This is a genomic window from Winogradskyella maritima, from assembly GCF_042650215.1.
Classification (GTDB): Bacteria; Bacteroidota; Bacteroidia; order Flavobacteriales; family Flavobacteriaceae; genus Winogradskyella; species Winogradskyella maritima.
This window is the reverse complement of the sequence record NZ_JBHSAT010000005.1, coordinates 1-57,671: the sequence shown is the minus strand read 5'-3', so window position 1 is coordinate 57,671 and position 57,671 is coordinate 1. Positions and strand designations below refer to the sequence as shown.

General features: G+C 38.4%; 54 protein-coding genes (1 of these 54 running past the window's edge). 27 read left to right on the top strand and 27 right to left on the bottom strand.

Annotation, left to right across the window (positions count from 1 at the left end):
- A protein-coding gene (gene uvrA, locus ACFOSX_RS10365) for an excinuclease ABC subunit UvrA (protein WP_386100432.1) crosses the window boundary here: on the bottom strand, positions 1–1,781 show its 5' portion. 1,048 nt of this gene lie to the left of the window's left edge; 1,781 of the gene's 2,829 nt are visible here — the first part of the coding sequence; its start codon is at positions 1,779–1,781; its stop codon lies off the left edge, out of view.
- Between the two features lie 151 nt (positions 1,782–1,932).
- On the opposite strand from uvrA, the gene ACFOSX_RS10360 reads away from it, so the two are divergent.
- Positions 1,933–2,463 carry a hypothetical protein gene (locus ACFOSX_RS10360; protein WP_386100429.1) on the top strand — a complete coding sequence of 177 codons (531 nt, stop codon included), beginning with the start codon at positions 1,933–1,935 and terminating at the stop codon, positions 2,461–2,463.
- 31 nt (positions 2,464–2,494) lie between these two features.
- On the opposite strand, the gene ACFOSX_RS10355 is transcribed toward ACFOSX_RS10360, so the two are convergent.
- Positions 2,495–3,115, bottom strand: coding sequence for a DUF4159 domain-containing protein (locus tag ACFOSX_RS10355; protein WP_386100619.1), 621 nt, complete (start codon positions 3,113–3,115; stop codon positions 2,495–2,497).
- Between the two features lie 76 nt (positions 3,116–3,191).
- On the opposite strand from ACFOSX_RS10355, the gene ACFOSX_RS10350 reads away from it, so the two are divergent.
- Positions 3,192–3,911 (top strand): DUF1223 domain-containing protein, encoded by a 720-nt coding sequence (locus ACFOSX_RS10350; protein WP_386100426.1) that lies wholly within the window; start codon positions 3,192–3,194, stop codon positions 3,909–3,911.
- Here the strand turns inward: ACFOSX_RS10350 and ACFOSX_RS10345 are convergent.
- From ACFOSX_RS10345 to tsaD, 3 genes are read right to left on the bottom strand one after another with little or no spacing between them, the layout of a single operon-like run.
- Positions 3,908–4,615, bottom strand: a complete 708-nt coding sequence (locus ACFOSX_RS10345) for a 16S rRNA (uracil(1498)-N(3))-methyltransferase (protein ID WP_386100423.1) — start codon at positions 4,613–4,615, stop codon at positions 3,908–3,910. The genes ACFOSX_RS10350 and ACFOSX_RS10345 overlap by 4 nt on opposite strands.
- On the bottom strand, positions 4,615–5,256 hold the full coding sequence (locus ACFOSX_RS10340) for a peptidylprolyl isomerase (RefSeq protein WP_386100420.1): 642 nt from the start codon (positions 5,254–5,256) through the stop codon (positions 4,615–4,617). Before ACFOSX_RS10340 ends, ACFOSX_RS10345 begins: the two co-directional genes overlap by 1 nt.
- A 56-nt stretch (positions 5,257–5,312) precedes the next feature.
- On the bottom strand, positions 5,313–6,335 hold the full coding sequence (gene tsaD, locus ACFOSX_RS10335) for a tRNA (adenosine(37)-N6)-threonylcarbamoyltransferase complex transferase subunit TsaD (protein ID WP_386100417.1): 1,023 nt from the start codon (positions 6,333–6,335) through the stop codon (positions 5,313–5,315).
- A gap of 163 nt (positions 6,336–6,498) precedes the next feature.
- Here tsaD and ACFOSX_RS10330 point away from each other — a divergent pair, with 163 nt between their 5' ends.
- The 6 genes from ACFOSX_RS10330 (at position 6,499) to ACFOSX_RS10305 (ending at position 15,689) form a co-directional block, all read left to right on the top strand.
- The gene (locus tag ACFOSX_RS10330) at positions 6,499–10,899 is read left to right on the top strand and encodes a translocation/assembly module TamB domain-containing protein (protein WP_386100414.1); all 4,401 of its coding nucleotides are present in this window, start codon (positions 6,499–6,501) and stop codon (positions 10,897–10,899) included.
- A gap of 132 nt (positions 10,900–11,031) precedes the next feature.
- Positions 11,032–12,018: a 6-phosphofructokinase gene (pfkA, locus tag ACFOSX_RS10325; protein WP_386100411.1), complete on the top strand. Its 987-nt coding sequence runs from the start codon at positions 11,032–11,034 to the stop codon at positions 12,016–12,018.
- 31 nt (positions 12,019–12,049) lie between these two features.
- Entirely contained in the window at positions 12,050–13,051 is a 1,002-nt protein-coding gene (gene gap, locus ACFOSX_RS10320) for a type I glyceraldehyde-3-phosphate dehydrogenase (protein WP_386100408.1), read from the top strand.
- 59 nt (positions 13,052–13,110) lie between these two features.
- Positions 13,111–13,977 (top strand): N-acetylglucosamine kinase, encoded by an 867-nt coding sequence (locus ACFOSX_RS10315; RefSeq protein WP_386100405.1) that lies wholly within the window; start codon positions 13,111–13,113, stop codon positions 13,975–13,977.
- Positions 13,978–14,070: 93 nt separating this feature from the next.
- Positions 14,071–14,250 (top strand): hypothetical protein, encoded by a 180-nt coding sequence (locus ACFOSX_RS10310; RefSeq protein WP_386100402.1) that lies wholly within the window; start codon positions 14,071–14,073, stop codon positions 14,248–14,250.
- Positions 14,251–14,342: 92 nt separating this feature from the next.
- Positions 14,343–15,689 (top strand): M24 family metallopeptidase, encoded by a 1,347-nt coding sequence (locus ACFOSX_RS10305; protein WP_386100399.1) that lies wholly within the window; start codon positions 14,343–14,345, stop codon positions 15,687–15,689.
- A gap of 1 nt (position 15,690) precedes the next feature.
- Here the strand turns inward: ACFOSX_RS10305 and ACFOSX_RS10300 are convergent, their stop codons facing one another.
- The 4 genes from ACFOSX_RS10300 to ACFOSX_RS10285 form a co-directional block, all read right to left on the bottom strand.
- Entirely contained in the window at positions 15,691–16,956 is a 1,266-nt protein-coding gene (locus tag ACFOSX_RS10300) for an MFS transporter (RefSeq protein WP_386100396.1), read from the bottom strand.
- Positions 16,956–18,599 carry an acyl-CoA carboxylase subunit beta gene (locus ACFOSX_RS10295; RefSeq protein WP_386100393.1) on the bottom strand — a complete coding sequence of 548 codons (1,644 nt, stop codon included), beginning with the start codon at positions 18,597–18,599 and terminating at the stop codon, positions 16,956–16,958. The genes ACFOSX_RS10300 and ACFOSX_RS10295 overlap by 1 nt, the downstream gene beginning before the upstream one ends.
- Before the next feature lie 161 nt (positions 18,600–18,760).
- The gene (locus ACFOSX_RS10290; protein WP_386100390.1) at positions 18,761–19,402 is read right to left on the bottom strand and encodes an SCO family protein; all 642 of its coding nucleotides are present in this window, start codon (positions 19,400–19,402) and stop codon (positions 18,761–18,763) included.
- 1 nt (position 19,403) lies between these two features.
- Positions 19,404–21,086 carry a hypothetical protein gene (locus tag ACFOSX_RS10285; RefSeq protein ID WP_386100387.1) on the bottom strand — a complete coding sequence of 561 codons (1,683 nt, stop codon included), beginning with the start codon at positions 21,084–21,086 and terminating at the stop codon, positions 19,404–19,406.
- Positions 21,087–21,231: 145 nt separating this feature from the next.
- Between ACFOSX_RS10285 and ACFOSX_RS10280 the strand changes: the two genes are divergently transcribed.
- From ACFOSX_RS10280 to ettA, 6 genes are all read left to right on the top strand, one after another.
- Positions 21,232–21,762 (top strand): NADPH-dependent FMN reductase, encoded by a 531-nt coding sequence (locus ACFOSX_RS10280; protein ID WP_386100384.1) that lies wholly within the window; start codon positions 21,232–21,234, stop codon positions 21,760–21,762.
- Between the two features lies 1 nt (position 21,763).
- Positions 21,764–22,045 carry a GNAT family N-acetyltransferase gene (locus ACFOSX_RS10275; RefSeq protein WP_386100381.1) on the top strand — a complete coding sequence of 94 codons (282 nt, stop codon included), beginning with the start codon at positions 21,764–21,766 and terminating at the stop codon, positions 22,043–22,045.
- A gap of 3 nt (positions 22,046–22,048) precedes the next feature.
- Positions 22,049–22,486 (top strand): MarR family winged helix-turn-helix transcriptional regulator, encoded by a 438-nt coding sequence (locus ACFOSX_RS10270; RefSeq protein WP_386100378.1) that lies wholly within the window; start codon positions 22,049–22,051, stop codon positions 22,484–22,486.
- Position 22,487: 1 nt separating this feature from the next.
- Complete coding sequence (locus tag ACFOSX_RS10265; RefSeq protein ID WP_386100375.1) at positions 22,488–23,207, top strand: pirin family protein; 720 nt, start codon at positions 22,488–22,490, stop codon at positions 23,205–23,207.
- Positions 23,208–23,310: 103 nt separating this feature from the next.
- A complete protein-coding gene (locus tag ACFOSX_RS10260) occupies positions 23,311–23,493 on the top strand; it encodes a CAL67264 family membrane protein (RefSeq protein ID WP_148370196.1) in 183 nt (60 codons plus the stop codon).
- A 36-nt stretch (positions 23,494–23,529) separates the two neighbouring features.
- Positions 23,530–25,221 carry an energy-dependent translational throttle protein EttA gene (gene ettA / locus ACFOSX_RS10255; protein ID WP_386100371.1) on the top strand — a complete coding sequence of 564 codons (1,692 nt, stop codon included), beginning with the start codon at positions 23,530–23,532 and terminating at the stop codon, positions 25,219–25,221.
- A 72-nt stretch (positions 25,222–25,293) separates the two neighbouring features.
- Here ettA and ACFOSX_RS10250 read toward each other — a convergent pair whose 3' ends face one another.
- Together ACFOSX_RS10250 and ACFOSX_RS10245 are read right to left on the bottom strand one after the other, a co-directional pair.
- On the bottom strand, positions 25,294–25,521 hold the full coding sequence (locus tag ACFOSX_RS10250) for a hypothetical protein (RefSeq protein WP_386100368.1): 228 nt from the start codon (positions 25,519–25,521) through the stop codon (positions 25,294–25,296).
- A gap of 115 nt (positions 25,522–25,636) precedes the next feature.
- Positions 25,637–26,425 carry an MBL fold metallo-hydrolase gene (locus tag ACFOSX_RS10245; protein ID WP_386100365.1) on the bottom strand — a complete coding sequence of 263 codons (789 nt, stop codon included), beginning with the start codon at positions 26,423–26,425 and terminating at the stop codon, positions 25,637–25,639.
- A gap of 164 nt (positions 26,426–26,589) precedes the next feature.
- On the opposite strand from ACFOSX_RS10245, the gene ACFOSX_RS10240 reads away from it, so the two are divergent.
- The 10 genes from ACFOSX_RS10240 (at position 26,590) to ACFOSX_RS10195 (ending at position 37,335) form a co-directional block, all read left to right on the top strand.
- Positions 26,590–27,936 carry a microtubule-binding protein gene (locus tag ACFOSX_RS10240; RefSeq protein ID WP_386100362.1) on the top strand — a complete coding sequence of 449 codons (1,347 nt, stop codon included), beginning with the start codon at positions 26,590–26,592 and terminating at the stop codon, positions 27,934–27,936.
- A gap of 176 nt (positions 27,937–28,112) precedes the next feature.
- On the top strand, positions 28,113–29,159 hold the full coding sequence (locus ACFOSX_RS10235; protein ID WP_386100359.1) for a hypothetical protein: 1,047 nt from the start codon (positions 28,113–28,115) through the stop codon (positions 29,157–29,159).
- Positions 29,160–29,222: 63 nt separating this feature from the next.
- A complete protein-coding gene (locus ACFOSX_RS10230; RefSeq protein ID WP_386100356.1) occupies positions 29,223–29,582 on the top strand; it encodes a four helix bundle protein in 360 nt (119 codons plus the stop codon).
- A 64-nt stretch (positions 29,583–29,646) separates the two neighbouring features.
- The gene (locus tag ACFOSX_RS10225; protein ID WP_386100353.1) at positions 29,647–31,602 is read left to right on the top strand and encodes an AAA family ATPase; all 1,956 of its coding nucleotides are present in this window, start codon (positions 29,647–29,649) and stop codon (positions 31,600–31,602) included.
- Between the two features lie 164 nt (positions 31,603–31,766).
- Positions 31,767–33,002 (top strand): DUF6638 family protein, encoded by a 1,236-nt coding sequence (locus tag ACFOSX_RS10220; RefSeq protein WP_386100351.1) that lies wholly within the window; start codon positions 31,767–31,769, stop codon positions 33,000–33,002.
- A 43-nt stretch (positions 33,003–33,045) separates the two neighbouring features.
- Positions 33,046–33,582 carry a hypothetical protein gene (locus tag ACFOSX_RS10215; RefSeq protein ID WP_386100348.1) on the top strand — a complete coding sequence of 179 codons (537 nt, stop codon included), beginning with the start codon at positions 33,046–33,048 and terminating at the stop codon, positions 33,580–33,582.
- 193 nt (positions 33,583–33,775) lie between these two features.
- On the top strand, positions 33,776–35,464 hold the full coding sequence (locus tag ACFOSX_RS10210) for a hypothetical protein (RefSeq protein WP_386100346.1): 1,689 nt from the start codon (positions 33,776–33,778) through the stop codon (positions 35,462–35,464).
- Entirely contained in the window at positions 35,461–35,964 is a 504-nt protein-coding gene (locus tag ACFOSX_RS10205) for a lipocalin-like domain-containing protein (protein WP_386100343.1), read from the top strand. The genes ACFOSX_RS10210 and ACFOSX_RS10205 overlap by 4 nt, the downstream gene beginning before the upstream one ends.
- Positions 35,964–36,770, top strand: coding sequence for a hypothetical protein (locus ACFOSX_RS10200; RefSeq protein WP_386100340.1), 807 nt, complete (start codon positions 35,964–35,966; stop codon positions 36,768–36,770). The genes ACFOSX_RS10205 and ACFOSX_RS10200 overlap by 1 nt, the downstream gene beginning before the upstream one ends.
- 145 nt (positions 36,771–36,915) lie before the next feature.
- On the top strand, positions 36,916–37,335 hold the full coding sequence (locus tag ACFOSX_RS10195; protein WP_386100337.1) for a hypothetical protein: 420 nt from the start codon (positions 36,916–36,918) through the stop codon (positions 37,333–37,335).
- On the opposite strand, the gene ACFOSX_RS10190 is transcribed toward ACFOSX_RS10195, so the two are convergent.
- Positions 37,321–37,779 carry a GNAT family N-acetyltransferase gene (locus ACFOSX_RS10190; protein ID WP_386100334.1) on the bottom strand — a complete coding sequence of 153 codons (459 nt, stop codon included), beginning with the start codon at positions 37,777–37,779 and terminating at the stop codon, positions 37,321–37,323. The two genes, ACFOSX_RS10195 and ACFOSX_RS10190, sit on opposite strands and share 15 nt — an antisense overlap.
- Positions 37,766–38,788, bottom strand: a complete 1,023-nt coding sequence (locus ACFOSX_RS10185; protein ID WP_386100331.1) for a formimidoylglutamase — start codon at positions 38,786–38,788, stop codon at positions 37,766–37,768. The genes ACFOSX_RS10190 and ACFOSX_RS10185 overlap by 14 nt, the downstream gene beginning before the upstream one ends.
- A 109-nt stretch (positions 38,789–38,897) precedes the next feature.
- On the opposite strand from ACFOSX_RS10185, the gene ACFOSX_RS10180 reads away from it, so the two are divergent.
- Positions 38,898–39,785, top strand: coding sequence for a chromosome partitioning protein ParA (locus ACFOSX_RS10180; protein ID WP_386100328.1), 888 nt, complete (start codon positions 38,898–38,900; stop codon positions 39,783–39,785).
- 52 nt (positions 39,786–39,837) lie between these two features.
- Here ACFOSX_RS10180 and ACFOSX_RS10175 read toward each other — a convergent pair whose 3' ends face one another.
- The 5 genes from ACFOSX_RS10175 to ACFOSX_RS10155 all read right to left on the bottom strand — a co-directional run bounded on the left by ACFOSX_RS10175 (position 39,838) and on the right by ACFOSX_RS10155 (position 46,343).
- Positions 39,838–40,407: a hypothetical protein gene (locus ACFOSX_RS10175; RefSeq protein ID WP_386100325.1), complete on the bottom strand. Its 570-nt coding sequence runs from the start codon at positions 40,405–40,407 to the stop codon at positions 39,838–39,840.
- The gene (gene hutI / locus ACFOSX_RS10170) at positions 40,388–41,626 is read right to left on the bottom strand and encodes an imidazolonepropionase (RefSeq protein ID WP_386100322.1); all 1,239 of its coding nucleotides are present in this window, start codon (positions 41,624–41,626) and stop codon (positions 40,388–40,390) included. The genes ACFOSX_RS10175 and hutI overlap by 20 nt, the downstream gene beginning before the upstream one ends.
- A gap of 81 nt (positions 41,627–41,707) precedes the next feature.
- The gene (gene fumC / locus ACFOSX_RS10165) at positions 41,708–43,105 is read right to left on the bottom strand and encodes a class II fumarate hydratase (RefSeq protein WP_386100319.1); all 1,398 of its coding nucleotides are present in this window, start codon (positions 43,103–43,105) and stop codon (positions 41,708–41,710) included.
- 95 nt (positions 43,106–43,200) lie between these two features.
- Positions 43,201–43,860, bottom strand: a complete 660-nt coding sequence (locus ACFOSX_RS10160; protein ID WP_386100616.1) for an ABC transporter ATP-binding protein — start codon at positions 43,858–43,860, stop codon at positions 43,201–43,203.
- 44 nt (positions 43,861–43,904) lie between these two features.
- A complete protein-coding gene (locus ACFOSX_RS10155) occupies positions 43,905–46,343 on the bottom strand; it encodes a DUF5916 domain-containing protein (RefSeq protein ID WP_386100316.1) in 2,439 nt (812 codons plus the stop codon).
- A gap of 188 nt (positions 46,344–46,531) precedes the next feature.
- On the opposite strand from ACFOSX_RS10155, the gene ACFOSX_RS10150 reads away from it, so the two are divergent.
- A complete protein-coding gene (locus ACFOSX_RS10150; protein ID WP_386100313.1) occupies positions 46,532–46,798 on the top strand; it encodes a hypothetical protein in 267 nt (88 codons plus the stop codon).
- A gap of 45 nt (positions 46,799–46,843) precedes the next feature.
- Here ACFOSX_RS10150 and ACFOSX_RS10145 read toward each other — a convergent pair whose 3' ends face one another.
- The 9 genes from ACFOSX_RS10145 to ACFOSX_RS10105 all read right to left on the bottom strand — a co-directional run bounded on the left by ACFOSX_RS10145 (position 46,844) and on the right by ACFOSX_RS10105 (position 55,406).
- Positions 46,844–47,425 carry a type 1 periplasmic binding fold superfamily protein gene (locus ACFOSX_RS10145; RefSeq protein ID WP_386100310.1) on the bottom strand — a complete coding sequence of 194 codons (582 nt, stop codon included), beginning with the start codon at positions 47,423–47,425 and terminating at the stop codon, positions 46,844–46,846.
- A gap of 63 nt (positions 47,426–47,488) precedes the next feature.
- Positions 47,489–49,888 (bottom strand): TonB-dependent receptor, encoded by a 2,400-nt coding sequence (locus tag ACFOSX_RS10140; RefSeq protein WP_386100307.1) that lies wholly within the window; start codon positions 49,886–49,888, stop codon positions 47,489–47,491.
- Between the two features lie 34 nt (positions 49,889–49,922).
- Positions 49,923–50,264, bottom strand: a complete 342-nt coding sequence (locus ACFOSX_RS10135) for a hypothetical protein (protein ID WP_386100304.1) — start codon at positions 50,262–50,264, stop codon at positions 49,923–49,925.
- Positions 50,261–50,752, bottom strand: a complete 492-nt coding sequence (locus ACFOSX_RS10130) for a DUF6787 family protein (protein WP_386100301.1) — start codon at positions 50,750–50,752, stop codon at positions 50,261–50,263. The genes ACFOSX_RS10135 and ACFOSX_RS10130 overlap by 4 nt, the downstream gene beginning before the upstream one ends.
- Before the next feature lie 27 nt (positions 50,753–50,779).
- Positions 50,780–51,217: a DUF6146 family protein gene (locus ACFOSX_RS10125; RefSeq protein WP_386100298.1), complete on the bottom strand. Its 438-nt coding sequence runs from the start codon at positions 51,215–51,217 to the stop codon at positions 50,780–50,782.
- Between the two features lie 190 nt (positions 51,218–51,407).
- A complete protein-coding gene (locus ACFOSX_RS10120) occupies positions 51,408–52,049 on the bottom strand; it encodes a DUF937 domain-containing protein (RefSeq protein ID WP_386100295.1) in 642 nt (213 codons plus the stop codon).
- A 98-nt stretch (positions 52,050–52,147) separates the two neighbouring features.
- A complete protein-coding gene (locus tag ACFOSX_RS10115) occupies positions 52,148–53,101 on the bottom strand; it encodes a D-2-hydroxyacid dehydrogenase (protein ID WP_386100292.1) in 954 nt (317 codons plus the stop codon).
- Between the two features lie 98 nt (positions 53,102–53,199).
- The gene (gene serC, locus ACFOSX_RS10110; protein ID WP_386100289.1) at positions 53,200–54,264 is read right to left on the bottom strand and encodes a 3-phosphoserine/phosphohydroxythreonine transaminase; all 1,065 of its coding nucleotides are present in this window, start codon (positions 54,262–54,264) and stop codon (positions 53,200–53,202) included.
- Positions 54,265–54,347: 83 nt separating this feature from the next.
- Positions 54,348–55,406 carry an acyl-CoA reductase gene (locus ACFOSX_RS10105; RefSeq protein ID WP_386100286.1) on the bottom strand — a complete coding sequence of 353 codons (1,059 nt, stop codon included), beginning with the start codon at positions 55,404–55,406 and terminating at the stop codon, positions 54,348–54,350.
- 96 nt (positions 55,407–55,502) lie between these two features.
- Between ACFOSX_RS10105 and ACFOSX_RS10100 the strand changes: the two genes are divergently transcribed.
- Positions 55,503–55,856: a 4Fe-4S dicluster domain-containing protein gene (locus ACFOSX_RS10100; RefSeq protein WP_386100283.1), complete on the top strand. Its 354-nt coding sequence runs from the start codon at positions 55,503–55,505 to the stop codon at positions 55,854–55,856.
- Positions 55,857–57,671 lie beyond the last annotated feature (1,815 nt).

The following is a 57,671-nucleotide window of genomic DNA, read 5'->3' as shown; positions in this document are numbered from 1 at the left end:
TAGGACGCCGTAAGTGTATCCTCCTTTAAGAGTTCTTCTGGCGTGCCTTCGCTGATTATTTTTCCACCATACTTTCCGGCGAAAGGGCCAATATCAATCACATGGTCGGCACGTTCAATCATGTCTTTGTCGTGTTCTACGACGATGACGGAATTCCCAACATCACGAAGGGATTCTAAACTATTGATAAGTTTTTCATTATCACGCTGATGGAGACCGATACTGGGTTCATCTAAAATATAAAGTACGCCAACGAGTTGAGAACCAATTTGCGTCGCCAGTCGAATACGTTGCGCTTCACCACCAGAGAGTGATTTTGAACTTCGATTTAAAGACAGATACGTTAATCCTACATCTATAAGAAATTGTGTTCTATTCTTGATTTCCTTAATAATTTCTGAAGAAATCTTTTGCTGTTTCTCGCTTAATCTAGAATCTAAATCCTTCAGCCATTCGGCCAATTCCACAATATCCATGTGTACCAAATCGGCAATACTTTGGCCATCAACTTTAAAGTAAAGCGATTCCTTTTTTAAGCGTGAGCCCTCACACACAGAACATTGGGTTTTGTCCATGTATTCCTTCGCCCAGCGGACTAATGATGTGGAGTTAGATTTGTATTGGTTTTCGATAAAATTGGCAACGCCTTCAAAATCTATTTTATAATCGCGCGTAACGCCGAGTAATTTGCTTTCTACTTGAAACTTATCCTTGCCACCAAAAAGAATGACTTGTTTAGCTTCTTCGGGAATGGTTTCCCAAGCATCTGCCAACGAAAAATCAAAACGTTGGGCAATGGTATCAAACTGTTTAAAAATCCAGCTTTTCTTTTGTGGGCCGTGAGGGGCAATAGCTCCGTTTTTAATCGATAGGCTTTCGTCTGGAACAATCTTTCTAGGATTTACCACATACAATTCGCCAATCCCATTACAATTAGGGCAGGCGCCTTTTGGAGAATTAAAGGAAAAGTTATTCGGTTCCGGATTTGGATAAGAAATGCCTGAAGACGGACACATTAAATTCCGACTAAAATAGCGAGGCTCTGGCGCATCTTGGTCAATGACCATTAGTACATCATCCCCGTGATACATGGCCGTGTTTATAGATTCCATTAAACGTTTTTCGTTGTCTTGGGAATCATCGATTTTAAGGCGGTCAATAACGATTTCTATATCGTGGGTTTTGTAGCGGTCTAGCTTCATGCCTTTTTCCAAATCCACAATCTCGCCGTCAGTACGTACTTTTACGAACCCTTGCTTGGCAATCTGTTCAAACAATTCCCGATAATGGCCTTTTCTCGACCTAATAACCGGTGCGAGGATATTGATGCGCTTTCCGACGAAGGATTCCAAAATCAAATCCTTAATCTGCTCATCGCTGTAGCTGACCATTTTTTCGCCCGTGTTATAACTGTAAGCATCACTGGCTCTAGCGTAGAGCAGTCGTAGGAAATCATAAATTTCGGTAATGGTACCAACGGTTGAACGTGGTGACTTGCTCGTGGTTTTTTGCTCAATGGCAATAACAGGGGAGAGGCCATCGATTTTATCGACATCAGGTCGTTCTAAACTGCCCAAAAACTGACGTGCGTAGGCTGAAAAGGTTTCAATATAACGGCGTTGGCCTTCCGCATAAATAGTATCAAACGCCAAAGACGATTTTCCGCTTCCGGACAACCCAGTAATTACTACCAGTTTTTCTCTGGGAATAGTGACATCAATATCTTTAAGGTTATGGACGCGAGCGCCTTTTACTTCGATAGAATCGTCAAATTGGGTCATAAATGTGAGGGCCTTAGCTTAATTTTTTGAAAAGTTCCCCTTTGCTCATTTAGCTTCGGGTTACAAGTTTGCAAAGGTACGATTTTAGATATTAATTTCTTGTGAACCTTTAGTCCATATTGCTTATAATTGTAATTCAAAAACACAAATTATGAAGTTATTAGGCATAGGTTCAAGAATCAATCATAGCGACTACGGAAAAGGCGTAGTCACCAACGTGACCTCCCAGCATTATTGGGTGACTTTTATAGATAATGGTTTGGAAACTATTGATTTGGATGCGGAATTCGACGTCATTGAAGCCTCGGAAGACGAAGTGGATACCATTAGTTTTTACGAAGTAGAAAGCAGTCTGCGACAAATCTTGAAAAAATGGTCGGATGTGTCCGAAGTGGTTTCCATCGCCGATAAATGGAAAGGCGGAAAACTTATTTTTGAACCGGGTGACACCAACCTTCAAGGGAAAGAACTGCCGATTGATACGTTCTTCCACAAAATCACTATGGTGCGTGACCGTTTACGTGTGATGGAACAAAAAATCAATTCTAGCAAAAACTTGGACGAACAGGAAAAAATAGATTTACAGCAATACATCACCCGAAGCTATGGGAGTTTAACGAGTTTTAATGTGTTGTTTAAGTTGAAAAGCCAGCAGTTTAGAGGGCAGTCGGGGAAGGGGTAGTTCTTAGTGTAAAATTTAAAATATTTATTATTTAATTCTCAAAAGCAAACTTCACAATATTAGCGCCCATTTTTAAGGCTTTTTCGCGAACATCCTGCGGGTCGTTATGGACTTCGGTGTCTTCCCAGCCGTCGCCGAGGTCGGTTTCAAAAGTAAAGAGTAGAATTAATCGGTCGTCATGAAAAAGACCCAAAGCTTCAGGCGCTTTACCATCGTGTTCATGGATTTTTGGAATACCGTTCGGGAAATCAAAAGCAGTAGAAAAAATAGGATGCTCTTTGGTTATGGGAATTAAGTCTTTATTGGGAAAGACTTTTTTAAGTTCTTTAGTGACATAAGGTTTCATACCGTAGTTGTCATCAATATGAATAAAACCACCAGATAGTAGATAATTCCGTAGGTTTTCAGCATCCGTGTCATCAAAAAACACATTGCCGTGCCCCGTCATGTGGATAAACGGATATTGAAAGATGTCCGTACTGCCAGCTTCTACCGTGGCAACATTTTCATTAATGTTGGTATTGATATTATCATTACAATATTTCACCAAATTAGGTAGGGCTGTAGGGTTAGAGTACCAGTCGCCACCTCCTTTATATTTTAGAACCGCTACTTCTTGCGCATTTAGAGTTAGGCTCGTTAAAAGCATCATAAAAGGCAATAGTTGTGTAAGGCTCTTGATTTTTAAAGTACTAATCTGCATATCTCAAATGTAAAAATTAATTGTTATGAAAGCCTTGTTGTTAACAGTATTTATCATTCCGGTGTTATTGTATACTCCTAATGAACGACCCATGGAAAAATCACCTGTTGTTCTAGAGTTGTTCACCTCACAAGGCTGTAGCAGTTGTCCGCCGGCTGATCGTTTGTTATCAGAATTGGCTTCGGAAGACATTATCGCTCTATCGTATCATGTCGATTATTGGAATTATATTGGCTGGAAAGACCCTTTTAGTAAAGAAAGCTACACCGACTTGCAACGCCAGTATTCAAAGAAATTCAACAGCTCAACCATCTACACACCACAATTGGTGCTTAACGGAAAAACACATGTGGTGGGTTCGGATAGAAATGCAGTGGCACGAAAGATTGAAGCCTATGGCACATCAAAAGGAACAGCAGGAATTAACATCGCCAATGCAAAGACGGTTGATGGTTTTGTGGAATTCAACTATAACGCTTCGGGTCAGTTTGAAGACCAAACCCTAAGAATCATTCTGGTCATTAAAGAACGAAAAACATCCGTAAAGCGTGGTGAAAACAGAAATAGGAATTTAGTGAATAGTAATATTGTTATCAATGAACAGCGCTTTAGTTTGAAGGAAAACTCTGGTGAAGGCCGTATTGCCATTCCGGATATTGTAAAATCTTCAGATGAGTTGTCTTTGGTGCTTATACTTCAGGATGATAATTTGGACATAAATGGTGGCACTATAAAAAGCCTTTAGTCTTCATTGATAAAGGCAACACTGTGACAAGCTACAATAGCGGCGGTCTCTGTCCGTAATCTTGTGTTGCCGAGGGTCACGGGTTTAAAGCCTTTGGATATAGCCAATTCTATTTCTTCCGAACTAAAATCGCCTTCAGGACCAATAAGAATAGTAATCTCAGAACCTTTTTTAATAATAGATTTTAGAGATGTTCTATCAGAATCTTCACAATGCGCGATAATGCGTTGTCCTTCAAAATCTTGATTCAAAAATTCATGAAACGGTTGTGCTGGTTTTAATTCAGGCAAATAGAGATGTAGCGACTGCTTCATGGCAGACTGAATGATTTTTTCAAAGCGTTCGGGCTTTATCATCTTCCGCTCACTGTGTTTGCATATGATAGGTGTAATGCTGTCAATACCGATTTCGGTAGCTTTTTCTAAAAACCACTCGTAACGGTCGCTCATTTTTGTTGGGGCTACAGCCAGATGTAGTTTATACGATTTTGGTTTGGAAAATTCTTTTGATGATATCTTGGCTTCACAACGCTTTTGCTCTACCACATTTAAAACCGCTGAAAACAACCAACCTTTTCCATTGGTAATAGACAAGGTATCACCAACACGTTTGCGTAGTACTTTAGTGATGTGGCGACTTTCTTCTTTGTCAAAGACAATGACGTTATCACTTTCTGAAATAATTGGGCTGTAAAACAGTTGCATTAGCGACTCGTTTTTTCCGTGATTTTGAGTACCGTAATTTCTTCTATAGGTTTGTCCGCTTCAGACTTCAACATTACGTAGTGGCGTTTTTCTCTGGGCTCGTCAAAACTAAAGACTTGCCCGACTTTATGGTCTGCCAAAATCTTTTCGAACCGTTTAGACATTGACCCTTTTTTCAACCAGCCCAAATCACCACCGGTTTTAGCCGAACGGTCTTTGGAATATACTTTGGCCAAGCCACTAAAATCGTGACCACCTTCGCGCATGCCTTTGAGGATGAAGCTTCGTAACGAGTTGATTTCGGACATTGGTTGAATCTTACTATCGAACATAATAATGCTAGCACGATAATGCGGTACCATGTCTCTTTTGATGACTTTATAATGAGTGGTTTCAAATTCGTTTTTATAGGTTTTTTTGCCTCCAGTACCTAATTCAAAAAGTTCATCAGCTAGTTTTGTTTTATGTTTTTCGGCGTTATAAACTACGATTTTCCCTTTTAGTTTGCTGTTCTTTTTAAGAAAGGCATTGGCTTCTGTAGCATTTGAAATAGAATCTAATTCGGTTTCAATATTAAGTTCAGAAGAGTCCTGAGCCCAAGCAAAAGTGGATAAAAAGCAAAGTAATAGCGGTAATCTCATTGATGGAAATTTAGTATTCAGTAGGATTTTCATTCTTTCAAATTTAGGGAATCTCGTTATATTTTTAGTCGTGCTGTGGCCATGACATCCAATCCTGAAAAATCTTGTTCTAGATATTTGTAATAGCCAACTATGGCAATCATTGCGGCGTTATCTGTGGTGTATTCAAACTTAGGGATATACGTTGTCCAACCCATGGTTTTTTCGGCATTTTTTAACGCTTCTCTTATTCCAGAATTTGCCGAAACACCACCACCGATAGCCACTTGTTTTATCCCCGTTTGCTTTACGGCTACTTTTAGCTTATCCATAAGTATGCCAACAATGGTGTGTTGAATGGAAGCGCAGATATCATTGAGATTGTCTATTACAAAATCAGGGTGCTTTGCTGTTTCTCGCTGGATAAAATAAAGGATTCCGGTTTTTAATCCTGAAAAACTAAAATTCAATCCGTCGACTCTAGGTTTCGTAAAATGAAACGCTTTTGGATTACCCAATTTTGCACGTTTGTCAATCTCCGGTCCGGCAGGATAACCCAATCCCAGAATCTTTCCACTTTTATCATAGGCTTCACCAACGGCATCATCAATCGTTTCACCAATGACTTCCATGTTAGAATGACTACTCACCTTTACAATTTGCGTATGTCCTCCAGAAATGGTCATCGCTAAAAATGGAAATGACGGTTGTGCGTAGTCATCTTCTTCAATAAAATGTGCAAGTATATGGCCACGCATATGATTGACTTCAATAAGTGGAATATTCAAGCCTAAAGCCAATGATTTTGCAAATGAGGTGCCAACCAATAAAGAGCCCATTAATCCAGGACCTTTGGTAAAGGCAATAGCGTCTAATTGTTCTTTGGCAATACCTGCTTTTTTCAACGCTTGTTCTACAACCGGTACAATATTAGACTGGTGGGCACGTGAAGCCAGCTCTGGTACAACACCGCCATATTCAGCATGAATTTTTTGGCTAGAAACAACGTTACTCAGAATTTTCTGGTTGCATAAGACTGCAGCCGATGTATCATCACAGGAGGATTCTATACCAAGAATATAAATATTTTCTTTCGCCATAGCTTAGATAGGCACAATAATTGTTAATTTTGAAAACAGTAGCATTAGCGCGTAAAAATCTACTGCAGTTTAGGGCAAAGATAAAGCAATAATGCGAGTATAAAAGCCTCGAAAACACATCAAAAAAGTCGCCAAAATAATAGGGAAAATCGCAGCAATAATTTTGCTGCTTTTTATCATTTTGGTATTGGTACTTTCTATTCCTTCCGTGCAAACCAAACTTGGTAATTATGTTACTAAGCGACTAAATGACGATTTTAAGACAGATATCAACGTTGGTCGAGTTAGTTTGCAATTCAATGGAGACGTAGAGCTAAAAGAAGTCCTCATCCGCGATTATATGAAGGACACACTCTTCAGTATTGGCGAATTGAACACTTCAATTATCAGCTTTGGAAACCTTTCAAAAGGCAAATTGAATTTTGGAGATATTGATATTGAAAATTTAGTTTTTAACCTCAAAACTCACAAGGGCGATTCCTTGACGGGCTTGGATGTCTTCGTAAAGAAGTTTGAAGAAGACAATCCTAAATCCACGCCAAGCGAGTTTTTGTTTACCTCTAGTGATGTGACTATAGATCATGGAACTTTCAGAGTTGTCGATGAAAATTTAGACGAACCAAAAGTTCTTGAATTTAAAGACATACAAGCCAATACAACCAATTTTAAGATTATCGGTCCCGAGGTGGAAACCCGAATCAATAAGTTCACCTTTGCCACGAGTAGAGGGGTTTTGGTCAAGAATTTAAGCACAAATTTTCATTACACCTTAAATGAGATGACCTTTGATGCGTTGTCTATTAAAACTGAAGAATCATTTCTAAAAGGTGATTTAAAGTTTAAGTATAAGCGTGAAGACATGGCTGACTTTGTCAACAAAGTAGAACTTGAAGCCAGCTTCCATGATTCCGAAGTACAGTTAAGCGAGATTAATGTCTTTTTTGATGAGTTTGGTACCAATCAACGTGCTAATTTTAATGTTGATTTGTCTGGGACGCTTAACAATTTATCGGCTAAAAATCTTAATATTAGTACTAGTAGAAATACTCAAATTATAGGCGATATTAATTTTAAGAATATAGCTGGCGCAGACAATGGTGGTATGATAATAGATGGACGTTATGACAAACTCTCGTCTAATTACAATGACCTTATCGTCATTTTACCTAATATTTTAGGGCCAGCCATTCCTAAGCTATTTGAAAAAGTCGGCAATTTTAGAATCACAGGTACCTCTTATATTACCGAAGATTTAGTTAAAGCAGACTTTAAAATCAATACCGATTTGGGTTATGCCGAAACTGATTTAGAGCTGACCAATACCAGTTCAATCGACAATGCAAATTATGTTGGTAATATCATTTTATCAAAATTCAATATTGGAGAGTTGCTCAATGACCCAACCGTTGGTACCACGACGCTCAATTTGGATGTCAAAGGCAAAAGTTTTGAGTTAGAACGTTTAGACACCAATATTAAAGGCCGCATAGACACTTTATTTTACAATGGATACAAATACAAAAAAATAAATGTAGCTGCCAATGTCGGAAAGCAGATTTTCAATGGAGAACTAAAAGCAGATGACCCAAATCTTAAAATGGATTTCAACGGACTTGCCGATTTTTCAGGAGCTAAAAACAAGTTCGATTTTAAAGCTGATGTCACCTTCGCCGATTTAAAAACCTTGAATTTTATTACCCGCGATAGCATTTCAATCTTTAAAGGAAATGTAGAAATAGCCGGTACGGGCTCTACGTTTGATGATGCCGAAGGACGAATCAATATCAAAAATACAACATACGAAAATCAGGATGATAGTTACGTGTTTAGGGACTTTGCCGTGGTTTCAAGTTTTGAAGGTGAGGAGCGAACTATAGCCGTAAATTCACCAGATATCGCAAACGGTCAAGTAAAAGGACGATTTAATATTGCTGAGATTCCACGATTAGTTGAAAATTCTGTGGGTAGTCTATATACCAATTATCAACCCTTTGAAGTCACTGAGAATCAATATCTCAATTTTGAATTTAAGATTTACAATCAAATCGCTTCGATTATTGACAAAGATTTAAAACTTGGAAGAAACACTACTGTAAAGGGTAAAATTGAAACTGATGAAAAAGGCTTCCAACTCGATTTTACAACCCCAAGCATCAGCTACAAAAACTACTTTGCCAATGTCATAGATTTGGAAATTGATAACGGCAATAGGGTATACAACACTTTTATTGAAATAGATAGTTTGCATACAGGAAATTATAACGTCTCCGATTTTTCCCTGGTGAATGTTACGCGTCGTGACACCCTTTTGGTGAAAACAGAATTTAAAGGTGGTTTGAATAACACAGATTCCTATGACCTCAATTTATACTATACCATAAACGAGAACAACAGGTCGGTTGTCGGTTTTAGAAAGTCGGCATTTAATTTTAAGGGCTATGATTGGTTCATCAATGAAGAAAAAAATAGACAGAACAAAATTACATTTGACCGCTCGTTTGAAAATGTAGATATTTCAGAATTAACCATAAATCAAGGTGATGAAGAATTGTCTGTATCTGGCATGTTGCGCGGAAATACTGAAAAAGATATCAATGTAGCTTTTGAAAACGTTGCCCTTCGGAAAATTACACCACGTATCGATAGCCTGGCTCTCGCAGGTAGGGTTAATGGTAAATTGAATTTGCTTCAAACCAATGGAGTTTACCTTCCGACGTCAGATATTGAAATTAGAAACTTGAATGTCAACGATATGGAGTTGGGGAATCTCAAAGCCATAGTGAAAGGCGATAATTCAATTTCTAGATACAAGGTCGATGTAAAACTTCAAAATGATAACGTAAAAGCTTTAGACGCTATAGGGGTTATTGATATTGATAAAAATAACCCGACAATTGATGTCAATGTTGCGCTAGAGGATTTTATGATCGACCCTTTAAATCCTTTAGGTGAGGGTGTCATCAATAATATTAGGGGTTTAGTCTCAGGAAATGCTAAGGTTACAGGAAGTTTAAAACAACCTAGCATTGACGGTGAATTGTTTTTAGATAATGCAGGGATGACCATTCCATATCTCAATGTGGATTATAGCTTTGATTTTGACTCCCGAGTAACATTAAACAATCAGCGTTTCATCTTTAATGATGTAGAAATGACCGATTCTGAATATTTCTCACAAGGTATATTAAACGGTTTTATTGCCCATAATAATTTCTCCGATTGGGAACTTGGTTTAAGCCTACAAACAGACAGATTGTTGGTGTTGAATACGGAAGAAACAGAAGACGAATTGTACTACGGTACTGGCTTTGTGTCTGGTACTGCCGAAATCTATGGGCCTACGGATGAATTGACCATCTCGGTGGATGGAACTACGGAATCTGGCACAGAGTTTTACATTCCACTCAATGATACAGAGAGTTTTGGAGACAACTCGTTTATTACGTTTTTGAGTCCGGAAGAAAAAGCCGCCAGAGCACGGGGCGAAATTATTTCACAACGTGAAGTAAAAGGTGTGGAGCTTGATTTTGATTTGAACGTTAACGAAAACGCCTTGATTGAAATTGTGATTGATAAAGAATCCGGAAGTACCATTAGAGGTCGTGGTGCAGGTAACTTATTATTTGCCATTAATACCAATGGGCGCTTTAATATGTGGGGTGATTTTACGGTGTTTGAAGGGCTCTATAATTTCAGGTACCAAGGCTTGGTTGAAAAAAAGTTGACCGTAGAAGAAGGGAATATCGTTTGGGAAGGCGAACCATTGGATGCGACTTTAAACCTAACGGCGGTATACAGAACCAACGCTAATCCTTCTGTATTGTTAGATACACCTGTGAGCCGAAGCATACCTGTGGAAGTTCAAATTGGGCTGACGGGTCGACTGGAAGCACCAGAGCCAGACTTTAATTTTAGGTTCCCAAATGTGAGTTCCACCATTAGGTCAGAGCTCGATTATCGGTTGGCCTCGAAGGAAGAGCGCGATAATCAGGCCTTATTTTTATTGGCGACTGGTGGTTTCGCCAGCGGTATTGGCGATTTAAATATCAGTGGTACAGTATCTGAGCGTCTCAATGGCATTATAAATAACATTTTTGGCTCAGATAATGGTGATTTTGCCGTTGGGGTAGATGTAGAATTAGGTCAGAATCGTCCAGATTTTCAAACAAATAATCGTGTAGGGTTGACGCTTCAGACTAAATTGTCCGATAGAGTCTTAATTAACGGTAAGGTTGGTGTACCTTTTGGTCAAGCCAATCAGTCAGTGATTGCAGGAGACCTTCAAATTGACTTTTTATTGAATGAAGAAGGCACCTTAAAAGCTACGGTCTTCAATAGAGAAAATAGCCTTCAAAATTTTGGAGAGCAAATTGGCTACACGCAAGGTCTGGGAATATCTTATAATGTAGAGTTCGATTCGTTTAAAGAACTCATTCAAGTCCTTTTCAAAAAAAATCAGAAAAAGCCTCTTTTAGAAAATGAAGAGCAAGAAAAAGATAAGCAAGAAGAGGTTTTACCTAATTACATTACCATTAAAGAAAAATCTTCAAAAAAGAAGCAATAAGCATTATTGTTCTTTAAAATTCTAAATACTTATTAACGAAATCGTTTGAAATTTTAGAAGTTTCCATAAATTCTGTTAATCCCCTTATGCGTTTTTGTTTTGTTTGTTAATTTTACTTTAAACAAGTAATTAATGTCTAAAACATTGAAAAAAATTGGGGTGATGACCTCTGGTGGTGATTCCCCAGGCATGAATGCTGCCATACGTGCTGTTGTAAGAACATGTGCTTATCATGAGATTGAATGCTACGGTATTTATCGTGGTTATGAAGGGGTGATGGAAGGCGATTTTGTAAAAATGGATGCCCGTAGTGTAAAGGGCATTATCAATAAGGGTGGTACTGTTTTAAAATCCGCCCGTTCCAAAGCGTTTAGAACTAAAGAAGGCCGTCAATTGGCTTATGAAAAATTGACCGAGGCAGGAATCGATGGATTGGTAGTCATCGGCGGTGACGGAAGTTTTACCGGTGCTATGGTGTTCAATTCTGAATTTGATTTTCCCGTAATGGGAATCCCAGGAACTATTGATAATGATATCGTTGGTACAACACACACTCTAGGCTATGATACAGCTTTAAACACGGTTGTTGAGGCCATTGATAAAATTAGGGATACTGCCAGTTCCCACAACCGATTGTTTTTTGTAGAAGTTATGGGACGCGACGTTGGTCATATTGCTCTTAACGTTGGTGTTGGAGCAGGTGCAGAGGAAATTTTAATTCCCGAGGAAGACCTAGGATTAGACCGATTGATTGATTCGCTTAAACGAAGTAAGGCTTCTGGAAAATCATCGAGTATTGTTGTGGTTGCTGAAGGCGATAAAATAGGAAAGAACGTATTTGAATTAAAAGACTATGTTGAAGAAAACATGACGGAATATGAAGTGCGTGTTTCCGTGTTAGGTCATATGCAACGTGGTGGTTCACCATCCTGTTTTGACCGTGTTTTAGCAAGCCGAATGGGTGTTAAAGCCGTTGAAAGCTTGTTAGAAGGCAAAAGTAATTACATGGTCGGATTGAAAGATGATATCATTCAAATCACACCATTTGATCAAGCCGTAAAAGGAAAATCGAAAATCAATAAGGAACTCTTGCGAGTTTCTGATATAATGACTGTATAACCAAATAATAGAATTAAATAGAAACCAAAATATGTCAAATTTAAAATTAGGAATCAACGGATTCGGGAGAATAGGAAGAATCGTTTTTAGAGCAACCGTTAAGCGAAATGATGTGGATGTTGTCGCCATTAACGATTTATTGGATGTGGAGCACTTAGCCTATCTTTTAAAATACGATTCGGTTCACGGCCGTTTTGATGGTGAGATAGAAGTTAAGGATGGAAACCTCGTCGTAGACGGAAAAACGGTAAGAGTAACTGCTGAACGCGATCCTAAAAACTTAAAGTGGGATGAAGCTGGTGTAGATGTCGTTGCAGAATGTACAGGTATCTTTACAACCTTAGAAACTGCAGATTACCATTTACAAGCCGGTGCTAAAAAAGTAGTTATTTCTGCACCAAGTAAAGACGCCAAAATGTTTGTCATGGGCGTTAATGACCATGAGTTAACCGCTGACCATAAAATTGTGTCCAACGCATCATGTACCACCAATTGTTTGGCGCCATTGGCCAAATTGATGGATGATAATTTTGGTATTGAGGAAGCGTTGATGACAACGATCCATGCAGCCACAGCAACACAATTAACTGTAGACGGCCCATCTCGTAAAAATTATAGATTAGGTCGTTCTGCATTAAACAATATCATCCCAACTTCAACGGGAGCCGCAAAAGCAGTGGGTAAGGTAATTCCTAGTTTAGATGGTAAATTAACAGGAATGGCGTTTAGAGTGCCAACTGCCGATGTTTCCGTAGTTGATTTAACCGTAAAAACCAAAGAAGCAACATCGCTAGAAGCTATTAAAAAAGTTTTTAAAGAAGCGTCTAAAGGAAGTATGAAAGGCGTGTTAGGCTACACTGAAGAAGGTGTTGTGTCTCAAGATTTTGTGAGCGATGCACGTACAAGTATATTTGATGCAGATTCTGCTATTGAGTTAAATCCAACATTCTTTAAGTTGGTCTCATGGTATGATAATGAGTTCGGTTATTCCAATAAGCTTGTAGATCTTGCACAGAAAGTAAATAACCTTTAACATTTTAAAATTCCGTAAGTCTAATTTAGATTTACGGAATTTTTCTTTATTATCACCCTATGATATTAATCACCGACGGAGGATCCACAAAATGCGATTGGATTGCCATAAACCATTCAGGAGAGCAGGCTGCAGAAAAAATCAGGACTAAGGGTCTTAATCCAGCTATTATTGAAGAAAAGAAGCTTCGAAAAATAATAACTAAGAAAAAAGCACTTCAAAAAATAGCTAATGAGGTGACTCATGTCTTTTTTTATGGAGCAGGCTGTGGCACGGACAAACCACGTTTGTTGCTAAAAATGATTCTGGAAGAGAAGTTTCCAAATGCCGTAGTTGAAGTGAGAGAAGACACCTATGCAGCCGTAAGAGCATGCATCAATACAAACGATGAAGCAGCAGTTGTATGTATTTTGGGTACAGGATCTAACTGTAGTTATTATGATGGTAAACAATTGCATCAACGTATTCAAAGCTTAGGTTATGCCCTAATGGATGATGCCAGTGGCAATCATTTTGGTAAGCGATTGATTAGGGATTATTATTTCCATAAAATGCCGGAATCCATTCGTGTGGCGTTTGAACATAAGCACAATTTGGAAGCAGATCACATAAAATTCAATTTATACAAACAGCCCAATCCTAGTGCGTATTTAGCAAGTTTTGCGGAATTTATGTTTTTGAATAAAGAATCTCAATACATTCAAGAGGTGATTAAGGATGGTATCAGAATTTTTTCAGAGAATATGATTCTTCAATTTAAAGAGGAGATTGAAACGGTACCGGTTCATTTTGCAGGTTCTATAGCCTTTTTTGCTAAAGATGAAATTACTGAAGTTGCTAAAGAATATGGTTATACCGTCGGTAATTTTGAAAGACGCCCAATTGAAGGTTTAGTGAGTTATCATGTCAATAACCTTAAAGCCTAATAACGTTTAATAATGTGTTGATAAATGTGATTCGCGCTATTGTAAAACTTATAAAATGGTTTTATCTTTGCACCAGAACTTAAACACATACTCATGTTCGAATTTGATCAATATTTAGGATTTTTAGCGTTTTTAACCATTTTAACCATCGGTTTTTGGTTAATGATTTTCCTACTGACTTTTGTTATCCCTTACTGGGTATTTGGTTCGGCTATTGAGCGTTTTAAGGAAATTAGAGAAGAACGCAAGGCAAAGCGCGAAGGAAGAGCGTAATTTGTTTTTAAACCATATATTAAAGAGTGCATTTAGCACTCTTTTTTTTGTTTCAATGTTTTATCTTGAAGGCTTCAAACCATCTATTCAATATGAAGACACTTCGATTTACAATAGTCCTTATTTTCTTTAGCTTTTTTACCATTTCCGCTCAGCAGATACTGTCTGAGCAGAAACGTGCAGAGGTTGTCGATGAAATTCTCGCTGACCGATTTAATAATCTGCTTCCTAAATTAATGGACGACACCGGTTTTGATATGTGGATAGTCATTTCACGTGAGTATAACGAAGACCCTATTTTAAAAACCATGCTTCCGGCAACATGGCTTAATGCAAGACGACGCACCATTTTAGTGTTCTACCGTAATAAATCGAATGACACCATTGAAAAATTGGCTGTAGCACGTTACAATTTCGGGAAGAACATAATATCCGCTTGGGATAAAGAAAAACAGCCCAATCAATGGCAACGCTTGGTGGAATTAATAGCAGAACGAAACCCAAAGTCTATAGGGCTTAATTTCTCTAAGCATTTTAATATCGCTGACGGTTTGGTAAAAACAGATTATGAAGAATTTATGGCCGTTTTGCCAGAAAAGTATAAATCCCAAGTTAAGTCGGCCGAAAAATTGGCCATTGGCTGGATTGAAACACGTACAGAACTTGAAATGGTCATCTACAACCAACTTGTAGATATCACACACGATATTATAGCAGAAGCATTTTCTGAGAAAGTAATCACTTCAGGAATTACGACAACAACCGATGTAGAGTGGTGGATGCGAGATAAGGTCACGGCGTTAGGTTTGGAGACTTGGTTTCATCCCACGGTTGACGTGCAACGGACGTCAGAAGACTTAGGTAATCATTTATATGCATTTTCCAATCGACCAGAAAACATGGTCATTCTGCCAGGTGATTTATTGCATTGTGATTTCGGGATTACCTACTTACGTTTAAATACCGATTGTCAAGAATTGGCCTACGTCCTAAAACCGAATGAAAAAGCACCACCTAAATATTTGGTTGATGCGTTGAAGGATGGTAACCGTGTTCAAGATATTTTCACAAACAATTTTGAAACTGGAAAAACTGGAAATCAAATCTTATCTGAATCTTTAGCACAAGGAAAATCCGAAGGATTAAGGCCAGCCATCTATACACATCCATTGGGCACTTACGGTCATTCCTCAGGAACAACACTTGGTATGTGGGATTCCCAAAACGGTGTTCCAGTTAATGGCAATTATCCCTTGCACGAAAACACGGTCTATGCCATCGAGTTGAACACCACCGTAAACATTCCAGAATGGAAACGAGACATCCGCATCATGCTAGAAGAGGCTGGTTTTTGGGGACCAGATGGTTTTCGCTATGTCAACGGACGGCAAACGGAATTATTAGTAATTCCTAGGATTAAAGAACATCAAGGGAATTAATTTAATTTTTAGTCAATCGATAAAATAAATAGGCGCTGACCAATCCAACCAAACTAAATATCCCCATCACAAAAAAAGCATGCTGCAATCCTAAAACCTTATCAGGATTATCTAAAAGAATCCCGAACATAGGTCCTGAAAAAATATCAGGCGTATAGCCAACTACTGAGATAATGCCTACTGTGGTGCCAGTTAGAGCAACAGGGATTTTGGCTTCTTCCAGCGTAGCAAAATATAACACCCGACAGGCATATATACCAATAGCTATCGCTAAAATATTAACACCAAAGAGTATCGCTTTCCCTTCAGAAATATAGCCAGAGGCAAAAACAAATGAAGCAACAACGGATAGCGTAAAACCAATAATTAACCACAAAGATGCTCTTGTTCTATCCGCCAATACCCCTATAGTAACACCAATTATGGGCCGAATGTAGAGCAGGGCCGTGCCAACGTGTGCAGATTTAATGTCATCATATCCCATAACATCAGAGGTGTACAATGTAAACATATCAGTGCCTTTATAGGCAACATAAGCACACAGAATAATGAGCATCAGATACCAAGTAGAACGGTAGGTCAGTACTTTTTTAATGGCTTCAATATTATTTTCCTTGTTACTTTCCAAAGTTTCTTGACTACCCTTAAGTCGTCCCATAAATAGAAATACCGAAACGCCTATGAGACCAACAATGGCAGACGACCATAAAATCACTTGGCTAAACGCATCTTGCTTATTGACGAGCGAAATCGTATCTATTTTGTCTCCAATTACTGCTGAAAAAATAACGACACCAAGTGAGCCGAATAATGCAGCGACCAAACCTCGACCGCCATCTAAAAATCCAAAAGCCATACCTTGTTTTGAAGTACCACCCCAAACTCTAGTGGCTTTTATCATAGCGGCCCAAAACAAAAATATAGTTGTAAAGCCCCAGTAGCCATAAAGTAGTTTGAGGTTAGAATAGTCGGGATATGTACTTAGGTAAATACCACCAGAGGCAGTCATAATCAATGCGATTGCCATTAAATTTTTAGGATGAAATTTATCAGCCAATGGACCACCAAAGAAATAAGAAGCCAATGCCACCAGCCCATATACAGAAAAACAATAACCAATCTGTTCATTGTTAATTGCAAATGTTTCTAGAAAAACGGGTCTAAAAATCCGCTGAATCACGAAAGGCAAAATAAAAACAGCCTCCGCAGCCAGTATCAATAAGACAATGACAAACCAAGGCTGTTTCTGTTCTTTTTCTGTAGTCATTACACCTGTAAAACACCCATATTGAATGGTTTTTCAATCGGTGCATGATTGGCAGCTTCTATACCTAGGCTGATCCAAGTTCGTGTATCCAAAGGATCAATCACGCCATCAGTCCACAGTCTGGCAGCCGCGTAATATGGCGACACTTGATTATCGTAACGCGACTTAATTTTATTAAATAATTCTTCCTCCTTTTCTGGCGTAATAGTTTCACCTTTCTTTTTTAGAGAGGCTGTTTCAATTTGTAATAATACTTTAGCGGCAGATTTACCGCTCATTACGGCCAGCTCCGCACTCGGCCATGCGACAATTAAATTCGGGTCATAAGCCTTACCGCACATGGCGTAATTTCCTGCGCCATAACTATTGCCGATAACGATGGTAAATTTCGGTACTACCGAATTACTCACGGCATTCACCATTTTTGCACCATCTTTTATAATACCACTATGCTCACTTTTACTGCCGACCATAAAGCCTGTAACGTCTTGTAAGAATACGAGAGGTATCTTCTTCTGATTGCAATTGGCAATAAATCGTGTGGCTTTGTCCGCTGAATCATTATAAATCACGCCACCAAACTGCATTTCGCTAGGTTTGGTTTTAGCGCCTTTTGTTTTTACGATATGACGTTGATTGGCCACAATACCAACAGCCCAACCATCAATCCGGGCATAAGCTGTGATAATCGTTTTTCCGTAGCCTTCTTTGTATTCTTCAAATTCCGAATTATCAACCAAACATTTAATAATCTCCTTCATATCGTACTGGTCAGCACGACTCCTAGGCAGAATACCATAGATGTTTTCCTGTTTTTCTTTAGGTTTTGAGGCGTCGACACGATTAAATCCTGCTTTGTCATAATCCCCAATCTTATCGACGATAAATTTTATTTTGTCCAAAGCATCCTTATCGTCTTTGGCTTTGTAATCCGTGACACCCGAAATTTCACAATGCGTTGTCGCACCGCCAAGGGTTTCATTATCGATGGATTCGCCAATGGCAGCTTTTACGAGATAACTTCCTGCTAAAAATATACTGGCCGTCTTATCCACGATAAGAGCCTCATCACTCATAATAGGGAGGTAAGCGCCACCAGCAACACAACTTCCCATGATGGCCGAAATCTGGGTTATCCCCATACTGCTCATTACTGCATTATTTCTAAAAATGCGTCCGAAGTGTTCTTTATCTGGAAAAATCTCATCCTGCATCGGTAAAAACACACCAGCGCTGTCAACTAAATAGATGATGGGCAATCGGTTTTCAATAGCAATTTCTTGAGCGCGAAGGTTTTTCTTTCCAGTGATAGGGAACCATGCGCCAGCCTTCACCGTAGCATCATTAGCAACAACAATACATTGCTTTCCTTGTATGTATCCAATCTTCACAATGACACCTCCAGAGGGACAACCACCATATTCAGGATACATGTCTTCACCGGCGAAAGCGCCTATTTCAATCGATTTTTTCTTAGCGTCTAAAAGGTAGTCAACACGCTCCCTGGCAGTCATTTTTCCCTTGGCGTGTTGTTTGTCGATGCTTTTCTGCCCGCCACCAAGCTTTACCTTAACAAGGCGCTTTTTAAGGTCGGAGAGTAGAAGTTTATTGTGGTCTTCGTTTTTATTGAAATTGATGTCCATAGAAAGAATTTTCTTTTGCACGAATTTACAAAAGATTAAGACGATATAAATAAGGTTTTTTATAGCGCTTAACTGCGTTTCTAGATGAAGTTAAAAAATTACTTATTCACTAAGCACAATAAGGGTCATATATTGTTTTGTCTATTTGTATTTGATTATAATTAGTCTTTCAAAATATTCATGTCGCCTATTAACCGTTCGATTTCTTTATCATTTGTTCCATCATAGACTCCACGTATTTGTTTTTTCTTGTCCACCAATATAAAGTTAGGTGTATGGATAAAATCTTGTAGGCCTCCATCGCCTTGCTCTACAACAGCGAAATAACTTTTTCTGGCTAATTCATAAATGTGTTTTTTATTGCCTGTAGTTATATTCCATTTAGAGTCTATAACATCATTTTCTTTGGCATACTTTTTTAGAACAGAAATACTGTCGATATCAGGTGTTACGGATAATGATAAAAACATAATATTATCATTATCTACATATAGGTTCTGAAGTTTGCCCATATTATTGGTCATTATAGGACAAATACTTGGACAACGCGTAAAAAAGAAATCGACTATATAAATTTTATTATGATAATCTTTTTGAGTTACAATTTTACCGTTTTGATTAATTAATTCAAAGTCAGCCACTTTATGATTCTCATTCGTGTTTTGTAGCACAACATCCACCAATTCAGGGTTAAAATCTGCAGGGTTATAAACTGGTAATTCATTTTTCGCTCCTTTTTCACAGGATACTAAACAACAAATACTGATGGCTATGAGAATGCTAGAAAGTTTACCTGAGCCCATATTAAATGGTATTTTGTTCTATAAATGCATTGGCCTCTTTGATTTCTTTTCTATCGCTATCTATATTCTTAGATAGTTTTAGCAATGCTTCAAAATAAACAGCTGATTTTTCAATATCACCAGACTGTTTTGCTGCCATGGCTGCTCCATAGAGACCATTGAATCTGTTCGGACGCCTTTCTAAATTCAGTTCATAGGCCACTAATGCTTCTTGAGGTCTGTTTAATGCTAAAAGCATATCTGCCAAAAGTTCATCCGCTGGTAAAATTTCACCTGGTGTTACAGGATGTTTGGATGTTAAACGCTCCATTTCTGATGCAGCTGTCATCAATGATATGGCTTCTTCGTTATTCCCTTTTTTCAGTTGAAGCCATGCTTCTATGGTTTTAATTTGTATAGCAACTTGATTTGCTTTATAGGCATCCTTCAAATCTATCAGCTCTTTTTCAAAAGAACGTAGCAAATCAAGTTCGTTTTGAGCTTCATTTATATTGTTAATATGTATGTTTCCCAGAGCTTTTGCATAATGAAGTAGTGCTTTCTGCCAAGGGAATTTCTGCCACTCTAATCCTGTAATTTGAGGCAATTCAATACGTGAAGCCTCATTCCAATTTTTGTTTTCCACGGCTAAACGCGCAGGAATCGCAGCGGCTGTGTAGGCAATTTTAAAGTTAGGAGGAAAGATGTCTTTAAAAGATTTAAGATACTCGTATTGTTCATAAGCGAGTTTATTATTCCCTGTCTGAAGATAGGCATAAACCAAATATCCCATGGCATGTACTTCCTCATCCCAATGCGCACCAGGTGAAATGCTTTCAGCATAACAAATGGCTGATTCGGCAGAATTAAGATTAGTTTCAATTGATTCGTCCCAAAGTCCCAAACGTGTAAATATATGTGATGGCATATGTTGGGCGTGAGCAGAATTTGGAGCAATATCGGCATAGCGTCTTGCTGTACTCAATCCAAGTTTGGCCAATTCTTGATAATCATAGGAATGGATGATATAGTGAGCAATACCTGGATGGTTCGGTTCTTTTCTAAATAAATCTTCTAAAATTTTTCCAGCTTCACGTTGTTTTGAATAGGTTTTGTCTGAGGCTACTGCAGATGCACGAAGCGCCAAAGCGTAGAAAACAGCTACTTCGGTATCCTCGCTATTTTCTTCGTACATATCTTTCATTTTTTGGGCATAAGCAAGCTTTCGGGTTTGGTTATCAACTGATTCCCAGTTCTTATAAAATGAGCCTATAGCATCTAAATATTGTTCTGCTTTTTTTGATTTGGGTAGTTTTTCAGCTATTGCTATAAGTTTTACGCCTTTTTCTAAAACGGATTTTTCAGGAGGAGCCCATAATCCATGATAGATACTCATTGCTACACCCCAGTAAGCCATGGCGCAATCTGGGTCTTTGTCTATTATTTTAACAAATGCCTTTTCTGATTCGATGTATTCAAAAGAATGGAGCAAAGAAATGGCAAGATTGAACGTATCTCTTGTTTCGTAGCTACAAGATTCGGAAAAATTGACATCTCCAAATTGTCCATTACCACACAATTGGAGTTCACCTCTCAATAGGTTTAATGATGCTAAATTTGGATTTGGTGTATCGTTTTTACATGAAGAAGTTGAAAAAAATAGGATAGTTCCCAGAATAAGCAGTGCGCTTTTAGAATATTTCATTCTGTAAGGTACTGATTAAATATTAAGCGTTTGGGCTACAGAGTATTAATCAGGATAATGTTAAATATATGTTACAAGGAAATATATTCCTAGGAATATAAATTGCTTTATCGTAAATTTGAGTTCAAATCAAAAAAAACTATTTATGAAAAACATAATAGCATTCGCTGGAAGTAACAGTGCAGATTCCATAAATAAACAATTAGCTACCTATGCGTCATCTTTAGTCGACGGAGTAGAGGTAGACGTTTTAGACTTAAATGATTTTGAAACGCCGATGTATTCCAAGCAATTGGAAGAAGCTGAAGGACATCCTGAAAACGCCAAAAAATTCTTTAAAAAGATTAAGAATTCAGACGGTATTGTCGTTTCATTAGCAGAATATAACGGCGCTTACACCTCGGCCTTCAAAAATCTATTCGACTGGATGTCTCGTATCGAGGTTAAAACCTTTTGTGGTAAACCCATGCTTCTCATGGCGACTTCGCCAGGAGCCAGAGGTGGACAGTCTGTATTAGGTATAGCAAATAGTCGCTTCCCAATTCATGATGCGGATATTGTTGCAAAATATTCATTACCATCGTTCAATGATAATTTTAAGGACGGTAAGATTGTGAACGACGAACTTAATGAAGAGCTAGAAGAGCAGGTTGAACAATTTAAAAACGCACTATAATATGGAAATTAAGCACAGAAATTCAGAAAGCCGTGGCGCCTTTTATGTAGAGCTAAACGGAGAGGAAGTTGCGTTGATGACTTACAGCAATGCTGGACCAGAGAAGATAATCATTGACCATACCGAAGTCAGCGAAACGTTAAAAGGCCAAGGGATTGGTAAGAAATTAGTTGAGGCAAGTGTTCAATACGCACGCAAACATGGCAAGAAAATTTTACCGCTTTGCCCTTTTGCCAATGCCGTTTTTAAGAAAACGCCAGAGTACGACGACGTAAGATTTTAAGCCATGGGCGATTTAGAAAAAGACATTCAATCCAAGTTTGACAACAACCGAATCAAGGCCTTGTTAAATATCATTTACACCGCCAATTGGATTACGAGTTGCCAGAACGAATTCTTCAAGGATTTCGGCATTTCTCCACAGCAATATAATATTCTTCGAATTTTGAAAGGCGCAGGAAAGCCTATCAAAGTTCAGACTATAAAAATCAGGATGTTAGAGCGTGCGCCAAATGCCACAAGATTGATGGATAAGCTCTGCGCCAAGGGATTGATTGAACGTTTTCCTTCTGAAGAAGACCGTCGTGTCGTAAAAATCGGAATTACTTTTGAGGGTTTAAATCTTCTGAAATCCATTCCGAAGAATTTTAATAAAGACTTACTGAAAAATTTAAATGAACAAGAAGCCGAACAGTTAAGCCAACTGCTCGATAAAATGAGATAATATGAAAACAACGATAAGAAAAGCAGAAGACCGAGGCTTTGCCAATCACGGATGGTTACAGGCCAACCATTCCTTTAGTTTTGCCAATTATTACAATCCAGAGAATATGCAATTTGGCGCTCTACGTGTCTTAAACGATGATATTATTGCCCCAAGCATGGGCTTTGGGACGCATCCGCATGACAACATGGAAATTATAACCATTCCGTTTAGTGGCGTTTTAAAACATAGAGATTCCATGGCGAATGAATGGTTAGAAGTAAAGCCAAACGAAGTCCAGGTAATGTCAGCCGGGACAGGTTTGCAACATTCTGAAATCAACGGTTCTGCGAAAGATTATTTGAGTTTGTTTCAGATTTGGATTATGCCCAAAGAACGAAGCGTAAAACCGCGATACGACCAAAAAACTTTCTCAGCTGAAGCTCGAAAGAATAAACTTCAGGTTTTGGTAGAGTCTATGGATTCCGATAATCCTGAAAGTTTGAAGATTCATCAAGATGCTCAAATTTCTAGGATAGATTTGTCGGAAGGTGAGTCTTTTCAATATAATTTGAATAACCCTTCAAACGGAGTCTATGTCATGACTATCAGCGGGAAGCATATTATTAATGATTCAGAATTAAATTCAAGGGATGCTATGGAGATTTCTGAAACCGATTCGTTTACCACGATGGCTAAAGAAGACTCAGAATTGCTATTCATTGAAGTCCCAATGACCTAAAGGAAACCATACAAATATGATAAAAAGCATCCTCAAATGGGGTGCTTTTTTTGTTTAAAAACACGATATTTGTGTTCTGACTAAATTTCAAAAAAAGAGCATTATGGCGATGAATAAAAACACGGTTTTGGCTTGGGCTACAACCATTATGATAATAGTAGGATTAGGATTAATAGCACTTGGCGCCTTTAGATATGATGATGTTGCAGGTTGGGGATTCGCTTCAGTAGGCATCGGCTTTTTTGCCATTGCATGGGTGTTTAACGCACTGAAAGGGCGTGTATAATTCTACAGACTACCAACTATAAACAACCGAATAACAATGAGCGACGATAAAAAAGTAATCTTTTCAATGGCGGGTCTTACCAAGACCTTTCAAGGCGCAAATACGCCAGTATTAAAAAATATATACCTCAGTTTCTTCTACGGTGCCAAAATCGGGATTTTAGGTCTCAACGGTTCTGGTAAATCAACTTTATTGAAAATCATTGCAGGCGTTGATAATAATTACCAGGGCGATGTTGTGTTTCAACCAGGTTATTCCGTGGGTTATCTCGAACAAGAACCTCAGTTGGATGATGAGAAAACCGTCATGGAAGTGGTTAAGGAAGGTGCTTCGGAAACTGTGGCAATTCTTGATGAATACAATAAAATAAACGACTTGTTCGGGCTTGAAGAGAATTATTCCGACCCAGATAAGATGGAAAAACTGATGAATCGCCAGGCGGAATTACAAGACCAGATTGATGCATCAAATGCTTGGGAATTAGACACTAAACTTGAAATCGCTATGGATGCCTTACGCACACCTGAAGGTGACAAGAAAATAGGCGTACTCTCAGGTGGTGAAAGACGTCGTGTAGCTTTATGCCGTTTGCTATTGCAAGAACCAGACGTATTGTTATTGGATGAGCCAACCAACCATTTAGATGCCGAATCTGTTCATTGGTTAGAGCATCATTTAGCACAATACAAAGGCACCGTGATTGCCGTGACGCACGATAGGTATTTCTTGGATAACGTAGCTGGTTGGATTTTAGAACTCGATAGAGGTGAAGGTATCCCATGGAAAGGGAATTATTCCTCTTGGTTAGACCAAAAATCGAAGCGATTGGCGCAAGAAAACAAAACCGCATCAAAACGTCAGAAAACATTGGAGCGTGAGCTGGAGTGGGTGAGACAAGGCGCCAAAGGCCGTCAGACCAAACAAAAAGCACGTTTAAAGAATTATGATAAACTGTTAAGTCAAGACCAAAAGCAACTCGATGAAAAGTTGGAAATCTATATTCCAAACGGACCACGTTTGGGAACGAATGTGATTGAAGCATCGGGAGTCAGCAAGGCTTATGCCGACAAGTTACTTTATGAGGATTTGAATTTCAACTTACCGCAAGCAGGGATTGTCGGGGTTATCGGACCAAATGGTGCGGGTAAAACGACGATTTTCAGAATGATAATGGGTGAAGAAGCACCAGATAAGGGTGAATTTAAAGTCGGGGAAACAGCCAAGATTGCCTATGTGGACCAAAGCCATTCCAACATTGACCCAGAGAAATCCATTTGGCAGAACTTTAGTGATGAGCAAGAGTTGGTGATGATGGGCGGACGCCAAGTAAATTCTAGAGCCTATTTAAGCCGATTTAATTTTTCGGGAAGTGAACAGAATAAAAAGGTAAAACTGCTATCAGGTGGAGAACGTAACCGTTTACATTTGGCCATGACGTTAAAAGAAGAAGGTAATGTGTTACTTTTAGATGAGCCAACTAATGATTTAGATGTCAATACGTTAAGGGCATTAGAAGAGGGGTTAGAAAACTTTGCTGGTTGCGCTGTAGTGATTAGTCACGACCGTTGGTTTTTAGATAGAATCTGTACACACATCCTAGCGTTTGAAGGTGATAGCCAAGTTTATTTCTTTGAAGGCAGTTTTAGTGATTACGAAGAAAATAAGAAGAAACGCCTTGGTGGCGACATTATGCCGAAGCGAATCAAATATAAAAAGTTAGTAAGATAATTTTAACCCAATCGATTAAAGCAAAAAACCACCGCAATTGCGGTGGTTTTTTAGTTATATCTGAGATTTTATTTAGTTATCACCATAAAGATGACCCCCAGTAAAGTCCTTGTATGTTTCGTCTAAGTCGTTTTCAAACGCGTTGGTTTCCATCAATTTTTTATTTTCGGCCTTCAGTTTATACATCTTCACAACGGCGATGAGAATGAAAATAGCGAATACCGATGCGGTAACAATCAGTATAATTGTGAGTTGCTCTGTTGATACAGCGGTACTCAAAATATGTAGGAAATTAGACATAGCGGTTAAATCTTTAGATTTGGATTACAGGGCTAATATAAAATAAATTTGATTTCGTAACTATTTAATTTTAAAATATTTACATTTTCTTATCAACAATAATATCGATTAACTGTTAATTATACCAGTTTAACTGCGCAACTTCAATCTGTGAATTACCTTTATTTACCAGTGTTTTAAAACGATTTACATCACTTTTCCCATCTGTACCACGGTAGTGATAAGGATATACTTTCTTTGGTTTAAACTCCAAAACAGCACTTGAAGCACTATCAACAGTCATGGTATAGGGCAAATTCATACAAACAAAGGCCATGTCAATGTTTTCTAGGTTTCGCATTTCTGGGATATCTTCCGTATCTCCAGAGATATAAATCCGAGTATCGTCTACAGTGAGCACATAGCCATTACCACGCCCTTTTGTGTGAAATTTCTTAGCTTCTTCCCGGAGATTGTACATCGGTATCGCTTCTACGCCGATGCCTAAGTTTTCGTATAAATCGCCATTGTTTAAAGTGACTTGTATCTTGGCTAAATCATTATCTAACTTGTCCATTACGGCCTTTGGAGCAATTAACGTAGTCTCAGATAAGTCTAATTCGCGCAATGTTTTAGGGCTTAAATGGTCGCCGTGGATGTCGGTGATTAAAACCAAGCTAGGTTTTTCAAACATGGAAAAAGCACTAGCACCGCCAACAGGGTCAACATAAATGGTGTGTTCTTTTGACTTAAGTACCATTGTAGCGTGTTCAATGGGGTTAATTTCAATGGAGCTCATTGGTTTGTTGGTTTCAACAGTGTCTTCAACATTCTGTTGTGCTTCAGACGTAGAAGCGGTTTTTGTATCGTTCTTACAGGATACAAGAAGTAAAAGGACACAAAGGCTTTTGGTGATTAGTTTCATGATGTTTCAAAATTTTCAAGTAAAATTAATATAAAAACAACACATTCCTTCAAACTGTAACATTTGCATCAAATATTCTACATATTAAGTACGGCTATTATTTTATTACTGTAAAAAAATGCCGAAATTGCTTATCCATTTTTAACCCTTAAAATCCAACCTATATGGCAGACGAGTTCGATTTATTAGAAACCAGTTCAAACGAAAAACAAGAAAAAGTAGATGTCAATTGGGGAAAAGCCATTGACACCATGAAATCTAAGTTGGCACAAGAGGATGACCCAGAAGTGCGTCAAAAAATCTTGAATGCCACATTGGATGACGTTGTACACATGGCCGAAAAGGACCGTACGACCTTACTGGATGCTATTAAAGACTTAACTGATTATCAGGACGAAGTCGGGATTATTTTTGAAGACTTTTCGTCTTTAAATGCCGACGAGCAGAAAATTATCGACAATGCCATTAAGCGTTTAGAACGTGCCAAAGTAGAATTGGAAGATGCAGAAAACAAGCCAGATACCTGGTGGAATAACCTTTGGGGACGTAAGAGTAAAATCAAAAAAGCTGAAGACGAGCTAAAAGCAGCGCAAAAAGATAGAGATGCAGCAGATAATAAGGCTAAGGCAATGTTTCAGCAACGTATTGAATCGGCTGATATTCAAACTTTATTGAATGAATTATCATTTAAAAGTCAGGCAGCCGTTAAGCGTTTAAAGGATCGCGAGGTTGAAATCAAAGAGGTGGAAGACAAGTTGCAAACCGCAATTGTAGAGGCTACCAAAAACCATACACGCGCTTTAGAAAAGAAAAAAGAAGTAGAGGACAAGCTTGAAAGCGAATATGCTGCCTTAAAGCAGGCGCGTCAAGAGCTCGAAGAAATTTCAGATAAGCAATCTGCAGCCTATGCCGAAGCTATTGGAAAAGTTACAAAAATTGAACAAAGTGTTGAAGAGTTAGAAGGTCTTAAAAATGCCTACACCACCTTAGCGGCTAGTAAGGACAGCTTTGTACACAAGCATAATTTAACGATTAAGGTGTTGACTTCATTGCGAAGCAATTTGCAAACGCACCGTGCTAAATTAAAGAGTGATACCGAAGAGCGTTTAAAGTATTACGATGGCTATGTTGTGGCTTTAAAGGCGAGAACGGATCAAGAATTCGCAGCCATATTAGAGCATTTAGGCGTTAAAACCGATGAGCATATTGGCGAAACCTTAGCTTCGATGCATACGGCTAGTGCCAAAGCAAGACAAGAAATGATGGATAACATCCCAGTTCATGAAAAAGTGATGCAAGGCGTTTACAGCAGTTATGCTGAGGCTTTACAGGAAATCCGTGAGAAGGATATTGACATACAAAAGAACTTTGCCGAGCGCTACGGAATCGATATGAAAGAGATTTTTGAGGAATATTACAAATCAGACGGTACGGCACCATCCAATGACGGTAGCGCTGGAGATGATGCACCAAAGCCACAACCGGAAGGCGGCGACGATTTGTTGTCTTAACATAATTTGGACGTTACCACGCCTTTTTTGACGTGGTGGGGCTTTCCGTTATATCCCTGACGATACCGTCAGGGGATGCCAAAATCCCTGCCTGCCGGCAGGCAGGCCTAACGCGCCCACTCAGACGAGAACGGCACGCACACTAATTTAAAAGTAAATTCGAGAGCTTCACCTCAATGATTGTAACTCCATTAGATTCAGCGCATTTAAACTCCAAAGAACAATACCAGTTCTATCACAAAATGGTGGATTTCACTATTAAGGAATTGATTGTGAAGATGCAACAACAGCAATTATGTTCAGAAAATGAATTGGTCTTCTTTGAGCAATATTGCGACTTGTTGTTGTATTCCATTGAAGCCATGCGAGTAAAGTATATGTATGATGATGAAGATAATATGAAGGTTGATTTGACCGATTCTGGCTTTCCCAATTACTTGGAGTTTCGTTATCTGTTCAACGATTTGGCGCTTCGCGAAGAATACTTGAACAAACTGACGGATATTGAGGTGCTTCAAGAGGAGTTTTTAGACACCTTAATGCGTCGCAAACAACCCATAAAGCGAAGTAAATTGTTTCAGGCGGCTTCAATTGTATATTATACCAATGTAAAGCAACAATTTATCTTCAACCGTTTCGTACAAGGGAAGATTGTACTGTCGCCAGACCAAGCTTCTGCGGGTTATATGACGAGTTGGAGTTTTTATGATGTGTCACACAACAGGCCTTTTGTCTGCTTTATGTATTTTGATTATGATGGTCGTAATCCTGAAAACGATAAATCTGAAATCTACGAGGCCATCAAGCAGACGGCTGACCGTAAAATGAATTTAGATGCTATGGCTTACGCCATAGACCGTAAATTACCGAAACTATTACCAAAGCACATTAAGCGTATAGATTTGGGGCCTTTGCATAACGTCTTCGCCAAAGATGAAAATGTATTGACGCATGCTATTCTTGAGAGTATTGCCAATAAGGAAATCCCATTAGATTCTTACGCTTTTTCTTTAAAGATTGATGAAGTCTTTTCGGGAAGTGAATTTAAAGAGGGCAGTTTTTTTAATAAGCAAACCTTGCAACGTTGGAGCGATGTGATTAAACAAAATTATGTGTTGGCGCCACATCGCATCATACAATTATTGTATAATAAAACCCCGGATGCCATTAATCATTTGGCCAAGCCCCCTATACAGATGGCGGAATTAGTTAGCAGTGGTTAAGTTGGAAGTTGACAGTCATTTAGTTGGCAGTTGGCAGTCAATTATATATCAAGTAAAAAGTAAATGAGTTTTAAAACACTATTAGCGTATCAAAAAGGATTTGCTTTAGCAATGGAAATTTTTCATTTGACCAAGTCTTTTCCAAAGTCAGAGCTTTATATGCTTACATCGCAAATAATTAGGTCGAGTCGTTCAGTATGTTCAAACTTATCTGAAGGCTATAGAAAACGAAAATACCCAAAGCATTTTGTGAGTAAATTGACAGATTCGGATATGGAAAACTCCGAAACCCAATTATGGTTAGATTTTGCTTCAGCCTGCGAATACATTAATCAAAAACAATATAAGAATTACACTGAAAAAAGTGAAGAAGTTGGGAAGCTCATCAATTACATGATTAACAAGCCAGATAAATATAGTTAAGAAGGAATTTAATAAAATCAAAGGTCTGACTGCTTACTGAGGACTGACATACTGCATACTAAAAATGGAACATAATTCAACCTTTCCGATAAAACAAAACGAACTCGATATGCTTCGAGATGAAGCTACCTCGTATTTAAAAACCATTCAATGGGAGCAAGGCCAACGCGCCAAAAACCGAGATAAAGATGCTAAAGACGAATCCATCTTGTTGTATTTGTCACGCGCTAATAACGGTGGGGGTTCGGCTGATACGGTTTCTGTGTCCAAAACCATTTTAGCATTAAAAAAGCGCTTATTGCCTGAATCCGTTGCCTTACCGATTTATTTGAATCAGACGCTTTACGCCGTTCAAGAAGGCATCACCATGGGTATTTGGATTAAGGATAGTTATGCGGATGCATCAGGATTATCGGGCTTGTCTGAGCGCAAATCAACCTTGGACGCTTCGGGGAGACGTGAGTTTGAAAGCAAGCAACACACCGCAACGGCTTTTATGCTATTTGCTTCGGCATATAAAATTTTATACGATTTAAAACCACACGCCTCTGATGATTTAAGCGTTATGAAACAGAAGTTTGCTGGCTTGCCAGAACTCTCTTTTATGTCACCATTAAAAGGCTGGAGCTGTATGCTGTATTATTACGATAAGTATTTAAGTCATCCAGACATCATAAAATCGGACAAAGATGTCATCGATTTTACTGTCGTTTATTTTGAAGCGGTGATTGCCGAAATTCAACTGCGAAAAAGCAGTTTAGAATATACCGAGTCCATTTCCGACAGAACGTATAAGCTTGAAAATTCTGAGTTCAATATTTCTGGCTGGACCAACACTTTTGAAGGCACGGCAAAAAGCGTAGAGTTCAATAAAATTCAATTTGAACAAATCGTAGGAAACCGTGATGCCAAGCATTTTGCACGTCGATTGACCGAGCGTTTATTGAGTTACGATTTTACGGAACAAAAGAATCCGTTTCAAGAATTAGGAGGTTTTATGCCGGTGTTTATGGGCTACGGAATACCTGGTACTGGGAAAAGTATGCTTATTGCGGCCATTGCTACACGACTTAAGGAGCATGCGGATAATTTGAATATTCCATTTTTATTCCACCCCATGCCAGATACCCTGATTAGTACTTTTCAAGGTGGTTCGGCTGAAAAAATGGTGGAATGGATGAAACCATTGCAAGACCCTTCAAAATTGATTTTTGCACCGATTGATGATGCGGAGAATAATTTACAGGAGCGCACGGCGCAAGGTGTTTCTGCTGGGGTAAAAGAAGTCATTGGCGTCTTTTTAAGATATACCGAAGGGGCATATGCTGTCAATTATGGTAATAGCTCAATAGGTTTATTTACCAACTTGCCCGAGATGCTGGATAAGGCTGTAATTTCAAGGGTGCAAGGTCGATTTAAAATCGATGGTGCTAGGACAGAGCATGATTTTGTAGACCAAGACCATCTATGGTGGCGAAAGTTGGAACAAACCATGCCTAGCTTTGTTAATATGTCAAATCCCGAAGGTTACGACTATCTCTCAGACCAAGGCTTGGCCAAGAGTATGGGTGATATTTTGAGTCAGGTGGAAAAGCCTTCCGAAGAGCGTGTTTTAGAAGCTTTTGAAAAAACGGAGAAGGCGCATAGCGAAACCGAACACATGTTTTATGCGAGTCTGTACAAGGAAATTCAGAAGATATTCCCATTCTTTTCATCGCGCGATGTGCGAAATATACAATCAGCTATTTCATTGCGCTTAACCGATTTTGATTTGGAAAAAGACTGGTTCGACAATCCGGAGGTGTATTTTAAGAAGGATTATGACACCAAGTTCAATATGCTTCAGGAGTTAATGAAATCTAATATGAAGGGCTTAAACTTTTCAGACATCAGGCGACAAGAAGTGGTACGATATTTAGATAATGTGGCGACCATTGCAGATACGGACTTTAAGCGTAAGGTGGATGCACGTATTGCCCAGATGAAGGTGGAGCGTGAGGCGCGGGAAAGATTTGAGTAAAGGGACGAGGCATTAGCACTGAGGTGTGTGTGTTTGGTAGTTAACAAAACGATTAAAATCCTGTAAGGTTTTTAAAACCTGATAGGTGTGAACAATAAAGATTCCTGCTCCCGAAGCGTCGGGACAGGAATGACAATAAGATTCCCGTTTTCACGGGAAGTACTATGAAAAAACTAAAAGAAGCAAATCTATACCGAAGTGAACTGATTCCTGTCAGTGGGAAACTCGTGGAGCGTTATAACAAATGCTTGACGACACTGGGCTTTTCAGAAACCAAGTTGACCTCTTTCTCTATTGATGGGATAGGTTGGAGCCCTGAAATTGCTGAGGAGAAGGATGATTTAAACTATCTCAATCACGGTGATGCTAATCCGCATGGCATTCTAATTTCGCCTTTACAGAAAGGAAAACCTGTGTATTTACCGTTTCATAGTTTTGATAGGGCGATGATGAAGCAGGTCTTTAAAACGCACGGAAAGCAAATTAATGACATTACTAGGGATTCCGCAATATGCATGGATTTTGACCAAAGCATCGACGTGTTTTATGAACCGTTGGATGTTTTAAAATATAAGAATGTCACCATTCGCTTCCGATTGATTGACGACTTAAACCAAATACAACAACATCAAATGGAGTTGGTGGAGAAATTCAAGACCAATCATAATTTTATTGACGAAGAGCTTCAAGCCGAAATCTTACAATCAGCAAAGAAATATGGCGATTTACGAGGTCGTGATTTGAATATTTCAGAATTACAATATCAGACAAACTCATTTTATACGCGAGCTTTTGGAGGTGTTTATGTACTCCGCGATTTTATAAAACCTATCGTTGTTTTTGAAGATAATGCGAGTTACAAAGAAGCGATAAAAGATACCATACATGATGTACTGATTTATCATATTTCACAACCTGAATTGATAGCTAAGCTCAAAGACCATATCATTATTGAGTGCGATTTGGAAGCGGTTGTTAAAACCTCGCGCTATGAGCGGATAAAGAAAAATGAATTGGCCCAGCATCTAAAGGAGGCGTCGCATCCTGTTCAGAAGATACTGTCGGACCCTGTATTATTCAAAAGTTATTTAAATAAAATCGACATCAATATCCGAAAAAAAGTCATGGGCGTAGAGCTCTATCTTGAAAAATTGGAGCGCAGTAATGCCTTCAAACTCGAAGATATTGTGGATGAGCAATTGTATTTCGCCTTGCATGAGCCTCATTCATCGCTTTCGGCAGAACATCGGGATTTGATTCATAAATTACTTATCAATGTATCGCCGAAGGACGTTCTGTTCTTGTATTGGTACGATAAGGAACAATTTTACAAAAGCTATCAGACTTGGGATGATTCCTATAAAGATTGGGTAATTGAGACGATTAGTAACAATTTTTAAAAGGAATAGACTAACTTTATAAAGGACATTAAAACACAACATCATGGGATTGGAACTCGTCATATTTATTATAGCCATTTTAGTCGGGATTTTGCTCTATTGGCGGGAATCCAATGGTAACGGTGCCTACCGCTTTTTAAATAAAATGGTCAATAGCAAAGAATTGCAAATGTCGGAGGATAATCCCAAAGGTTTTGTCTATCAACAGGCCTTTTTACCGCGCTTGGTTTTTGTGTTTGCCCTGGTGCTTTTCGTAGCTGTGGTGTTGGAATTTTTAACGCCAATTGCTGTGTTTTCGAGTTACAATGGTATTTCGGCATTTGCTTCATTCGCCGTTGGAATGCTTATCGGAACCTACCTGGCCACCTTTGTCATCAAGTCCACCAAAGTGATTGACGAGCAAAGTGAAACCTTGGGTGATTATGTGGAAAACACGATTGAAAAAGGAAAAGAAGTATTTGAAGATTTAAAAAATTCAGATAATAAAGCGGTTGAAGAAGCCAAAGAAGAAATAAAAAACGAACCAGAAACCGATAAGAAATCAGCTCGTGAACGTTTAAAGGACAAGGGGTTGATGTAAAAAAAGCTCTTCCTTAATCCTTCCCGAAGCGTCGGGACTCCTGAAGAGAAGGAAACACTTAGGCTTTTAATAGTTGCAATTTCACACTGAGCGCTCCCGAAACATCGGGAGAAGTGCTCGAAATTGATAAATTTTAAGATAAAGATTCTGAAACAATCCCGAAGCATCGGGACAGAATGACAAAATTTGAAACATGATAAAAACATATTGGAACAAAGGACGAAAGCAAAAAATCATCACCATATTTGGAGCAATAGTGCTTATTGCTTTGTTGTTCTTCCTTCGTGATGACTACCAACCGTTTTTGCTATTTCTACGCAAGTACATTTTTGTGTTGTTACTATGTGTTATTATTTTGGTTTTGGGACTTCGAAAGTTTCGAAAAACTGCATCTACAGGTGCTCGACTCGGAATTTTAGGACTCTTGGTTGTGTTTTTCGGGGTGCTTTATTTCGTAGGATGGAATCAAGGGATGTACGATTATATGAAGACCTATAACGTGTTTAAGCATCTCAATAAGGAAGAAATTAACGAATTACCTTTAACCCAAAACGAGCGCATTCAACCTCTGCAAAACATTTTCTCAATGGCGAACGAAAGTGTCGGCGAGACCAAGGATATCTCCTTACCACATTTGGTTCGTGTTGATGATGAGAACCGTTGGACGATGGCAATTCAACCGAGTGAAAAGTACATCATGCAACGGATTAGTGATAATACAGAAGAAGTATTTTCGGTAAGCAGTACCACGCCATTTCCACGGTTTTCCAATGAGAATCGCATTCCTGTGACCTTTTCAATTGGTGAGTCCTTAAAATTTAGCCGGAATACCTATAACGCCGTTGTACAACGTTTCAATCCTTGGATGTTGTTCAACCACGAACCTAGTGACACCTTCTATATGAAAAATGATTCAGGCGATTGGGTGCAAGTTGTGAGTCTCATTAAGTGGAAGGGCTTCTTTTTTCCCTATCCGACTTTCGGAGGGGTGATGATTATTGAAAAGGGAGAACACGACTTTAACGATTATCTGGAGCGTGTCACGATTGGAAAGGGAACGTATGTGAGTCCAGATGAGATTAAAAATTATCCGTTTTTAACAAAGCAAAATACCTTGTCTGAAAAGGTATCGCAACTTCAAGCCGAATCCTTAAAGTTTTTAGGTGGTTTTAGTGACCCATTGCCTTGGAATATGGAAACAGCGGTAAAAATACCCGTATTGCCAGATGACCAAAACCAACAGCCCTTTGTTACGGATTTCGATTTTTCAGGCACAAATACAAATGCCTATAGTGGCCTCTATCATTGGTTTGGCTTAGAACCGGTTGGCGATGAGCGTACCAGTTTAACCTTTAGTGTTTTTATTCCGGCAGACGGAACCGACAAAATGTATTACTATGACCATGCCTCTAAAAAACAGGGGTACGCTGGCGTTTCGGCGATGCCGTTGAAAATTCAGGAATCCAGAAAGGAAATCGATTGGACAGTGAATAAGCCTGTTGAATTCAGACCCTATATCAAAGACATAGCCGGCAGAAAGCGAATGTTCTTTTTGGGAACAGTAGCGGCCGTAAACGACGACACCAAACAATTTGATGGTTCTGCGACACCAGATTTAGCTTTGGTAGATAGCGAATACCGCGACGTGATTTGGATAGACGTAAAACATCCAAGTCAATGGGGCAAAACGGTGTATGACCAGCTCGGCGAAGCCTGGCGGTCTAGTGAGGGTATTGGCTATTTTTATGAAGATGATGTGAAGGATACCGATGTGCAACAAACTTTAGATTCCCTAAAAATAATACCAAAAATAAATAAGAATGATGCTGAGATTCAACGACTACAGCGTCAGTTGGATTCTTTAAAAGCGTTGGAAAATTGAAAATTTACTATCGATTAATAGTACTAGTATTTCTAGCTTTAGCAATAGAGTCCTGCGGTTCAGAGAAATTTGAATTGCCAGGAAATGCCACACAACTTTTGACCAATGGTAATGAAAAAGTATGGAAACTTGCAGAGCGCTATAATGATGGTCATCGCATGAATATGGGAGATTGTTTTTTGTCATATCGCGTGACTTACGCTTCCGACGGTACAACAACCGACAACAACCCGGAATATGAGGATTGCGGACCATCCATGGATGCGGATTGGTCCTTTTACACCAATGATGATGGGAGTTATATCAAATTAAAAGGCGAAAAGGTCAAGACATTACTCAACCAAGACAAGGATTACAAATTCTTTAAAATTGAAGCGCTTTCAGATAGCTTGCTGATTATCAATTTTAGGCATAAGCAATTCGGTAACAAAGAGCGATTAATTACCGACCATTTGGTACCCGAAGACATAATGGTTGTGGGGCGGGATTATCATAATTAATGGGTTCAGAAATAAAAATAACAACTACAACTCGAAAACTTCTTGGTCTAAATTTTTATAAAGCCAACTTTTACGAGGCCAAATCTATAACAATTTACCCAGGATTTTTGCCATGTGAAGATGTTGGACTTCATATTTTATTCGAAAATCCGCATTTTGAATATGGGGCTCTTGATTTTTTCGATTCGGTGAATTGGTTTGAAGCCTGTTACTCTACACTCTTACTCGTTGCTCTTCATCTCATTGATATCTCTGTTTTAAATCTTAAGGTTTATGAAGTGGATGAGTTTTATGCATTTGATTTGATAAAAACTAAACGGACTAAGTATTATTTTAAAGTTGCAGACCACTATGACGGGGAAGACCTTATATGTCAAGAATTTTATAAGGCAGTAAATAAGTCGAGAGATAAAAATTCCATGCCAGATTTGATGGAGGTCTTCATCCAATTTTTAAATATATTTTTCAAGACGAATGCTTTATTTTCTGACCCATCAAGAACATTCATGATTCACGCTTTGAAAGAGTATGCAAAACGATACGATTGGATGCGAATAGATGAGAATAAGCGATTTATGGGATTATGGAAAGATTCCAAAGTCGAAATCACCAAAATCTATATACCTCGCCTCACTATGCAACATAAGGACTTAAGTGATTTAAACAGAAATTTACGAAAGTCAAACAAGGCTTATTTGGCCTATACCAAAGAATTTAAGTCTCAATTAAAAAAAGCTTTTGAAAAATTTAAGTCAAATAAATCTCAAGGTGTATTTATTGGACCTTTCAGAATAGTTAAATACTAATAGAAATTTGAAAGCTCTTATATGTTGAATTATTGTAACATTCCACCCATTTTGTCAACTAATATTAAAGAAGATGATTATGGGGTTTATGGGATTTGGCATGCAGAAGTGAATATATACCATGCGTCCACGACAACCTTACTCAATGCAGAGAAAAGGAACATTCACTGTTGTGCCTAATTACTCCAGAACATTTAAAATTCAACCTAGCACCAATAAGAAGTCTTACGATATAACACCTTATATTTTCGGCATCGCATTTATCATCTTACTATCGGCTTTGCCCAGATATGTGTCTTACGAGAATCAATTGGATAAAGCAAAACTTCAAGTTGACCAAATAAAGAATAAAAACACGTTCAATTTTCTGATTAAGTCTGGAAAAGAACTTTTACAAGCGCATAATTTATCTGGAGCCTATTCTGAATTTAAATTAGCCTTAGCCATATTGCCAGATAACACTGAAGCACAGTCTTATGCATTTGAAACTCTAAGTCTACTTTGTAATGATTATAGGCTGAACTGTGATGAGTTAGATAAGTTAGATAAGTTAGAACTCCAATAACATCTTAATATTACTCCGTTCATAAGGGCTATTGGGCTCTACCGGAATTTCCTTAAACCCGTATTTGCGATAGATGTAGATGGCATTTTCTAAAATAGTATTGGAGTAGAGCATAAGCGCATCCCAATTTTGGCTTTCAGCAAAATCGATACACTGTTGCATCAGTTGCTGTCCTATCTTTTGGCCTCGTGCTTCGGGCGATACGGCCATTTTAGTGAGTTCAAAAATCTTTACATTATTAGTCGGCATAAGAGCAACTGTACCTAAGACTGAATCGTCCTTTACAGCGAAAAAAATATGACCACCTTTTCCAATTATATAGTGTTGTGGTTTGCTGAGAACCTCTTCATCAAAAGGTTCAACGTAAAAGAAGGTTATTAACCATTCAATATTTAAGTCGTAAAATGCTTTGGCATATTCGGGTTGATAACTAACGATTTGCATGCTGTTTTGCTTTAATAAAATCGGTAACTAAATACGTAATGAGCTTTCCAACGTTGTACGCACCCGTAGGTATGGCCTCGCAAATATGAAGATATACGGCCTTTTTTTGCATACCAAAATGATGAACAAACCGACGTGCTTGTTTTGTAGTAAAACCATTTGGCGTCATGGCGCTACTGGGTACGTTTTGCATGGTGTCACAGTCTAACTCTATACCAAAATAGTCCTTGCCCATAAACTTTTCAGACCTATTTAAAGCTTTATTAAAGCTGATGTCTTTTCGAATTGAAATAGCTTCATAACTAATGTAATCTGCGCATTGTAGCTTATCTAGTTTTTTAAATATGTTTTTTGAGGTATAATTTTCATGAAGACCAAACACCATATATCTGTTTAGAAATCCTTCAGCATAGGCGTAACTAAAGCCATTGCCACTGTGCCGACCTTCCTCAGTTCTAAAGTCAGTATGCGCATCAAAATTTATGGCGCTTATCTGTTGGTTTAGTGCCAAGGCGCTTCCCTTTAAATTTCCATAAGCGTTATTGTGGCCACCACCAATGATAATGGGGGTTTTCCCTGCTTTGATGATGGAATAGACAATATGCGAAACGTCTTTATCAATCTCTTCTACAAATTGTCTAGCCGATTGGACCTGTTTTTTTTCAGATTTATGGGTGTTTTTAATCGTTTCAAGTTGACCATCATAGTCTAAATGGCCTAAAACGACCACCTTATTTGATTGAATAAAGTCGTTATTTTGAATATTTAACAAAAATTTTATTGTAGCCTCCCAGGTGTCCTCAGTCCCTGATTTTCCGTGGTTTGCAAAGACACCGATAGACTCTGAAATTCCAAAAATGACATATTCAACGTCCAAATCTTTGAGTGCGTCGTATATGTTAGTGATGTTGCCGAGCAATGTCAACCGTTCTCCAAATTTTGTTTCTCCTTTGCGTTTATTGAGAAGTGAATCGCGATGCTTTTTAGAAAACAACTGAAGGTGTTTCATACGAGGAAAAACGGTTAAATATTAAATTTAAAAATACAGTTTTATTTGGTTATTTTCGGACTGAATTCAAACAAAAAAAGAATTAACAATAACATAAAAACGAAACATTATGGCAGAATCTAATAGCAAGAGTATCGGACTTAAGGTCGCATTAGGTATTTTATTGGCCTTATTTTTGGCAACCGCATTTTACACTTCTAAACTCTATACAGAGAAGCAGGAAACTGAGGCCGTTTTGGTCAATGAGAAAAAACAGGTAATGAACGACCTGAGTAACATGGCGGCACAGTACGATGAAGCTATCGCCGAGAACGAAGTGGCAAACAGTGATTTGGTAGAGGCAAGAGAACGTATCCAAGGCTTGATGGACTCTTTAAAAGTATCTCAAAATAGTGTCAATAGCTTATGGAGGTACAAAAAGAAATACGCAGCTTTACAAGAAGAAATGGATATTCTTTTAAAGGAAAACGACCGTCTTAAAGGTGAAAACGAATTATTAGCAACGTCTTTAGACAGTACTAAAGTTCAGTTGGCAGAGCGTACTATGTTTACCGACTCTTTATTGGTTCAGAACACTGAATTAGCAGAAGTGATGGAAGATGCTGCGGCATTACAGACCGTAGAACTTAAAGGTTTTGGTGTTATTGAAAGAAGTAGCGGTAAATTAATCCCTACCGAACGCGCAAGACGTAGTGACAAAATTAGATTATGTTTTACCGTTGCAAAGAATAAATTGGCTGAGCCAGGCGATAAGGAATTATATGTTCAAGTGATTGACCCTAATAATAATGTTTTGGGATTAAATGATCAAGTTCAGTTTGAAGAAGAAGTATTGAATTATAGTTTAATTAGCCGTTTCAATTACGAGAACCGTAACCTCAATATCTGTGAATTTGTTGCTCCAGATGGCGATTCTAAATTCAGCGAAGGAAGATATACCGTAAATGTATTTAACGATAAAGAGTTGATTTCTAGCTCAGAGTTTACTCTAAAATAGAAATATTTGGTTGGTTGGATAAAGATCCGGAAGTGCTAAGCTTCCGGATTTTTTATGTACTTAATTCAGAGATGCAAGCTTCTCGTAGTGTCCATATTTCTTCAAATGAATAATCAATTTCATAGTCAAGAATCCATTGTTTAATAAAATTTTGGTGCGTGTTGAGTTTGAAGGAGCCAATAGCTTCGGGCTGTATAAAATATTCTTCAAGTAAATCAGTGTCAAACGCTAATGACCTCTGATGAGGGAACGTAAGATCGAAACGTTTACCATCGTATTTTAAATAGGTGTGGGCTTCTGGAATAAAGTCGAGATCAGTGTTTAGAAGAATGTTGGAAATCCCCTTTGTATTTTCAGCAGTCATTTTATAAATACCGAGGACTAGTTTTATGCTTTCAAAACCTTGTTCTTCAGCGACAGCTTTCAAAAAGGCATGTTTGGTTGAACAGGTGCCTTTATTTTCGTTTATTATGGATTTGAAGTCTTTTCGATCGGAATTTCTACCATAGGGGAGTTGATGCACAAAGTTTATGACATCACCATATCTATGAAGACCAAGTGCTATACATTTGAGGGATAATTCTCCTGAAGGATATATGTTTTTATTTAAATAACTGTCCATTAATTATCACAGTGTCTATAGGATCATCACCAAAGGCGTATGGCAATTCAAAATAACTTTCCATTGGTTTAGTAATAATAAGGTTAGCTTTTTTTCCTCTGGTAATACTACCGTAGGTTTTTTCCAAGCCCATAGCATAAGCGCCGTTGATAGTTGCTGCGTTAATCGCTTCTTGAGGTGTCATTTTAAGTTTAATGCAGGCTGTGCTTACTATAAAATTCATATTACCGCTTGGCGTGGATCCTGGATTATAATCCGTGGCAATGGCTAAAGGTAAACCTGAATCAATAATTTTCCGTGCAGGTGTGTACGGAATGCCCAAAAAGAATGAACATGCAGGTAAGGCAACAGGCATTGTATCACTGTTTTTTAGCGCTTCGATGTCATCATTATTTAATTCTTCTAAATGATCGACCGATAAGGCTTTGTGCTTAACACCTAAAGCCACGCCCCCTAAAATATTGAATTGATTGACATGTATTTTAGGTTGTAGATGATAGGTTGCTCCGGCCTTAAGAATAGCATCTGTATCTTCAACAGAAAAGTACCCTTCTTCACAAAAGACATCAATATAATCTGCAATTTGAAGGTCAGCCGCTTTTGGAATCAACTCATCGGTAATTAAATTGATATAGTCCTGTTTGTCATTTTTATAGTCTTCAGGAATGGCGTGCGCGGCCAACAAAGTCGGAATTATTTTAGCGAGACTTTCTTGTTTAAGGCGTTTAACCACCCGAAGCATTTTTAATTCGGATGCTACCGAAAGACCATAACCTGTTTTTATTTCGATAGCTCCTGTGCCTAGGGCAATGACTTTATTGAGTCGTTTTAAGGATTGCTGGTAAAGGTCTTCTTCAGAAGTTTCTGCTAAAACTTTAGCTGAATTTAAAATCCCGCCACCACGATTAGCGATTTCGGCATAGCTTAAACCGTTAATTCGGTCTACAAATTCATTTACACGGTTGCCAGCATAAACAATATGGGTATGTGAGTCGCACCAAGAGGGTAAAACTATTTTTCCAGTAGCATCGATGGTTTGCTCAGCCTCAATATTTGTAAAATCTTCCATAAGCCCAAACTCGATTATGGTATCATTTTCAATATAAACATAAGCGTTTTCAAGTATAGGTAGATTAGCCATGGCCTTACCTCGTAGTATATCCACTTGTTGCTCTCTAACTTGAAGCAATTGTTTTATGTTTTTAATTAGAATGGACATCGGTTGGTTTTTGGTAAAGTTAATTAAAAAAGGCCTTAATGGGTTTATGCATCAAGGCCTTGAGTATTTAAAAATTTAAGATTATTTCAAACTTCCTACCATGTTCTCAGGTTTTACCCATTCGTCATAATCTTCAGCAGATACATAACCTAGATTAACAGCTTCTTCTTTCAGCGTAGTACCATTTTTATGGGCAGTATTGGCAATTTCCGCCGCCTTGTAATAACCAATCTTAGTATTAAGCGCCGTCACCAGCATTAATGAGTTATTCAATAATTCTTTAATCACTGCATGGTTAGGCTCAATACCTACAGCACAATTTTCCTCAAAGCTGACGCATGCATCACCGATGAGTTGTGCCGATTGCAAAATATTTGCTGCCATCATCGGTTTAAAGACATTAAGTTCATAATGACCCTGTGTGCCGCCAACAGTAACTGCGACGTCGTTACCCATAACTTGTGCGCAGACCATAGTTAAAGCTTCACACTGCGTCGGATTGACTTTTCCTGGCATTATGGAGCTTCCTGGTTCGTTAGCAGGAATAATAATTTCACCAATGCCTGAACGTGGTCCAGAAGCCATCATTCTAATATCATTTGCAATTTTATTTAGGGCTACGGCAAGTTGCTTTAGAGCGCCATGAGTTTCCACAATGGCGTCATGAGCTGCGAGTGCTTCAAATTTATTTTCAGCTGTAACGAATGGCAAATCCGTAAACTGTGCAATGTATTTAGCAACCAAAACGTCGTAACCTTTAGGGGTGTTAAGTCCTGTGCCTACTGCAGTGCCACCCAATGCCAACTGGGCTAAATGAGGTAATGTGTTTTCTATGGCTTTTAACCCAAAGTCTAATTGTGCTACATAACCCGAGAATTCCTGACCCAATGTTAAAGGTGTAGCGTCCATTAAATGCGTACGACCAATTTTCACAACATCCTTAAATTCCTGTGCTTTTTCGTGCAGGGTGTTTCTCAATTTAATAACACCAGGTATCGTGGTTTCTACAACCTTTTTATAGGCTGCAATATGCATTCCGGTAGGGAAGGTGTCATTTGAACTCTGTGATTTATTGACATCATCATTTGGCTGAATGGTTTTTTCGCCATGACCAATAACCTGTCCTGCAATTTGATGCGCCCTGTTGGCGATAACTTCATTAACATTCATATTACTCTGCGTACCAGAACCAGTTTGCCAAATCACCAAGGGAAACTGATCATCATGCTTTCCTTCTAAGATCTCATCACAGACTTTTGAAATTAAATCACGCTTTTCATCAGTCAAAACGCCCAATTCGGCATTGGTATAGGCAGCCGCCTTTTTTAAATAAGCAAATCCGTATACAATCTCTAATGGCATAGAGCCTGCAGGTCCTATTTTGAAGTTATTTCTAGAACGCTCGGTTTGTGCGCCCCAAAGTTTGTCGGCAGGTACTTTTACCTCGCCCATGGTATCTTTTTCGATTCTGTATGACATGATGTATTCGGATTTTTTAGTCTTTACAAAGTTACGAATAGTCTAAGACCTATGGAATTTTACCCATTCAATTTTAGGGTTGAAAATACTGGAGATTAAACTATTTTACCATCAACCATTGTCAAAGTCCTATCCGCCATATCGGCCAATTCCTTATTGTGGGTAACAATCACGAAGGTTTGGTTAAATTTTTCTCGCAAGTCGAAAAATAATTGATGTAACTGCTCTGCGGATTCACTATCCAAATTTCCTGATGGTTCATCAGCAAAGATGATTTTAGGGTTATTGATTAAAGCTCTTGCCACAGCAACACGCTGCTGTTCACCACCGGAAAGACTGTTTGGTTTATGACTAACCCTGTCTTGTAACCCTAAATAGGAGAGAAGCTCTTTGGCGCGTGCTTCCGCTTCTGCTTTTGGAGTATTATTGATGAAAGCCGGTATGCACACATTTTCTAATGCCGTGAATTCTGGAAGTAATTGATGGAACTGAAAGATAAAACCAATATTGGTATTTCTAAAACTCGCTAATGCTTTGTCTTTTAAATTCTTGACGGATTGCCCATTAATAATGAGTTCTGTATCTCTTTTGTAGTCAGGCTTGTCAAGAGTCCCTAAAATTTGAAGAAGCGTTGTTTTTCCGGCACCTGAAGCCCCTACAATGGATATAACTTCACCCGATTTAATCTCTAAATCAACACCTTTTAAGACATCGAGGTCTTTATAGCTTTTATATATGTGTATTGCCGAAATGATACTGCTCATGCCGTGAAATTAGCAATATAAGATGCATTGTGCAATTAGGAATTGTTATTATTTTTCTTGAAAATAGATTTGATACCGTTGGAATCAATAAAATATTGAATACGAAGCGAAAACTGATTCAAAATAGGTTGTTCGAATAAATTATTTAAACTTGAAGAAAATCCTTCATCAGCCTGATTGTCAAAATTAAAAAGTTGATTTCTGTATAGGGCTGTTAAGAAACTGCCCGGTGCAAATTGCCAAGAATAACTGAGGTCTACATTCCATGTGCTAAAATTAATGTTAGGGTCCCTGTTCGCATTATCTAAGTTATAACCGGAGTCCGTCGTAAGTCTTCCATTATCTAATAGTGTAAATAGTCTATAGTCATAATCCACAACATCCCAATAATGCCGAAATGAAAGCCCTAAGGCATGAAGCGGATTAAAGGCATAATTAGCCCTTATTGTATTGGTAACCCGTGACCTGTTGCGTTCACCAAAAATCGGCTGGTCATCTTGAAATGTAGCATAACCTCTTTCGCCATGACTAAAACTGTATTCAAATTCATACACAAAAAGGGTATGCTCGTTAAATCGGAATCTTGGACTTATTTCTAGATTATATCTGTAAAAATCACGGCCTTCTTCTGAGATACCACCAATCTCAAAGCGGATGTCATAGGCAAATGGGAGATTGTAGTTCGATGAATAGAAACCATTGACCTCTCCATAATTTTCAAATATGAAAGGTCTACCATCACGAGATTCAAAATAATCGTATTGTTTACCAGGCCTAGTGTTTATGCCAAAACCGTAAGCATTCAATTTTTTGGTTCGTGCAAAATAGCGTCCACCCATTCCAAGGCCCGTACGTACATGAGGATTGGCAAGATTTTCGTGGTTGAGATAGAAATTGACGCGATAACTATTCAAATTACCTTGAGGTTCAAATATTTCATAGGATGCATCCACACCAAAATTACTGAAGTTATTCCTAAAGTTTAATCCTAAGTCATTGATATCAAACTTAGTATCTGCATAACTGTAATCAAAACTGTATCTAAAATTACCGTGCGTTTTTCTAATATTGAAAAATGATGAAAAGCCGGTTTCTGCATCAGTAGTCTGATAATTGACGTGACTTAACCGATTTCGGGTAAAGATTCTGTAGGTATTTCTTTTATTCTGAATATTGGCTTCTAAAGCTGTAGCATTAGCATCTCTAAATTTGCCTTCACGCAGTGTATTTGTATTAATGAGGCTCACTGAAGAGTTTCCATTAAATTGCTGGTCAACCACCAAAATATTATAATTGGTAAATGGCTCAATCACTGCAGTTCGTCTTTCGTCTGTATCTTCGTTAAGAATACTGACTTCAGTGGTTTCTGTAATGGCATTGAAAATACCAACGCCAAGACCACCTTTAGTTCGCCCCGAAACTTTTAAGGCGTTTAAAACTTTGGTTTTAGAAGGTCTGGTGAATGTTTCATTTTCTGCCGTTTCAATTATGCCTGAAGGTGCATTACCTACACGTCTCGAGAAGAACAGATTTCCTTTAGAAAACAAATCAACACCTTCAGTAAAAAACTGGCGCTGTTCTGAAAACGTCTGCTCAAAGGGGCCCAAATTGAGGACGAGGTTGTCGAATCCCGCTTGTGAGAAATCAGGAATCAAAGTGGCATCTAAAGTAAAGTTATCGGTGATACCGTATTTTAAATCCAGCCCGATTGGAATTTCAGTTTCGGTTTGCCCATCAAAATCAGAAATCAAGAAGGTAGTAAACGGATAGAGATTTAATCGTAACGGTGGTTCTACATTGTCTAAGCCTATTAATTCGCCGTGATAAAGCCCTACAATGCCCTGTGTTATATCAATAGGATTCCAGGATGACTGAGCCCTAGTCCTTCTTATCTGTCTGTGAAATTGTATACCCCAAGTTGGCTTTTCTTGCGCTGCAAAACGTAGCGCTCGGTAGGGAATAGCCATTTCAACCGTCCATCCATCATCTTGCATTTTTACAGCACTTTCCCAAACGGCATTCCAACTAAAATCTTCACCTACTGTTGGATTGGAAATGGCATCGGTCTGAGTTCCAGAACTCGTGACGAAAAAATTTGTGTCGTTCTGGGCGTCATTATTCGGATTGAAAACTACACCAAAAAAATCAGATTGGCCAAAATCATCCCGTGCTGTGAATTGACGCATAATCAAAGCTGGGTCATCATAGATGTAAGCCGCTACGTAGATGGCTTTATCATCATAAGTAACTTTTACTTCAGTACGGGTCTCATAGGGATCTTGAATTCCGATTTCTGGTCTAAATTGAATAAAATCTGTGGCAATTTCTGCATCATTCCAGACTGTTTCATTAATATTACCATCAATTTTTGGAGCTTCCTCAGTGCGTTCAATCTTGAGCTGTTTTTTGGTTTGGGAAAATCCAATTAACGAAAATGATAGAAGAAGTATGGGAAATAGGGCGCGAAATTGCATTGGTCTGATGGTCGTCTTTAATCGTTGCCACAAAACTAAAGCGATAGATAGTGCGTTGTTCCTAAACAAACGTTAAAAGTCCTTTTGATTTTCAATCTCACTATTTTGAATTAAAAGAGGTAAGTCCCGTATTGTCAGGCTTTATAAATTGGAACACTTCTTGATTACTTCAAACTAAAAAACAATACATGACAAAATATCAAAAATTAGGACTTGGTTTAGTGTTTGACGCTTTGGGTTACTTATCCTTTGTGTTTCCGCCATTCGATTTTGTTTGGGCACCATTGTCCGCATGGCTCATGACCAAACTTTATAAAGGCAATACAGGTAAAATAGCCGCAATTATAACATTTGTAGAAGAGGCTTTGCCATTCACTGACGTTGTTCCAACTTTTACTCTTATGTGGTTGTACACTTATATATTTAAGAACAACGAATCCAAAACTATAGTTTAAAAAAAGCGCCACTAGGGCGCTTTTTAATCTTTATTCTAATCATTCTTATTGAATGGCTACACCATTAAATACAATATTTATGTCTTCAGAACCACCAGTAGCTGTTCCGAAACCGTCTGAATCGTCAACCGAAGTTGGCTCATGTATTAATCTAATCTGTACGTTTCCTGTACTTGCAGCTCCAGCTACCCAAGTGGTATTTACACCTAGCTTGCTACTTTCAGGGCCGTCTACATCGTTGGCGTCTCTAGTCATTGTTAAGTTGATACTATTGACTGCATAAGCAAAAAAGTGCTCGTCCGCCTCAGGGATGATATCATCATTCAATACATCGTCAGCTGGTGTTTCAGACGTATTTGTTATTGCTAAGCTTAGTGAATACGTTGCACCAGAGGTAAAGCTTCCAGAGATTGTCTCAGTTGACGTACCATCTTGTCCGTCTGGAGCTATACTTGTTAATGTTACTGTATCCATAGCATCTGCATCGTTGGTAAACGTTAATACGACGTTAGTAATTAATTCTTCTGGGTTAACTGGTGCAGGATTATCATCGTCGGAACATGATGTAAATGTTGCAACAAGTATTAAAGCAAAAAATGCATTGGTTAAATTTTTTATCGTTTTCATAGTATTTGATTTTAAAAAAGTTGTATTCATTTTATTTTTTTGGTTTGTTCTTGTTAAGTTTTTTTAATAATTGAATTGTAATTGTAGAGCTATATTTCTACCTAAGTCATCAGCAAAATAACGTAGTTTGTTTAAGTAATCTCTGTATGTTGTGTTTAATACATTGTTGACTGTTAAAGAAACATTCAAACTCTTTTTACCACCAAGCTCAAATATAGCGTCACTGTAAAAATGCAGTAAATGATAGGCTGGGGGCGGATTACTAATTGGTATTTCAATCTGTTCTCCGGTCAGTTCATCCTCAACATTATAGTTGAAATTTGGGAATTCGTTTTGTTCAAATACCCATTGCGATTTTAAACTAGCCGAAAAATTAGACCAATTAGGATTGTAATATCTAATCTCATTGGTAGTCGTAAACGCAGGAATATCAATCAAAGCCAAATCGGTTTCTAAATCATAGCCTTTGATGATGGATGACTTATTTTGAAATTGCCATTTCTCCGTAAAGTCCCAACGTGCATAAACATCCAAACCAAATAGCTCGGCATTAGTTTGCTCATAAGCCCAAAAGGGGAAAGGCCCCCTGTTTGTCAAAATATCATCAAAAGGTCTTAAATAGATATAATCATTAATTCTATTATAAAAGACGTCTGTTAAAAGATTGAAGTTTGAAGTCGTATAGGTATACGATGCGGAAACTCTATTTGAAATTTCTTTATTGAACCTTAAATCTCCTAATTCAAACCTGGCGGCGGAATGGTGCAAGCCATCACTAAAAAGTTCAGACACATTTGGCGGTCTGCTGGTTAAGGCATAATTGAATAAAATTTCGTTTCGTTCGTTCAACGCATATTTAATACCAGCAGAAGCGGAGATATTGTGGTAATCAAACACAGGATTAGTTAGAAACTGCGTTGGAAATTCTTCAATTATAATATCTGAAAAATCCACATCGTAACCACGGTCTTCCCAGCGCGATTTTAAATAGAACTTCTTCGCATCGATTCTGTTAAAATCATAGCGCAGACCGACATCAAAAACGGTTGCGTCGTTGAGTTGCCATTCCATCACAGAATACACACCAAAATCATACTTTTCGTAATCCGGAATTAGACGCCTAACACCCGTATCCGGATTGGCGAAATTATCCTGAAAACGTCCCATGATACCAAAGCTAAATTTTTGGTCTAGCTTTTTGTCAATGTTGACATCCGCAGAAAACGTATGGGTTTGTAGCGTTAAATCGACTGCTGGGATGTCTCTTCGGTCTCCAATCCTGATGTCAAATTCCAAGCGCTGATTATATTGGTAGTCGTATTGTAAATTAATCTTACCAAAATTCTGAAAGCGCTTGTAATAATTCACTTTTGCTAAATGATGCGTGATGTCCTGTTTTGGCGCATTGATGTCATAGCTAAAGTCTTCAATCAAGGTCGGTTCGCCAGAAATTATAGCACGTCTCAAATCAAAAACACTTCCTATGTGTGAAGCACCTAAAATTCCAATTTCGTTATTTAGAAAGCTATAGTAAACTTCAAAACCTGAGTTAAAAGATTTTCTTCCTGTATTTAAAGAAAATCCAACGGACTCAGACCCAGTGTTTGTTAAGTTGTAATCGGGAGCTTCAAAGTCACCATTTCGCTTATAACTACCTTGTGCATTGGCAAACCAACCGGTTGCATAACTTTTATTGAGTTTTGAAGTAATATTAAAACCGCGACCATTGGTTTGTCCACCTATGAGTGTACTTCCGTATAATGTATCCTTCAAAATTACTCGTGTAGGATTTAATACCACAACGCCACCAACCGCATCGCCACCAAAGGCCAAAGCCCCTGATCCCTTAATCACAGAAATATTATTCGCCGAATTAATATCTATGCTCGGTGCGTGCTCAATGCCCCATTCTTGGTCTTGCATGCGCACATTATTGTTCATAATTAGCAAACGGCTACCGTACATTCCATTTATGACAGGTTTTACAATGCTGTTACCCGTATTAATTGAGGAAACACCAGGCACTTCTTTTAAAGCATCACCTAGGCTTAGACTGCTGTAGCGTTTAAGCGTTTCGGATTTGAGTACAGTTTCTTGTCCTGTTGATGTTTCCTTCTTGCCAGTACTTGCTTTTACGGATACTTCATCTAAATCTTCAATATGATGCTCTAGTCGAATTGATTCAAACTGGTCGCCAGTCACTTCAAATGATAGTTCCCTTGTTTCGCACGCAACGTGAGAAATCTTGAGTTCTAAGGTTGAAGTGCATAGTTTTTCAATTTTAAATTTCCCCAGCTCATCAGATATAAAGTATTTATCCAAGTTTTTTGCATAGATGGTCGCTGCCACAATGGGCGTACCATCATGGAAATCCTTGAGTTCTCCTAAAAAAGTGTAGTTACAGTCTTGTCCAAAGCCGAAAAACGACAGTGCACATAGCACAACTGTGATGTTAAATTTCATCTATTGCGGTCTAAATTATACGTGGTCTAAAAGTCTAAGAGACTTTTGGTGGGCCACGCTGAAACCGCGTTAATTGCTGAAGTTGTTTGTAAGAAATATAGTAATCTAAAAAGTCTTCGGATATTTCCGGTCTTTTTAAGATTTCAAAATTTTGAGTGGTAGCATAATAAACCTTTGAGATTTGAAACTTATAGAAGTCACAATGCAAGTCTTTTTCGTGAAAATGGGTGTTTAATTGACCGTCTTCATTACAGATAATATGTTTTTTGTGATTGTAACTGTGTGACGCTTTAACGGCTATGGGCAGGAGCAAACAAACGATAAGCACTGTAGATAGTACTTTATAAAATATTGAGAATGTTGGCTTTTTCTTCAATCTACTAATCGTTTTAACCCGAATCGTCTGAGCATTTTCTTTTCAAACTCCCAGAAAAATTTGAATTGCCCAAAGAGCCATCCAAACGTAACTAACAGAATTTGATAAAAAATTAGTCCAATGATAACGAATAAAACCCAATAGAGAATAGGGTTTAAGTTTTCTTTAGTAATTCCGATGAGCTCCATTATTGGCCGTCCTACAAAGACAGACGATGAGCCTGTGATGGCAAAAACAATAAAGACGCGAATCATCTCCCAACGGTATTGTAATTCCCATTTTTTGGATAACCACTTGAATAGTCGTAACGTGATTTGAAGCAAAACGAAGAATAGAACAAGCGTAGTTATGCTGACCAAAATCCATTGTTCAGCCCAAATGCGATACGAAACCCTAAAGGCTGAAAAACCAAGTCCAATAAGACCTAAAAGCGGAAATAGTAATTGCCAGTTTTCTTGAATTTCCCAATCCTTTTTAAATTTTCCCATAGCACTAAATTGTGCCACAAATTTACATTAAATCCGAGGAATAAACGATGCCAAACGTTGGTTGTAAGTAAGCTGAAAATAGATAAAATAATTATAGAGCTTATAATTTATTTCGTAACCATAATCTATATTTCTGTTATAGTCTATTCTTAATTCGTATAGATTAGGATCGAAACGTCTGGGATTCAATACTCTATTATTCCATTCCTGGACATACAATTGATTCCTAGTTTCCATAAAACTCTGCGAATAGTGCCCTCTAGGTCTTGCAGTAGACGCTAACCAAGCATTGAAACCGGGTTCTATGATTATAATTTCATACGTATTCTCATCACTTGAAATAACAACAGTGTCATTCTCGACCAAACTTTCTTCACGTTCATCAGTCACGGGCCCTATGCCTTCAACAGATTTACAGCTAGACAATACACAAAGAAGTAGGAGAATTGGAATAATAGTTTTCATAATATAAAGGTATTAATTGTTGATTTAAAAGTTGCTTTTATTGTGTTAATAAGCACTTCAAACAACCGAAAACATTCCTTTTATAAAAAGTGACAATGCGTAAAGCCTGTATTTAACTGTGTTAACTATGGCTCTCAATGAGGCATAAAAAAAGCCACTCAAGGAGTGGCTCTGGTAATTACTTTAAAATTTAGCGCTTGCCTCCAAATAAACCGCCGAGTAGACTGCCTAAACCACCTCTCTTTTTAGTACCTCCAAGTACCATGCCAGCAACATCATCAATAACGCTACCGTCACCGTCAGCATCTAAAATAGTCTCTAGGAAACTTTGTTCTTGCTTAGGCGAGTTGTCTTTTAATAATCCACCAAGTAAACCTGAAAGTCCAGATTGGTCATTCACATTGCTTTGTCGCTTTTGTTTACCGAGCATTCCCATTAAAATAGGAGCTGCAACTTTTAATATTTGCGCCACCGAGCCAGAATCGACACCAGAGTGCTGACTTAAAGCTGTTTCAACGCCACGTCGCTTACCACCAAGAACATGACCCAATATTTTTTCTCCATCGGTCATCACATTTTGGTCGACACCTCCAGAAAACAAGCCTCCAAGATTATCCAGAATACTTCCATCATGCTTACTGTTTAAGGCACCTAATAGTCCTTCAGCACCTTGTGGGTTAGCAGCATTGCGTTCCATGGCTTTCATTAAAACTGGCATGGCCATAGTTAATAAATGACTGGTTTTGTCTTCTTGTACTCCTGTTTGTCGGGATGTACCGCTGATTATTGCTCTACCGACATCGCTATTTAATAAATCTAAAATTCCTGACATAATTTTTGTTATTCGTTAGTTAAAAATGCTCATGAAGGTACAAAAAAAGTCCCAACATAAGTTAGGACACAAAAAGTTTGATAAAGTCACATAGTGATTTAAGACTTAAATATGTTTATTATTTGTGAGGCCAATTCTTCACCAATTCTGTCTTGCGCTTCATTTGTTGCCGCGCCAGTATGTGGTGTTAAAGAAAGGGCAGGATTCATTAATAAGCCCATTTCTGGTTGTGGTTCTTTTTCAAAAACATCTAATGCTGCTCTCGCCACTTTTCCACTTTCTATGGCGTTCACCAATGCCAATTCATTAACAACGCCACCACGAGCGGCATTAGCAATGATAACACCATCTTTCATTTGTTTGAATTCTGCCTCGTCAATTACATATTCTTTTTGTGCAGGAACATGAAGCGTTAAAAAGTCCGACTGTTTTAAAACCTCTTCTTTAGAGATCGTTTTGATTTTGAAGTCGATCGACTGTCCATCGAAAAACTCTAACTTTAAATCGGCTTCCTCCATAAAAGGGTCAAAAGCAACAACTTTCATACCTGAACCAAGCGCCACTTTTGCAGTCGCCTGACCGATACGGCCAAATCCAAGAACACCTAAGGTCTTACCTTTTAATTCGGTACCCTCTGCATAGGCCTTCTTCAGAACTTTAAAATTGGTGTCGCCTTCCAAAGGCATGTCCCTATTGGAATTATGCAAAAAACGAGCAAGACCATACAAATGGGCAAATACCAATTCGGCTACAGAATGCGATGACGCCGCCGGCGTATTGATGACGTGCAGTCCTTTGTCTCGGGCATAATCCACATCGATATTATCCATACCAACACCACCACGGCCAATGATTTTTAGGCTAGGGCAGTTGTCTATAATATCTTTTCTAACTTTCGTTGCACTGCGGACTAAAAGTACAGTAATGTCATTTTCGTTTATATAATTTTGAAGTTGCTCTTGTGCCACTGTCGTTGTTGACACGTTGAATCCGGCTTGCTCTAAAGCGTCTATACCACTTTGTGAAATACCGTCGTTTGCTAATACGTTCATGATAAAAGTTTAAAGTTCAAAGTTTAAAATTGTTGCTTGTCTTAAACTTTATGACTTGTCTAATTTTAATTTACTAAATACTAATTACTGAAAACCAATTACGCCTTACTCTCCAATTCACTCATCACTTCAACCAAGGCTTTTACACTATCTACGGTAAGTGCATTGTACATGGATGCACGGTAACCGCCAACACTTCTATGACCATTTAATCCATTGATTCCTGCCTCTTTCCACATGGCGTCAAAGGTTTCCTTAAGATTTTCATTTTCTAGTGTAAATGTAGCGTTCATCATTGAGCGGTCTTCCTTAACGGCATAACCTTTGAATAAGGGGTTCAAATCAATTTCAGAATAAATGATACGTGCTTTCATTTCATTTTCCTTTTCAATCGCTTTGATACCGCCTAAGTCCTTAAGCCATTGCATGGTTAACATAGACGTGTACACGGCAAAAACAGGAGGTGTGTTAAACATACTACCTTTGCTGATGTGTACTTTATAATCCATCATTGATGGGATTTTTCGGGAGACTTTTCCTAAAATATCTTCTTTAACCACAACTAAAATAGTTCCTGCGGGACCCATATTTTTTTGAGCACCGGCATAGATTAAATCGAATTTTGAAAAATCCAGCTGGCGTGAAAAAATATCGCTACTCATATCGCAGACCATTGGTACAGGAGAATTCGGAAACTTCTTCATCTGTGTTCCGAAGATGGTATTGTTAGATGTACAGTGGAAGTAATCGTAATCTGAAGGAATTTCATAACCCTTCGGAATATAGTTGTAATTCGCTGATTTTGAAGAGCCTACTTCGTAAATATCATCATAAATCTTTGCTTCTTTAATCGCTTTGTCCGACCAAGTTCCTGTATTTAAGTAACCTGCTCTTTTTTCAAGTAGGTTAAGGGCAACCATTAAAAACTGCGTGCTTGCGCCACCTTGCAGGAATAAAGCCTTATAACCTTTGCCTTCCAAACCAAGGAGTTCCAAAGCCAAAGCTCTTGCTTGTTCCATCACATCCACAAAAGGTTTGCTACGGTGCGAAATTTCCAGTAGAGAAAGCCCATTATCGAAATCCAATATGGCTTCTGAAGACTTCTGTAATACGGATTTTGGCAATACGCAAGGTCCTGCGCTAAAATTATGTTCTTTGGTCATTTTAAGTCGTTTTTGAAGCAAACAAAGGTGATAATTATATGATGAAATGCTGTTATGAATTTGATAAAACTTGTCACGTCTTTTTAACAGTTTAATAAAAATTGAAGGGTATCTACACCATCGGCATAATCCCATAGCTGAGGCTCTTGTGTTTTTCCGAATGGAATTTCACTTTTATCGAAACCATTTGCTACTATGCATTGAATATTTTCAGATTCATTCTTCAGTTTATTCTGAAGACTTTCCACATCCGAATAATACTCATAAAACACTGTAGCTATTGGCGAAGCGAAGCTTTCATCTTCCTTAATCATCAAGAAGCCGTTTTCCAACATATCAAATTCGCTCATCAAATAAACGGCCTTGTTGTAATCGTAATTGTTGGCGTATTTATTTTCGTGAATGATATTATGCCACTTGTATACGCCTTTAAAAAAAGCTTGAAAGTCGTATCCTTTTGGAACAAATAGTTTTGACACATTTCTACAACCCAAACCGTAATACCTGAAGATATCATCGGATAGGGCTTCGAGCTGTTCGTGGGTTTCGTTTCCGGTCAACACAGCAACTGAATTTCTGTTTTTTCTGATGATGGACGGTTTGTCCTTAAAGTAATATTCAAAATAACGGGCCGTGTTATTGCTTCCTGTGGCGATGACGGCATCAAAGTCTTCCAATTTTCCTTCGGTAAAAGTGATGCGTCCTTTAAACTCAGGTTCCACATATTCCAAATACTTCGCTAAAAAGGGTAGAAGGTGCTTATCATTAGACGATTGTTTTGCAATAACCTTGTGTCCAGAAATCAAGACGCTTAAAAAATCATGGAAGCCAACCAACGGAATATTCCCTGCCATAATGATGGCTATATTTTTCGGTTCAACCAACTTAAAGTTATAGTTGTTTATCCAATGCTCAATATTACTTTTAGTCAAGGATTTAGACCAAGACTCCAATGCAAATAATAGGTTCTCTTTTTTAAACCAATCGTTATGTTCGTAAGCTAATTTTATCTGGTGTTTAAAGCCATCAAAAAATAGGTCGTTATGTTCAATATCATCACGTTTTTCAATTTTTTGGTTTGAGAACTGACTAATAAACTGTCCTAATTTTTCAAAGGCTGTTATCCGCTGATTCAGGTTCATTCTATTTGCGTAGTTATGCTTTTGGCTTTATTTTTGCACTTCAAAATTGATGTTTGCAGACTGCAAAATTAAGCAAACAAAAAAGAAAAATTAGCTATGGCGATTATTATAACGGACGAATGTATTAACTGTGGTGCTTGTGAGCCCGAATGCCCAAATACGGCGATTTATGAAGGGGCTGACGATTGGCGTTATAAGGATGGCACAAGTTTAGACGGCAGCGTTGTATTGCCCAACGGAAAAGCTGTTGATGCCGATGAAGCCCAAGAGCCGATTAGTGATGAGATTTATTATATAGTTCCGGATAAATGCACGGAGTGCAAAGGTTTCCACGAAGAACCACAATGTGCGGCGGTGTGCCCTGTGGACTGCTGTGTGCCTGATGACAACAATGTGGAGTCGGAAGCGGTATTGCTTGGTAAACAAGCCTTTATGCATCCTGAAGATTAATTATTCATTTTTTTATAAGGAGTTTCTTTCATTTTTATTATTACATCCTGAAAATTAGCGTTTTAACAAATTTAGTGTAGTTTATTTATATTAATCTACTTCCTCTAGTTACTTAGTTGTATATTGTTGATTATTCGAATGTTAGGCATGATTAGTAGCATATAATTGTCCTAAAATACATTTACTTCTTACTTAGTTCAGGTGTTCCGAACCTAACTATGGCTTTCCGTTTTGTGTTATGATTTTTACTAATCTAAATCATATCAATTATGGAAGTTCGAAATTTTACATTTTATGGAGGCAATCTGTTGTCTTCAAAAATCCCCAAATTAGCTCTTAAATTGCTGTTGGTACTCCTTATGTTTTCTTGGAGTAGTCAATCGGTATATGCACAATGTGATGATGAGATCTCTGCATGTAGTGCTGCTGGTACTGGATCCGGTAACAGTTTTATTCCATCTGGGAATGGACCAACACCAGACATGGCCAAATTATATTGCTCTAACAGTTCTGCAGTAAGTAACGGTATAATTAATTGTACCACGGCCGCTGATACTGATGGTTGTGGCGTAGATGCCAGTGCGCCGGGAATAAACGTTGCATTTAGTGACCCTCAACTATTTGTGGATGAAGGTGTGCCTGCTGTTTGTTACAGTTCTGATGGTGACCTATATAATTATATTCAATGGATTGTATTTGCTACTCCTGAAAACATTAATTCAGTGAAATTACAAGGCGTAGGTAAAATGGATGCCTGGGCGGTATTTCATGCCGGTCCAATTAATACCCTAGGAAAATCTGGTAGCCAAATAACTTCTGAAATTCAAAATTTTTCTACTGCAAATTTAAATTATGTTGAAGATGCCTGTAGTGATCAAAACCAATATAAGACATGGATTAATCCAGATGCAATTATTGGTGACGATATAATCAATGTCTATTTTATTGCTTTAATGTACGATGTCATTAGCAATGGATCCATAAATTTTAAAACTAAAGAATGTGAATTTATACAATTCTGTGAGCCAGAAGTAAATTGTCCACCAGAGGCATTAACATTCTGTGAAGGCGAAGGCGATTTAGGCACGATTTCTACTTGGATAGATGGATTTGATAGAACTGAATGTGGCAACACATTTACATCTATAATTGTGGGAAATGGCGAAAATGGACCATTTGATGCTAATCCTGAAACAATTGCGGCTTTGGCTCCTGGAACTTATACTATAACAAATAAATTAACCGATGGTAATTCGATTGTTGTTGCGGAGTGCATGGCTACTATAATTGTTTATGAAGACACAACAGTTGACGCAGGAGCGGACCAAACGATCTGTGAGGGTGACGATGTTACTTTGGGCGGAAGTTTCGGAGGCGGAGCGACCAGTGCAACTTGGAGCACGAGTGGGGACGGAACGTTCAACGGTAATGTTTACNTGGGCGGAAGTTTCGGAGGCGGAGCGACCAGTGCAACTTGGAGCACGAGTGGGGACGGAACGTTCAACGGTAATGTTTACACGCCAGGATCGGGTGACATAGCCGCAGGAACGGTGGACTTGACATATACGACGAATGATCCGGACGATCCATGTGATGCCAAGTCAGATGATTTAACCGTGACGATCAATCCAGACACTACAGTTGATGCAGGAGCGGACCAAACGATCTGTGCGGGTGACGATGTTACCGTGGGCGGAAGTTTCGGAGGCGGAGCGACCAGTGCAACTTGGAGCACGAGTGGGGACGGAACGTTCAACGGTAATGTTTACACGCCAGGATCGGGTGACATAGCCTCAGGAACGGTGGACTTGACAT

What these genes read in the sequence shown, in the direction of transcription:
- ACFOSX_RS10100 (WP_386100283.1), top strand. Translation starts at nt 55,503, where the DNA reads ATGGCGATTATTATAACGGACGAATGTATTAACTGTGGTGCTTGTGAG.
- ACFOSX_RS10185 (WP_386100331.1), bottom strand. Translation starts at nt 38,788, where the DNA reads ATGAAACACCTTCAGTTGTTTTCTAAAAAGCATCGCGATTCACTTCTC.
- ACFOSX_RS10155 (WP_386100316.1), bottom strand. Translation starts at nt 46,343, where the DNA reads ATGCAATTTCGCGCCCTATTTCCCATACTTCTTCTATCATTTTCGTTA.
- hutI (WP_386100322.1), bottom strand. Translation starts at nt 41,626, where the DNA reads ATGTCCATTCTAATTAAAAACATAAAACAATTGCTTCAAGTTAGAGAG.
- ACFOSX_RS10230 (WP_386100356.1), top strand. Translation starts at nt 29,223, where the DNA reads ATGAGTTTTAAAACACTATTAGCGTATCAAAAAGGATTTGCTTTAGCA.
- ACFOSX_RS10275 (WP_386100381.1), top strand. Translation starts at nt 21,764, where the DNA reads ATGGAAATTAAGCACAGAAATTCAGAAAGCCGTGGCGCCTTTTATGTA.
- serC (WP_386100289.1), bottom strand. Translation starts at nt 54,264, where the DNA reads ATGACCAAAGAACATAATTTTAGCGCAGGACCTTGCGTATTGCCAAAA.
- ACFOSX_RS10240 (WP_386100362.1), top strand. Translation starts at nt 26,590, where the DNA reads ATGGCAGACGAGTTCGATTTATTAGAAACCAGTTCAAACGAAAAACAA.
- ACFOSX_RS10105 (WP_386100286.1), bottom strand. Translation starts at nt 55,406, where the DNA reads ATGAACCTGAATCAGCGGATAACAGCCTTTGAAAAATTAGGACAGTTT.
- ACFOSX_RS10295 (WP_386100393.1), bottom strand. Translation starts at nt 18,599, where the DNA reads ATGGACATCAATTTCAATAAAAACGAAGACCACAATAAACTTCTACTC.
- ACFOSX_RS10250 (WP_386100368.1), bottom strand. Translation starts at nt 25,521, where the DNA reads ATGTCTAATTTCCTACATATTTTGAGTACCGCTGTATCAACAGAGCAA.
- ACFOSX_RS10290 (WP_386100390.1), bottom strand. Translation starts at nt 19,402, where the DNA reads ATGGGCTCAGGTAAACTTTCTAGCATTCTCATAGCCATCAGTATTTGT.
- ACFOSX_RS10260 (WP_148370196.1), top strand. Translation starts at nt 23,311, where the DNA reads ATGGCGATGAATAAAAACACGGTTTTGGCTTGGGCTACAACCATTATG.
- ACFOSX_RS10210 (WP_386100346.1), top strand. Translation starts at nt 33,776, where the DNA reads ATGATAAAAACATATTGGAACAAAGGACGAAAGCAAAAAATCATCACC.
- ACFOSX_RS10345 (WP_386100423.1), bottom strand. Translation starts at nt 4,615, where the DNA reads ATGCAACTGTTTTACAGCCCAATTATTTCAGAAAGTGATAACGTCATT.
- ACFOSX_RS10285 (WP_386100387.1), bottom strand. Translation starts at nt 21,086, where the DNA reads ATGAAATATTCTAAAAGCGCACTGCTTATTCTGGGAACTATCCTATTT.
- ACFOSX_RS10150 (WP_386100313.1), top strand. Translation starts at nt 46,532, where the DNA reads ATGACAAAATATCAAAAATTAGGACTTGGTTTAGTGTTTGACGCTTTG.
- ACFOSX_RS10200 (WP_386100340.1), top strand. Translation starts at nt 35,964, where the DNA reads ATGGGTTCAGAAATAAAAATAACAACTACAACTCGAAAACTTCTTGGT.
- ACFOSX_RS10300 (WP_386100396.1), bottom strand. Translation starts at nt 16,956, where the DNA reads ATGACTACAGAAAAAGAACAGAAACAGCCTTGGTTTGTCATTGTCTTA.
- ACFOSX_RS10175 (WP_386100325.1), bottom strand. Translation starts at nt 40,407, where the DNA reads ATGGACAGTTATTTAAATAAAAACATATATCCTTCAGGAGAATTATCC.
- ACFOSX_RS10305 (WP_386100399.1), top strand. Translation starts at nt 14,343, where the DNA reads ATGAAGACACTTCGATTTACAATAGTCCTTATTTTCTTTAGCTTTTTT.
- ACFOSX_RS10130 (WP_386100301.1), bottom strand. Translation starts at nt 50,752, where the DNA reads ATGGGAAAATTTAAAAAGGATTGGGAAATTCAAGAAAACTGGCAATTA.
- ACFOSX_RS10140 (WP_386100307.1), bottom strand. Translation starts at nt 49,888, where the DNA reads ATGAAATTTAACATCACAGTTGTGCTATGTGCACTGTCGTTTTTCGGC.
- ACFOSX_RS10115 (WP_386100292.1), bottom strand. Translation starts at nt 53,101, where the DNA reads ATGAACGTATTAGCAAACGACGGTATTTCACAAAGTGGTATAGACGCT.
- pfkA (WP_386100411.1), top strand. Translation starts at nt 11,032, where the DNA reads ATGTCTAAAACATTGAAAAAAATTGGGGTGATGACCTCTGGTGGTGAT.
- fumC (WP_386100319.1), bottom strand. Translation starts at nt 43,105, where the DNA reads ATGTCATACAGAATCGAAAAAGATACCATGGGCGAGGTAAAAGTACCT.
- ACFOSX_RS10120 (WP_386100295.1), bottom strand. Translation starts at nt 52,049, where the DNA reads ATGTCAGGAATTTTAGATTTATTAAATAGCGATGTCGGTAGAGCAATA.
- ACFOSX_RS10180 (WP_386100328.1), top strand. Translation starts at nt 38,898, where the DNA reads ATGGCAGAATCTAATAGCAAGAGTATCGGACTTAAGGTCGCATTAGGT.
- tsaD (WP_386100417.1), bottom strand. Translation starts at nt 6,335, where the DNA reads ATGGCGAAAGAAAATATTTATATTCTTGGTATAGAATCCTCCTGTGAT.
- ACFOSX_RS10215 (WP_386100348.1), top strand. Translation starts at nt 33,046, where the DNA reads ATGGGATTGGAACTCGTCATATTTATTATAGCCATTTTAGTCGGGATT.
- ACFOSX_RS10270 (WP_386100378.1), top strand. Translation starts at nt 22,049, where the DNA reads ATGGGCGATTTAGAAAAAGACATTCAATCCAAGTTTGACAACAACCGA.
- ACFOSX_RS10315 (WP_386100405.1), top strand. Translation starts at nt 13,111, where the DNA reads ATGATATTAATCACCGACGGAGGATCCACAAAATGCGATTGGATTGCC.
- ACFOSX_RS10280 (WP_386100384.1), top strand. Translation starts at nt 21,232, where the DNA reads ATGAAAAACATAATAGCATTCGCTGGAAGTAACAGTGCAGATTCCATA.
- ettA (WP_386100371.1), top strand. Translation starts at nt 23,530, where the DNA reads ATGAGCGACGATAAAAAAGTAATCTTTTCAATGGCGGGTCTTACCAAG.
- ACFOSX_RS10360 (WP_386100429.1), top strand. Translation starts at nt 1,933, where the DNA reads ATGAAGTTATTAGGCATAGGTTCAAGAATCAATCATAGCGACTACGGA.
- ACFOSX_RS10245 (WP_386100365.1), bottom strand. Translation starts at nt 26,425, where the DNA reads ATGAAACTAATCACCAAAAGCCTTTGTGTCCTTTTACTTCTTGTATCC.
- ACFOSX_RS10235 (WP_386100359.1), top strand. Translation starts at nt 28,113, where the DNA reads ATGATTGTAACTCCATTAGATTCAGCGCATTTAAACTCCAAAGAACAA.
- ACFOSX_RS10195 (WP_386100337.1), top strand. Translation starts at nt 36,916, where the DNA reads ATGCAGAGAAAAGGAACATTCACTGTTGTGCCTAATTACTCCAGAACA.
- gap (WP_386100408.1), top strand. Translation starts at nt 12,050, where the DNA reads ATGTCAAATTTAAAATTAGGAATCAACGGATTCGGGAGAATAGGAAGA.
- ACFOSX_RS10310 (WP_386100402.1), top strand. Translation starts at nt 14,071, where the DNA reads ATGTTCGAATTTGATCAATATTTAGGATTTTTAGCGTTTTTAACCATT.
- ACFOSX_RS10355 (WP_386100619.1), bottom strand. Translation starts at nt 3,115, where the DNA reads ATGATGCTTTTAACGAGCCTAACTCTAAATGCGCAAGAAGTAGCGGTT.
- ACFOSX_RS10125 (WP_386100298.1), bottom strand. Translation starts at nt 51,217, where the DNA reads ATGAAAACTATTATTCCAATTCTCCTACTTCTTTGTGTATTGTCTAGC.
- ACFOSX_RS10340 (WP_386100420.1), bottom strand. Translation starts at nt 5,256, where the DNA reads ATGAGATTACCGCTATTACTTTGCTTTTTATCCACTTTTGCTTGGGCT.
- ACFOSX_RS10190 (WP_386100334.1), bottom strand. Translation starts at nt 37,779, where the DNA reads ATGCAAATCGTTAGTTATCAACCCGAATATGCCAAAGCATTTTACGAC.
- ACFOSX_RS10265 (WP_386100375.1), top strand. Translation starts at nt 22,488, where the DNA reads ATGAAAACAACGATAAGAAAAGCAGAAGACCGAGGCTTTGCCAATCAC.
- ACFOSX_RS10350 (WP_386100426.1), top strand. Translation starts at nt 3,192, where the DNA reads ATGAAAGCCTTGTTGTTAACAGTATTTATCATTCCGGTGTTATTGTAT.
- ACFOSX_RS10225 (WP_386100353.1), top strand. Translation starts at nt 29,647, where the DNA reads ATGGAACATAATTCAACCTTTCCGATAAAACAAAACGAACTCGATATG.
- ACFOSX_RS10220 (WP_386100351.1), top strand. Translation starts at nt 31,767, where the DNA reads ATGAAAAAACTAAAAGAAGCAAATCTATACCGAAGTGAACTGATTCCT.
- ACFOSX_RS10145 (WP_386100310.1), bottom strand. Translation starts at nt 47,425, where the DNA reads ATGAAAACGATAAAAAATTTAACCAATGCATTTTTTGCTTTAATACTT.